This window comes from Methylocella silvestris, from assembly GCF_002891535.1.
GTDB classification, from domain to species: Bacteria; Pseudomonadota; Alphaproteobacteria; order Rhizobiales; family Beijerinckiaceae; genus Methylocapsa; species Methylocapsa silvestris_A.
This window is the reverse complement of sequence record NZ_PDZR01000011.1, coordinates 54,806-110,988: the sequence shown is the minus strand read 5'-3', so window position 1 is coordinate 110,988 and position 56,183 is coordinate 54,806. Positions and strand designations below refer to the sequence as shown.

Genomic DNA, 56,183 nt, shown 5'->3' with positions numbered 1-56,183 from the left:
TATCCCGCCGCGTGCGGTCCGGCCCTTTGACATTCGGCAGCATCGGAATGCCGGCGCGCTCGAAATCGCCGGCCTTGACGAGGGCGAGGGCCCAGAAGTGCGGCGGCGTCCAGACGAAAATGAGGGCGAACAGCGCAAGGGCGGGCAGGCCGATGTGACCGGTGACGGCAAGATAGGCGACCATCGGCGGAAAGGCGCCGGCGCCGCCGCCGATCACGATATTCTGCGGCGTCGAGCGCTTTAGCCACATCGTGTAGATGACAACGTAAAAGAAGATCGTGAAGGCGAGCAGCGCCGCAGCCGCCCAGTTGGCGACGAATCCGAGCGTCATCACCGACAAAAGCGCAAGCACCATCCCGAAGGAGAGCGCGCTTTCCCGCGACACCCGGCCTGCCGGGATGGGACGCTTCTGCGTCCGCCGCATGATGGCGTCGATGTCGGAATCGTACCACATGTTGAGCGCGCCCGACGCGCCGGCGCCGGCGGCGATGGCGAGCAGGGAGGCGAAGCCGATGATCGGATTGACATGGGTCGGGGCGATCAGAACGCCAGCCAAGGCGGTGAAGATGACGAGCGACATGACGCGCGGCTTCATCAGCGCGAGATAGTCCGCCGGGCTCGCGATCGAGATGGCGGCCTGGTCGATGGCGGTATTGCTGTCGCTGACGAAACTCATGACCGGACCGCTTCGAGGTTAGCGTTTACGCGTTGAGGCGAGGCTCGGAAGTCGGCTTCGCGCGACCGCGCCGGTCGTGCAAACGCCCCAAGCGTTCTCCCTTGGCTTCGCCAGATTGCGGTCCGCCCATGAAGCTCCGAGCATCGCAGGCTTCCATGGGAACCGTCTGGCTTTTTTTGAAGGGCGCGGCGCCCGCATGCGGCCGCCGCGCCCTCGCGCTTATTCAAAACGCCCGGGGCGTTCTTAATGGTCCGACGACGCCGTGATGCGCGGCAGCGTCTCGAAGGTATGGAACGGCGGCGGCGAGGACAGGGTCCATTCGAGCGTCGTTGCGCCGACGCCCCAGGGATTGTCGCCGGCGAGGCGTTTGCGGGCGAAAGCGTCGTAGACCACGTAAAGGAACAGGCCGACGCCGATGATCGACAGATAGGAGCCAAAGGACGAAATCCGGTTCCAAAGCGTGTAGGCGTCCGGATAGTCGATATAGCGCCGCGGCATGCCGGCGAGGCCGAGGAAATGCTGCGGGAAGAAGGTGAGGTTGACGCCGATGAACATCAGCCAGAAATGCACGTTGGCGAGCGTCTCATTGTAGAGATAGCCCGACATTTTCGGGAACCAGTAATAGAAGCCCGCGAATAGCGCGAAGACGGCTCCGAGCGAAAGCACGTAGTGGAAATGCGCCACGACGTAATAGGTCTCGTGCAGGGCGCGGTCGATGCCGGCGTTGGCGAGAACGACGCCGGTCACGCCGCCGATCGTGAACAGGAGCACGAAGCCGGTCGCCCAGATCATCGGCGGCCGGTAGGATACAGAGCCGCCCCACATGGTGGCGATCCAGGAGAACACTTTAACGCCGGTCGGCACCGCGATCACCATGGTCGCGAACACGAAATAGCGCTGCGTGTCGAGCGACATGCCGACGGTGAACATGTGATGCGCCCAAACGACGAAGCCGACGACGCCGATCGCCACCATGGCGTAGGCCATGCCGAGATAGCCGAAGATGGGCTTCTTCGAGAAGGTCGAGATGATGTGGCTGATGATGCCGAAGCCGGGCAGGATCAGAATATAGACTTCGGGATGGCCGAAGAACCAGAACAGATGCTGGAACAGCAGCGGGTCGCCGCCGCCCGAGGGATCGAAGAAGGTGGTGCCGAAATTGCGGTCGGTCAGCAGCATGGTGATGCCGCCGGCGAGCACGGGCAGCGACAGGAGCAGCAGGAAGGCGGTGATCAGCACCGACCATGCGAACAGCGGCATCTTGTGCAAGGTCATGCCCGGCGCGCGCATGTTGAAGATCGTGGTGATGAAATTGATCGCCCCGAGGATCGACGACGCGCCGGCAAGGTGCAGCGAGAGGATGAGGAAGTCCATTGCCGGTCCGGGGTGGCCGGTGTTCGCGGACAGCGGCGGATACATCACCCAGCCGCCGCCAAACCCCAGCATTCCCGGCGCGCCTTCCATGAACATCGACATGACGCCGAGCGTGAAGGAGGCCGGCAGCAGCCAGAAGGAGACATTGTTCATGCGCGGGAAGGCCATGTCCGGCGCGCCGATCATGATCGGCACAAACCAGTTGCCAAAGCCGCCGATGAGCGAGGGCATCACCATGAAGAAGATCATGATGATGCCGTGCATGGTGATGGTGACGTTATAGAGGTTCTTGGCAAGGTCCTTCGCCGTATCGGCGTCGGCGCCCTGCAGCACCGCAAGATGGTTGAAGATCTGGATGCCGGGTTCTTGAAGCTCCATGCGCATGAGCACGGAAAGCACGCCGCCGATGACGCCGGCGATGATCCCGAAGATGAGATACATCGTGCCGATGTCTTTGTGATTGGTTGAATAAAGATAGCGGCGCCAACCCGTCGGGTGGCCGTGCTCTTCATGAATTGTCGTGCTGGTCGCCAACGCAAAGCCTCCCTCGGAATATTTTTATCTTAGCGCGTCTCGCCGATGTCGCCGGCCGATGTGGCGTTGTTCGCCAGTTTGACGGATTCGGAATTATTCGCGGCGAATTTCTTGGCGGCGGACGCGAGCCAGGCCGAATATTGCTCGGGGCTCACGACGCGGATCGCGATCGGCATATAGGCGTGATCTTTTCCGCACAACTTCGAGCATTGCCCGTAGTAGATTCCTTCGCGCTCCGCCTTGAACCAGGTTTCGTTCATCCGGCCCGGCACGGCGTCGATGCGGATGCCGAAGGAGGGGATCGTGAAGGAATGGATGACGTCGGAGCCGGTGACCAGCATATGCACGACCTTGCCGACCGGCACGACCGCTTCATTGTCGACGGAGAGCTGCCGGATGTCGCCGGGTTTTAGATCCGACTCGGGGATCAGATAGGAGTCGAAGGAAAAGCCGCCGCCCTGATCCTTCGGATAATCATAAGTCCAGAACCATTGTTTGCCGGTCGCCTTGACGGTGATGTCGGCCGGCGGAATCACCAGCTGATGTGTCAACAGGCGGAAGGAGGGGATCGCTATGATGACGAGGATCATCACAGGCAGAACGGTCCACGCCACTTCGAGCAGCGAATTATGCGTCGTCGTGGTGGCGACCGGGTTTTTGTTTTCGTTGTAACGGAAATAAATCCAGCCAAGCAGCGCCAGCACGAACAGGCAGATGCCGACGATGATCGGCAGCAGGATAAAGTCGTGGAAGGCGTGAATTTCGTGAGCGATCGGCGTGACCGCTTCCTCGAAAGTCATTTGCCCTGGTCGCGGAAATCCGTCTGCGCGCGCGGGGCCCGCCGCAAGCGCCGCAAACAGCGCTGCGCCGGAGGCGAAGAGGGCGCGGGGATCGGGAATACGGCGGGCGGAGAGGGAGGCAAATCTCATCAAGATCGAGGCTCCGTTGACGCGGCTGACCCACCGCGCCTACCACTTCCAATCGAACTCGTCCAGAGGCGCCGCAATAGGGTCCCTGAGAATAGTTCAAAAACATGATTCCGGGTTGCGCGCAATCAGTTGGGCCGCACAATCCATGCGGCGAAACAGCGCGAGGGGAGCAGATCCTGCGCCCCTTGGGCGCCACCCGACGGCCCGCGCGCCCTCCCGCGACGCGGCTTTACTTGACAGCCCGACGCGATTTGCTAGGCAGCCGGACTCGTGCGGCAAGCTGCGGCGAAGCGGATCTTAAAGGCAACGGAAGGTTCAAAGAGAGCATGGCTGACGCGGACGACGAATTTCAATCGCATGCCCGCCGCCCGCTTTTGCGCGCCGCTCTCTCTTTGGCGCGGGGCGGCGCGCTCGCCGCTGCGGCGCTCCTGACCGGATCAGGCGTCGCCTCGGCGCAGGGCGTCGTGAAAAGCAAGCATGGCGATTGGGAGATGCGCTGCGAGACGCCGCCCGGCGCGGCCAAGGAGCAATGCGCCTTGCTGCAGAGCGTCGCCGCCGAAGACAAGCCGAACATCAATCTGGTGGTGATCGTTCTCAAGACCGCGGACGGCAAAAGCCGCCTTCTGCGCGTCATCGCGCCGCTCGGCGTGCTGCTGCCCTCTGGACTCGGGCTCAAGATCGACGACGCCGACGTCGGCCGCGCCGGATTCGTGCGCTGCCTGCCGACCGGCTGCGTCGCCGAAGTGGTGATGGAGCAGAAGCTGGTCGATCAGATGAAAAGCGGAACCAACGCCACCTTCATCATTTTCCAGACGCCGGAGGAGGGCGTCGGCATTCCACTCGCGCTCGCCGGCTTTCGCGAGGGGTTTGAGGCGCTGCCCTGAGCGTTGCGCCCGGCGCCGGTCCGATCCTGCAGCGCGCCTATTCGGCCGCGAGGCGATGAACCACGAGCCGGCTTGCGGCGGTCACGGCAAGCGCCTCGGCGACCCGTTTCAGGCTGCCGCGAATTTCCTCGAACCGGTCCGAGCGCGTGACGTTCTGCTCGTCCATATAGAGGCTCCGGCTCACCTCGATCTGCAGCGCGTGCCGGTTGGAGCCAGGGGAGCCATAATTCTCGGTGATATAGCCGCCCGCATAGGGCTTGTTGCGCGCGACGGTGAAGCCGAGACTGCGTAATTCGGCCTCTGCGACGTCGGTGAGGATCGCCGCGCAGCTCGCGCCGTGCCGGTCGCCAAGGACGAAATCGGCGCGCGGTTTCGCGGCGATCGACTCGGGCGCGTGGCCCCCAAGAAGTCCGCTCCCCCCAAGAAGTCCTCCGCCCGCGTGGAGTCTTGGCCCCGGATGAACTCCCGCGCCTCCCGACGGCATGGAGTGGCAGTCGATCAGCACAGCGAGGCCATAAGCGAGCTCCGCCCGTTCGATCAGGGCGGTCAGACGCGCATGATAGGGCTTGTAAAGCGTCTCGATCCGCAGCAGGGCTTCCACGAGCGACAGGCGTCGGCCATAGATCTCCTGCGCCTGGCCGACGACGCGCGGGATCGTTCCAAGGCCGCCGGCGACGCGGATCGAACGCGTGTTGGCGAAGGACGGCAGCCGTCCCTCGAACATGCGCGGGTCGAGCTCGTAAGGCTCGCGATTGAGGTCGAGATAGGTACGCGGAAACAGCGCCTTGATCATCGGCGCGCCGATGCGCAGGCAATCGGCGAAAAGCGCATCGACAAAGGCGTCCTCGGACCGGCGCAATTGCAGCGCGCTGAGCCGCGTGCGATCGAGGAAGCTCTCCGGATAGATGTCGCCCGAATGCGGCGATGAAAACACCAGCGGCGAGCAGAGCGTCTCGGGCTCAATGACTTCGTGGCCGGTCCCGAATTCCGGGTCGACGCCGTCCGTCCGGCCGGAGGTCTCAAAAATCATCAAGGCTCCTTGGCGCAGGCGCGGCGGCGTCCTCGCAGGCTAAATAACAATTTGCCAAGGACATGCGGCGCTGTCCATATTAATCGTTCATTATCCAGCGCAGCTTCTCGGGAGGCTCGTGAAAACGGCGGATTCGTGGTTTGCGGCGGGCAAATTTGTCACGCGCGGGCCAAAAAAAACGGCGTGATCGGGGAAACCGGGCTGCCGGCCGGATGCGGTCCGTTTTTTCATGGGATTTTTACCAAATGATCCTTTGCTTGGGCTCCATCGCGAGGCTCCCATGAACGACATGCAATTTCCTACTCAATCCAAGATTCAGCTTGGCAAGATCCTGCTTGCGGAAGACGATGGCGACATGCGCCGCTTCCTGGGCAAGGCGCTGCAGAACGCGGGCTATCAGGTCGCCGCGTTCGACAATGGCCTCTCGGCCTACAGCCGGCTGCGCGAGGAGCCGTTCGAACTTCTGCTCACCGATATTGTGATGCCGGAGATGGACGGCATCGAACTCGCCCGCCGCGCCACCGAACTTGATCCAGACATCAAGGTCATGTTCATCACCGGATTTGCCGCCGTCGCGCTCAACCCCGACAACAATGCGCCGCCGCAGGCGAAAGTCCTCTCGAAGCCGTTTCACCTCAAGGATCTCGTCAATGAGGTGCAGCGGCTGCTGACGGCGGAGAGCCTGCGCCCGAATTGAGGCATGCGGCGCGGCCTGCCCTGGCGCATCCCGCCCGAATCGGAAAATCGGCGCCTCCCCGGTCTGAATCCGCGGGGGTGGAATTTGTTTTCGTCTCGCGCGGTCCTTGATAGATTGGCCCTCATGACCTTGCCGGCTCACCGCGCCGCATCGCGGCGCTTGTCGTTTTTTTCGGGCGGTCTTGCGCTGACGCTGGCCTGCGTCGGCGCAGCGCCGCTGCAGGCGGCGTCGCTGCAGGAATGCCTTGGCGGCCTGCGTCCCGGGATTCTCGCCAGCGGCGTCAGCGCCGCCACCTTCGACAAGGCCACGGCCGGGCTGCAGTCCGACCCCGATATTTTCGCGCTGGCGCAGGCGCAGCCGGAATTCAAGACTCCGATCTGGGATTATCTCGCCGGCCTCGTCGACGAGGAGCGGGTCGAGGACGGCCGCGGCCAGATGCGCAAATGGGCGCAGCCTCTGGCGGCCGCGCAGTCGCGCTATGGCGTCGATGCGGCGACGATCGTTGCGGTCTGGGGCGTTGAATCCGATTTTGGCCGCAGCTTTGGCAAGCGGCCGATCATCCAATCGCTTGCGACGCTGTCCTGCGGCCCCTATCGCGCCGCCTATTTTCGCACCGAGTTTTTGGCGGCGCTGAAAATTCTCGACGCGGGCGACATCGTTCCCGAGCAATTCGTCGGCTCCTGGGCGGGCGCCTTCGGCCACACCCAGTTCATGCCCTCGACCTTTCTGCGCACCGCCGTCGATTTTGACGGCGACGGACGCAAGGACCTCATCAACTCGGTTCCCGACGCGCTCGGCTCCACGGCGGCCTATCTGCGCAAGGGCGGCTGGACGCCGGGGGTCGAATGGGGGTTTGAGGTCCGCCTGCCGCAGGGCTATGCCGGCCCATCCGGCCGCACGCGCAAGGAGCCGATCGGGCAATGGGCCGGGCGCGGCCTCGTCAAGGTCGACGGCTCGCCGCTGGGCTCCGGCCCCAACGCCGGCCTGCTGTTGCCGGCGGGCCCTAAGGGACCGGCCTTCCTCGTGACGCGCAATTTTGATGCGATCTATTCTTATAACGCCGCTGAATCCTATGCGCTGGCGATCGCGCTGCTCTCCGACCGGCTGAAAGGCCGGAAGGGACCGATAACGCCCTGGCCGACCAATGATCCCGGCCTCTCGCGCGCCGACCGGCGCGAGCTGCAGGCGCTGCTGATGCGGCGCGGCTATGATCTTGACGGCAAGGCGGACGGCGTGATCGGAACCAAGACCAAGCGGGCGATCAGCGATTTTCAGGCGAAAGCCGGTCTAGCCCCGGACGGGCGGGCCAGCGTCTCGGTGCTCGCCGCCGCGCGCGGCCGGTAAAAGCCGGGCGAGCAGGCGCGCCAGGATGCGCCGCTTGGGGCGTCCCAGCACATAGATTTCATGCTTCACCGCGACGTCGCCCTTTTCCGCTGGGAAATGCTCGGCGAGCAGCGCGCCGCATTGTTCGATCGCTTCGACGAAACCGGTCGCAAGATCGCCGCCGCGCATGCCTTGCGAAAGGGAGTTCAGCGCTCCGCCCCAAAGCGGCTTGTCGACTTTTTCCGCGATGCCCTCACTGGCGATGACGCGCGCATAATTTTCCGCAAGCGACACGAAGATCAGCACGCCGGCAGGATTTTGCTTGCGCGTCAGCCCATGGCAGATGAACTGCTCCATCGCGTAGCGGTGCGCATGTTCGTGGCGGACATGGACATAGGGCGCGAGACGAGGCGCAAGGCCAAAGACGGACAACAGGATATAGAGCGCCGCGCAGACGAAGATCTGTATGAGCACGAGCGGCAGCGGAGCAAGATGCGTCGTCGCCGCCAGCAGGACGGCGAGAGCGAGCGCGGCCAGCGCCGACCAGGCGAGCCCATAGATCGCATATTCCTCGGACGAGGGGGTCAGCACGCAGAAGATCTCGCCCTTGGTCTTCGGCGCGGCGGCGGCGATCGCCGCATTGATGCGGGCTTGATCCTCATCGGACAAAATCATGCATGCTCTCCGATCAAGCTGACTTTGGATTGCAAAAGCGCGGAATTGGGAACGCGATCGATTCCAAGTTGCAATCGTCTCTTCGCAAAAGTTGCTGACTTTTGGATGGCGCCCGGCTCCGAACAGCCGCGACGCCGCCCGCCGGTTCAGATCTCATAGATCCGGTCGGGCAAATCAACGCCGCCCTCTGCGGCTGGGAAATGCTCGGCGAGCGCTGCGCCGCATTGCTCGATCGCCTTGATGAAGCCGGCGGCGAGGTCGTCCTCGCGAATGCCTTGCAACAAATGGTCGACCGCGCTTTGCCAGACGGCCTTGTCGACCTTTGCGGCGATGCCGTCATCGGCCACCACGCGCACGTAATGCTCAGCGAGCGATACGAATATGAGCACGCCGGCGTGATTGTCCTTGCGGGCCAGCCCTCGCGTCACGAATTGCTCGAGAGCGGCCCGATGCGCATGCTGGCGGCGCAGGCCACGCGGCGCCAGCAGCGGGCGGAGGCGGCCGATCGAAAAAATCAGATACAGCGCGGCGAAGACCACGGTCTGGATCAAAAGGATGCGCTGCACCGAAAAATCCGTGGCCGCGATCAGCGCCCAGGGGACGGCGAGCGCCATCAGCGCCGACCAGGCGACGGCGTAGGTGAGATAATCGGACGAGGCCCGCGCCAGCACGCAGACGATCTCGCCGCTCGTTTGCCGTTCGGCGGCGGTGATGGCTGCATTGACGCGGCGCTGGTCGTCTCGCGATAAAATCATTACCAGCTCCCCGATGCGCCGCCGCCGCCGGACGAGCCGCCGCCGCCGGAAAAGCCGCCTCCGCCCGAAAATCCGCCTCCTCCGCCGCCCCGGCCGCCGCGGCCGGATGAAGCCAATATATTGATCAGGGCGGAAAGAAGATTGAGCCAGAACGCCGCATTGCCCTGAGACCTCTGGTTTTGTGCCTGCCGACCGCCGCCCCATCGCGGGTCATCCGCGGCTGCGGCCCCGCGTCCGGCGCGTGGCGTGCGCAAAATGAGAAAAACAATGAGGACGAACAGGCCTAAAACCAGCCAGGGGGCGATGGAATCGGCGCCGGATTGGGCGCTGTCGAGCCGCAAATCCGGCCGTTTTTCCCATTCGGCCGAATCCGTTGTGAGCACGGTGATGACGTCGTCGACGCCGCGCTCGATGCCCCCGCCGAAATCGCCAGTCTTGAAGCGGGGGGCCATGGCGTTGGCGATAATGATTCGAGACAGCGCGTCGGTCAGCGTTCCCTCGAGCCCGTAGCCGACCTCGATCCGGACTCTCCGCTGATTGGGCGCAACGAGCATCAGCACGCCATTGTTCTTGGCGCGCTCGCCGAGTTTCCATTCGCGGAAGAGCGCATTGGCGTAGGGCTCGATCTCCGCGCCATCGAGAGAAGAGACCGTCGCCACGACCAGTTGAATGCCGGATTTCTGCTCGAGCGTCGCGAGCTTCTGTTCGATCGCTGCTTTGGTCTGCGCCGGAATGATATTGGCCGCATCGTCGACGCGCCCCGTCAGCGCCGGAAAATTAAAGGCGAGCGCGAGGCTCGCGCAAAAAAAGGCTCCAAGACACAGAAAGGCGCGGAGCAAGGCGGGCGCGGCGCGATGGCGGCGGGAAAAGCCCGGAGCAAAAGTCAAGCAGGCGGCTGGGCGGAAGGCGCCCGGCCGCTTCGCCTCAAAGGATAAAAATCGCGTCAAAACTTGACTTGCGGAGCGGTCTGCGCGGCGTCGCTCGCGGCGAACGGGGCCAGCGGCTGCTTGCCGGCGAAAACCGTCTTCGCCCAAAGCAGCGTCGGGAAAGTCCGCAGCGCGGTGTTGAATTCGCGCGCCGCTTCAATGTAGTCACGACGGGCGACGGCGATCCTGTTCTCGGTTCCTTCGAGTTGCGATTGGAGGGCGAGAAAGTTCTGGTTCGATTTGAGATCGGGATAATTCTCGCTGACGGCGAGCAGGCGTCCGAGCGCGCCCGATAATTGCGTTTGCGCCTCCTGGAACTGGCGCACTTTCTCGGGGTCGGTCAGCTGCGAGGCGTCGATCGTGACCGACGTCGCCCTGGCTCTTGCTTCGACGACGGCGGTCAGCGTTTCGCGTTCCTGCTTGGCGAAGCCCTGAACCGTCGCGACCAGATTGGGGACAAGGTCGGCGCGCCTCTGATACTGGTTCTGCACCTCGGCCCATCTGGCTTTGGCCTGTTCCTCAAGGGTTGGGATCGTGTTGTAGCCGCAGCCGGACAGCAAGAGGCCAAGCGTCACGAGCGCCAGAGCGGACATGACTTTCCGCGCCCGCATCCCGAGGGATTCGCCCGCCGAAAGATTTTGCGCGGCATTCTCAAAAAAGGTCATGCTCGGGGCTCCAGCCAGAAAGGATCGCTCAAGGCAATAAACGATCCGGCGCGCCGAAGAAAGCGGCTCCGCGACAACTCCATTTGTGCTCGTGTAGGCTGTACGGTAAACAGGATTTGACTGGCGCGTGCGGCGTCGTCCTCTAGAGTCCCGCTAATCATCCTCCCGCTTAACAAAGCTTCGATAGGACAGTGGCCTGATCAATGGGATTTGTGAAAAGCTTACCCTTGATCTCTCTATACAGCGCCTTGCCGCGACACTTCCTTGGTGCGTTCTTTATCGTTGCGGCAGGCGGGGCGGTCGACACAGCGGTCGCCTCTCCTCCCGTTATTGCTTCCACCCTGGAGCTTTTTACAAGCCAGGGCTGTTCTTTTTGTCCGCCGGCCGATGCGTTGCTCGCCGCCCTGGCGCGAAAGCCTGACGTCGTCGCGGTTTCCTTTCCGGTCGACTATTGGGACTATATCGGCTGGAAGGACACCATGGCCTCGCCGGTTTTTGTCGCGCGGCAGAGGGCCTATGCGGCGAAGCTCGGAGAGCAGCACGCCTATACGCCGCAGATCATCGTCGACGGATTGCAGGGGGCCGTCGGCAGCGATCGCAAGGAAATCGACGCCGCGCTCGCTTCCGCCCGCAGCCGGGACGGCGCGATGACCGTTCCGGTTCGGCTGACGCAGGCCAATGGCGCGCTGGCGGTCGAGGTGGGCGAGGGGGCGGGAGGCCCTGCCGTCGTGATCGCCTTGCGCGTGCTGCGTTCGCGCACCGTGCATATCGGCCGCGGCGAGAACGCGGGCCGCAACGTGACCTATACCAATGTCGTCCGGGGCATGGATGAGATCGGCGTCTGGGACGGCGCCGCCGCAACCTTCCACGCGCCCGACGCGCGCGATGACGGCGAAGGCTATGTTATTTTCGTCCAGAAAGGGTCGCTGCAGCGGCCCGGCGCGATCCTCGGGGCGGCCAAGACGGCGGGCCTTTGAAAGGCCGCCCGAGGGGCGTCTGGCTGATGAAGGCCGCGCGGATCGGGCGGGCTTTGGCCATGCAATAGTTCCAGCGGCTCCGCTTTGCTCTCTTTCCCCGGTGAGGCTCCCGTCCTATAAGCGTGGCGTTCGCATTCTCGCCGCCGACCGCAGGGAGCCTCCTCGAGCATGATTTTCCGTTTCCTTCCCGGCGCGGCGCTGGCTCTCGCCGGAATTTTTGCGCCGGCTCTCTGCCTTGCGGCGATCGCCGCCGGCCCGAGCCAAGAGCAGGGTAAGTTGAGCGCGGACGCCCCGGGACGCTGGTTCGAGGCGAGACAGACCGATCCCAAAGCGGATGAGACAAAAAAAGCCGACGCCAAAAAGAGCGCCGCCAAGACGGGCGACGCGAAACCGGGCGAGGCCAAGAAACCCGGCAAGCCGGTGCAGGTCGGCTCCTATGGCGACTGGGGCGCGTTTCTCGCCGAGGGCGCCAAGGACAAGACCTGCTATGCGCTGGCGACGCCGAAGGAGCGGGCGCCCGCCGCCTTGAAGCGCGACCCGGCCTATGTGTTCATCTCGAACCGGCCGGCCGAGAAGGTGCGCAACGAAGTCTCGATCATCATGGGCTTTGCCGTCAAGGAGGGCGCCGACGCGCGGGCTGACATCGGCGGCGCGAATTTCAATCTCGTCGCCAAGGGCGCCAACGCCTGGATCAAAAATCCGGCGGAAGAGACGCAGTTCGTCGAAGCGCTCAAAAAAGGCTCGAAGCTGATCGTCAAGGCGCCGTCCGTAAAGGGCAATGTGACGACGGATACCTACTCCCTTTCGGGGATATCGCAGGCATTGGACAAAGTTCAGAAAGATTGCCCATAAAAACAATTGCCAAGGCGCCGAACGCCTTGATGAGAAGAACGCTTGATCCGCTTAGGAGGATTGGCGCCCAAGGCGCATACTGAACCGGACGAGAAAGTGCGGGAAGGGTCGTCCGCCGCATCCCGCTCTTAAAGGATTTCCATCGATCACATTTGCAAGCCTGAATTTGAACGATCCAGGCTCATCGTGATCCAGTTGATTTGAGGAAGGCGCCCCAAAAAAGCGCTGCCTGGGAGGATTACGCACATGTCGGATAAAGTCTACCCCGTCACTGCTGAATGGAGCAAGTCCGCCTACGTCGACGCGGCCAAGTACAAATCAATGTACGAAAGTTCAATCTCGGAACCGGATAAGTTCTGGGGGGAGCACGGCAAGCGGATTGACTGGGTCAAGCCCTATACCAAAGTCAAGAATACATCGTTCGATCCGCACAACGTCTCGATCAAATGGTTCGAAGACGGCGTGACGAATGTCTCGACCAATTGTATCGACCGCCACCTCGCGACGCTCGGCGACAAGACCGCGATCATCTGGGAAGGCGACGATCCGAATGAATCGAAGCACATCACTTACAAGCAACTGCATGAAGAAGTCTGCCGCCTCGCCAATGTCCTGAAGTCCTATGGAGTAGGCAAGGGCGACACCGTCACGATCTATTTGCCGATGATCCCCGAGGCGGCATACGCCATGCTGGCCTGCGCCCGGATCGGCGCCATCCATTCGATCGTGTTCGGCGGTTTTTCGGCGGATTCGCTTGGCGGCCGCATCGAGGGCTGCAAGTCGAAGCTTGTCATCACGGCGGATGAGGGTTTTCGCGGCGGACGCAAGGTGCCGCTGAAGATCAACGCCGATGCGGCGATCAAGAAGATCGGTGGCATCGTCGAGACCATGCTTGTGGTGCGGCGCACGGGCGGCAAAGTCGCCTGGACCGAGGGCCGCGACGTCTGGTACGACGAGGCGCTCGCCAAGGCCAGCGCGGACTGCCCGGCCGAAGAGATGAACGCCGAAGATCCGCTCTTCATCCTGTTTACATCGGGCTCGACCGGCGCGCCCAAAGGCGTCGTCCACTCGACCGCCGGCTATCTCGTCTGGGCCTCGATGACCCACCAATATGTCTTCGACTATCGGCCGGGCGAGGTCTATTGGTGCACCGCCGACGTCGGCTGGGTGACCGGACACAGCTACATCGTCTATGGTCCGCTCGCCAATGGCGCGACGACGCTGATGTTCGAGGGCGTTCCGACTTATCCGACGATCTCGCGGTTCTGGGACGTCGTCGACAAGCATCAAGTCAATATCTTTTATACCGCGCCGACGGCGATCCGCTCGCTGATGGGCGCGGGCGATGGACCCGTCAAGGCAACCAGCCGCAAGTCTCTGCGGCTTCTGGGTTCGGTCGGCGAGCCGATCAATCCCGAAGCCTGGGAATGGTATTACCGGGTGGTCGGCGAGGAAAGATGCCCGATCGTCGACACCTGGTGGCAGACCGAGACCGGCGGCATTCTGATCAGCCCGTTGCCGGGAGCGACCGCGCTGAAGCCGGGCTCGGCGACGCAGCCTTTCTTCGGCGTGCAGCCGCAGGTGGTCGACGCGGCCGGCGAGGTGCTTGAGGGCGCCTGTTCCGGCAATCTCGTCATCGCCGATTCCTGGCCGGCGCAGATGCGCACCATCTTCAACGACCATGAGCGCTTCGTGCAGGCCTATTTCTCGGCCTATCCGGGCAAATATTTCACCGGCGACGGTTGCCGGCGCGACGAGGACGGTTATTACTGGATCACCGGCCGCGTCGACGACGTCATCAACGTCTCCGGCCACCGCCTTGGCACGGCCGAGGTCGAAAGCTCGCTGGTCGCCCATGTCAAGGTCGCGGAAGCCGCCGTCGTCGGCTATCCGCACGACATCAAGGGGCAGGGCATCTACGCCTATGTGACCTTGATGACCGGGATCGAACCGAGCGAGGATCTGCGCAAGGAGCTCGTCTCCTGGGTGCGCAAGGACATCGGGCCGATCGCCTCGCCAGATGTCGTGCATTTTGCGCCCGGCCTGCCTAAAACCCGCTCCGGCAAGATCATGCGCCGCATCCTGCGCAAGATCGCGGAGAAGGAGTTTTCGGCGCTCGGCGACACCTCGACGCTCGCCGATCCGTCGGTCGTCGACGATCTGATTCGTGAGCGCGCGAACTAGAATTTCTCCGCCGGGCGCTCGCGCTCGGCGCCGCAGACAGAACGGGGCGTTGGACGTTCATGCTGAGCGTCTGGCGCCCTACTGCTGAGTCGAGTTCCTCGCGCCGCCTTGGCGTCCGCGCTGCTTGCCACGCCCGAATGCCGGCGAAATAGCCTCCAAAATGCCGATTCTCGCCTTCGGCCCGCTGTTTTGGGGGTTCTTTAGGCTTGGTTAACCATGTTGCCGGTAACCTCGAATCGGGCGCGAGGCGCAAGCCCGGAACGTCCGATTCGGCAACATCGGCAGGCGGCAATGAGCAAGAAGCGCTTCGGCTGCGATCAACCCTTACGGTCAATTTCTCCACGCGCTGGTTCTTTCATTCTTTTCCCTACGCGACTCGCAACGGCGGTTGCAGCGGCGTTTGCCGCCCTCCTTCTACAGCCACAATCGGAAGCGTTTGCGCGCGAAATCGTCGCCTTCCCTCAGCCCTATCCGGCCGGGATGATCGTCATCAAGCAGAGCGAACGGAAGCTTTATCTCGTCACCGGCGATGGACGGGCGATCCGCTACCCCGTCGCCATCGGCAGGAGCGGCAAGGCCTGGCAGGGCGAGGCCACGATAGAGGGCAAGTACATGCGGCCGTCGTGGTCGGCCCCGGCGGACGTGCGTCGCGATCATCCGAATTTTCCGGCCATGATCCCGGGCGGGTCGCCGCGTAATCCGATGGGCGCCGCGGCGCTGACGCTGTCCCTCTCGGAGGTCGCCATTCATGGCACGACGGCGAGCATGCGAAAATCGATCGGGGCCGCCGCTTCCTACGGCTGCATCCGAATGCTGAATGAGGACGTCGTCGACCTTTTCGGGCGGGTCCGCGTTGGAACCCGCGTGGTCGCGATTCCCTGACCAATGGGCGTTGGCCGGCGCGCCATAAGCCCTCGCATGATCCGCCGCCCTTTATTTTCGCGTCCGTTTGGCGTAACCAACCAAATCGGCTCAGGCTGCGGCGCGCATGTGCTGCGTCCCTGACGGCGCAAACGCCAGGCAGCGCAAGCGGCGCAAGAGGTTGACGCTTGGCGGCTGATTGTGCTCGGTTCGCCCTCCTCCGGCTTTGCCCGGAGCGGCGCGATCGATCCCTTCGCGGCGCTTTGGCTTTTGCGTCGGCCGAGAGCACGGAACAGCCAGGCGGAGACGCTTGGGGTCGCTAAGATGCGGCAAACAAAAGGTTTGGGGCGTCCGGCGTTTAAACTTGAACGTCTGAGGCTCTGGACGAGCGCAATTTTGGACGCTTAGGAGTCATCGGTGGAAACGAAGGATCTCGATCAAACCGAGCTCGTCAATCAGATTATCGACGTCATCGTCAAGGAAGGCATGATCGATCGGGAGAAAGTCACGCCCGACGCGACGATTGAAAGCCTGGACCTCAAATCGATCGACATCGTGATGATTCTGACGGCCATCGAAGATAAATTTGACGTCTATATTCCGATGGACGGCCCGTTCCACGAGGCCAAGGACATCAAAAGCCTGATCGACGCCATCGCGGCCTATATCATCAAAGAAAAATCATAAAATGAACAACCAGAGGCGGGTCGTCGTCACCGGCATGGGCGCCGTATCTGCAGCAGGCATTGGCGCGGACGCCTTGTGGCGCGCGGCGCGCGACGGCCGCTCCTGCGTCTCCGAAACCCAGTTCAACCGGCCCTATCGCGGACGCATCAAGATCTCCGCTCAGGTGCGGGACTTCGATCCCGCGGCGCATCTTGAGGCCGCGCTGCTCCCCTTTTGCGATCCGGTCACGCAATTTCTTCTGACGGCGGCGGACGAGGCCGTGGCCCAGGCCGGGCTCTCGCGCGACGAACCGATGGGGCCGCGCACGGCCTCGATCATCGGCACTGGCGTCGGCGGCATGCATACGCTGGAAGACGGGCTTTTTCTCGCGCTGGTGGAGCAGGGGCGCCCGGCGCCTCTCACAATACCGCGGCTGATCCCGAGTTCGCCGCCCTCAAATGTCAGCATCCGCTATGGCGCGACCGGCCCCTGCTTTGCGGTGGCGAGCGCTTGCTCCTCGGCGACGCAGGCGATCGGCATCGCGGCGCAGCTGATTCGCTGGGGCGTGATCGATCGCGCCATCGTCGGCGGCACGGAAGACTGCATCACCAACAGCGCGCTGCTCGCCTGGGAGGCTCTGCGCGTCCTGACCCCGGACGTCTGCCGCCCCTTCTCGAAGGGCCGCAACGGCATGATTCTCGGCACCGGAGCAGCGGTCTTCATCCTTGAAGCCGAAGACATGGCGCTCGCGCGCGGCGCGGTTCCGCTCGCCGAACTCGCGGGATATGGGACCACCGCCGACGCCAAGGATCAGGTTCGGCCAGACGCCAAGGGAGCCGCGGCCTGCATGAGCGAGGCTTTGCGCGACGCTGGCGTCGCCATCGACGAGATCGATTACATCAACGCCCATGGCACTGGCACGACGGTGAACGACATCACCGAAGCCGAGGCGCTTGGCATGGTGTTCGGCGCGCGGGCGCCGCAACTGCCGGTGTCCTCGACCAAGCCGATCCATGGACACGGCCTCGGCGCCGGCGGCGCGCTGGAGCTTGTCGTCACCATCGGCGCCGTGCGCAATAGCATCGCGCCGCCGACCATCAATTGGCGCGAGCCCGACGTCAAATGTCCGGTCGACGCGGTGCCGAACGAGGCGCGGCCGATGCCGATTCGCACCGCGATGAGCAATTCCTTCGCCTTCGGCGGCATCAACGCCTCTCTTGTCGTACGCCGCGCCGAGGCCGCCTGATGCAGGCGGCGATCGCTGAAGCCGGCGAGGAGGCGCTGGCGCGGCTGCCGGATCTTCGCGTCCGGACCGACGCTGAAAGCGTCGCCGCATTCCGGCGCGCCGCTTTTCTGGAGGAGGAAGCCGGGGCCGGCGCGCCCGGCTCGGAAATCCCGGTGACATATCCGTTCTGCTGGCTGACCCTGCCCGAAGTGCGCCCGACGTTGCGCCGCATGATCGGCCCCGGCGGCGTCCTGCCGGTGCATGAGGCGCAAAGCTTCTCCTATCAGCGCCCGCTCGCGCTTGACGCCGAATACCGCCTCGATCTCCAGTTCAAGCGCTCCAGCGCCCCCGAGCGGCTGACCGTTTCCGGCGCCGTCACGACTTTGGCGCACGAGCCATGCGCGGCCTTCGAGACGGTGCTGCGGCTGGTTGCGACGGCCGCCGGCGCGGACCATGCGCCATGAGCCTGCCGCCGGGCGCGCCTGTTGGCGATGGGCCGAAAATCGGCGACTCGATCGGAAAGACAGAGTTTGGTCCCGTCCGGGCCGAGGATCTCGCCCGCTACGCGCTGGCTTCGGGCGACGACAACCCGCTGCATCTTGACGCCGGCGTCGCCGCAGCCGCTGGCCTGAAGGCGCCGCCGATCCACGGCATGCTGATGATGAGCTGCTTTGAGCCTGCGCTGCGGCGCTGGCGCCCGGACCTTGTCATCGCGCGGATATCGGCGAAGTTTCTGCGGCCGGTGCCGGTTGGCGACTCCATTGTCATTTCCGGCCGAATCGTCCGCGCGACGTCTGGGCCGGAGGCCGAACTGCTGCTGCGCCTGATGGCGCATGGCTCCAATGGCGATCTCGCCGTTCTCGCCGAGGCGACGCTGGCGCCCGCAAGCCGACAGGCCGAGCTCTGACGATGGGCGAAGAGAGGTCCTGGCGCTGACATGGCCGCGCGCTCCGTTCTCATCACCGGCGCATCGAGCGGCATCGGCCGCGCCCTGGCGCTTGCCTATGCGCAAAAGGGCGCAAGGCTTGCTCTGATCGGGCGCAATCCCGAACGTCTCGAAGCCGTCGCCGGGGAGGCGCGGGCGCGCGGCGCCGAAGTGACAACGGGCCTTGTCGACGTGCGCGACCGGGCGGCGATGGCCGCTTTCATCGGCGCCGAGGATCTGCGCCGTCCATTCGATCTTTGCGTCGCCAACGCCGGCATCACGACCGGGCTGAAGCCGGGCGAAAGTTTTGAGGATCCGGACGCTGTGCGGGCTCTGCTCGCCGCCAATCTGTATGGCGTGCTCAACACGGCCGAGCCGCTGCTCCGGCCGATGTGCGCCCGAAAAGCTGGCCAGCTCGCCTTCATCGGCTCGATCGCGGGCCTGCGCGGGCTGCCCTATTCTCCGGCCTATTGCGCCTCCAAGGCGGCGGTGCACGCCTATGCCGAATCGCTGCGCGCGCGGCTGGAGCCGGAAGGCCTTTGTATCAGCCTCGTGATCGCCGGCTTTGTGAAAACGCCGCTAAACGACAGCATCGACGCCATGAAGCCGCTCGAGATCAGCGATGCTGCAGCTGCGAACATCATCCGTCGCGGCCTCGACCGCCGCAAGGCCGTGATCGCCTTTCCCTGGCCACTCTATGCGCTTGCCAGATTCGGCCGCATTCTGCCGCCGCGCCTTGTCGACAAAATCTTGGCGCGCGTCGAAGTGCGGGCGCCGAAGACGCAGGAGCGCGCGGCCTCGCCCGACGCGCCTTAGATCGATCGGAAATCGCCTGAGTTCAAAAGCTTGAGCGTGATCTTGGCCGTACAGAATGAAGCGCGTTTTGCGGATCGTGCAGTCGCCATTGAGCGATTCGCAGCGCCTCAAAAAACCGTCTCAAAGCCTTCGGCTGGCCACAAATGAGGCTCTTTTAAGGCTTTGGTAATGTTAACATTTTCTGCTCTGAGCCCACTCAATTTCTGCAACATTCTGTTGCAATTTGTTGGTTGTTCCAAAGCTCAGTTTAGGGCCTTTTCAACCTCGAAAGTTTCCACCCGTGGAAGTCGATCGAGCAAGGGTCCGCGTCGGCGCACAACGCGAAGGTGACGCAAAACCAAACCCCCTCGACGATTTCTTAAAGCGAAGCGCTCGATGTTTTAAAGCGTGAACGGCGTCATGTTCACGCGAAGAGGCGACGCAAGCGGATGGGGGACGGCAGTCGCGGGGGCGTGTTTTGACTCTGATTGATTTTCTGACGCTTCTCAGCGACACGGCTCTGGCGATCTCCGTAGCCGGCCTGATTTTCGTAGCCGGCGGTTTTCTGGCTCTGATCGGCATCAATATTTTCGAGCGCCTGCGCGGCCGCAAGCTCGGCCGGCCGCTGCGCCATCTCATCCTCACCGACGCCGACCTGCCGCATGTGCTGGTGCAGATCCCCGTTTTCAACGAGCCCGAGACGGTCATCGGCGCGCTGCGCTCTGCCTCCGCGCTCGACTGGCCGCGCGACCGCCTGCATATCCAGTTGCTCGACGACAGCTTCGACGAGACCAGCGCGATTGCGGCGCGGGTGATCGGCGAATTGCTGGATCGCGGCTTCAATGTCGAGCATCTGCGTCGCGGCGACCGTTCGGGCTATAAGGCGGGCGCGCTCGCGGCCGGCCTTGCCCATTCTTCGGCGCCCTATATCGCCGTGCTCGACGTCGATTTCCGGCCCCCGGCGAACTGGCTGCGCAAGATCATGCCGGCTCTGATCGCCGATCCGAAGGCGAGCTTCATCCAGTCGCGCTGCGAATTCGCCAACGCCAGCTCCAATTGGCTGACCCGCGCGCAGGGCCTGATGCTCGACGCACATTATGTGCTGGAGCAGGCGACGCGCTATCGCGCCGGCTGGCTGTTTCAGTTCAACGGCACTGCCGGCGTGTGGCGCCGGACCGCCATCAATGCGGCGGGCGGATGGTCCTCGGATTCGCTGTGCGAGGACCTCGACCTGACGGTGCGCGCCGAGATCGCCGGCTGGCATGGGCTGTTTTCCATGGATCCGCCGGTGCCGGGGCTTGTTCCCGACAAGGTGAAGCATTGGCGCGTGCAGCAGCGGCGCTGGTCGAACGGCTTCGTTCAGGTTGCGCGCAAGCTTCTGAAGCAAGTGTGGACCTCGGACTGGACCTTGCGCCGCAAGGCTTCGGCGCTGCTCCTCATCCTGGTGCAGACCTTTTATCCCTGCGCCGCCGTCGCGCTCGGGGCGCTCACCGCCAGCATCTTCCTGCGCGCCGGCGACACCACGGCCTATCTGCCAGTGATCAATGTGATCGGCGTGCTGATCGCCATGGTGGCCATCGGCATGACGCTGACGCCCTATATCCTGCTGCAGCGTGGATCCGCGACCCGCTACGTCGCGACGCTCGCCTCGCTGACGCCGCTGATGATCTTCGTCAGCCTCTCCAATGCGCCCTCGATCCTGAAAACTGTATTCGGCGCGGCGGACACCTGGACGCGCACGCCGAAGGCTCTGACCGTGCCGCTCGCGACCCCCGGCGACCCGCTCGGCCGTTTCTGACAGCGCGGCTTCCACGATAGGGAAAATCCGCGTCTGGAGCTTTCGCCCGTACTGATGTAGAGCAGGGCCTCACAAGACGTGAGGAGCGGTCTTTCATGCGACTGGGCACTAAGATTCGCGGCGCAATGCTCGGCGTCGCCGTTGCCGCGCTTGGAGTGAGCGGGCTCGCTAGGGGAGCCTTCGCGGCAGGCGGCCTTCTGGACGGATTCAGCAGCTTCAACTGGGGCGAATTCTTCACCTATCACGGGTCGAAGGAGAAAGCCGAAGGCAATTCGCGGCAGTCCGGCGGGCGCCATCTGTTCTGCCCGGAAATCATCATCCTCGAGGGCACCGCAGCCGCGCAGACCTATGCCGGTTCGCCGCCGACCAATATGAATCTGCGCTATCAATATGCGTTGGGCGACGTCGTCCGCGAATGCGCGATGCAGGGCGATCAGCTGGCGTTGAAAATTGGCGTCGCCGGGAAGGTGCTGCTAGGCCCCGCCGGCGCGCCGGCGAGTTTTTCCGTGCCGCTGCGGGTCGCGATCATCAGCAGCAAGGATAATGATCCGATCGTCACCAAACTCTATCGTGTCGCAGCGACGATCCCGCAGGGCGAGGCGATGACGGAGTTCACCCTTGTGACTGAACCGCTTCTGGTGCCCTTCATCCAGGATCACACGGAAGACGATTACACGATCAAGGTAGGCATCGACGAGGGCGCCCAGAAGGCGGCGGGCAAGGGCAAATAGCCCGGCATTGAGCGGTTGCGACTGCCCGGCGGCGGCCGATACGCCTTAAGTCTCAGGGCTTTTGCGGCGCCGCAGCGTTGACAATGCTGCGGCGCGCGCCGATATCTGAGACGTCAATTTCCTCTCAGCGGAAGAGTCCGGTTTGGCTTTAAGCCGAGCCGGCGCCGAAGGCGCAACCGCCCCGGAAACGCTCAGGCCCACGGACCGCTGAGAGTTGACGCTCTGGAAAGCAGCCTTTCATGCGTGAAGGGCTCACCGAAGGAGGCAGCCCCGCGTCGCCCGATCTTTCGAGGGTCCGCGGGGGAACGCTCTCAGGTTCCCGGACAGAGGGGGCGAAGGCCGAGGCTCGATTCGTCGCGCCGCGACTTTGCTTGATCCTTGTTCGAGGAAGCCCATGTCCGTTCAGTCCGCCGTCCTTCCCCTTGCGCGCACCCCTCTTTACGATCTTCATTGCGAGCTCGGCGCCCGCCTCGTTCCCTTCGCGGGCTATGAAATGCCCGTGCAATATCCGCCGGGCGTCATCGCCGAGCATCTGCACACCCGCGCCGGGGCCGGACTGTTCGACGTTTCGCATATGGGACAGGCGCTGTTTGAGGGCGCGCACGCCTTGCGCGCGTTCGAGCGGCTGGCGCCCGGCGATATCGCCACGCTCCATTCAGGTCAGATGCGCTACACGCAGCTGCTCGACGCCAATGGCCAAATCCTCGATGATCTGATGGTCACGCGCCTTGCCGATGAGGGCGGACGCCAGCGCCTGTTTCTTGTCGTCAACGCCGCCAGCAAGGAAGCCGATTTCGCCCATATCAGCGCCGCGCTGCCCGGATTTGCTCTCACGCCGCTGCCGCAACTCGCGCTTCTGGCGCTGCAGGGACCGCAAGCGGCCGAGGTTCTCGAAAATATCGTCCCGGTGGTCTCGCGACTGGCCTTCATGCGGTCGGCTGAATTCGAATTCGACGGATTCCGGCTGAGGATTTCCCGCTCGGGCTACACCGGGGAAGACGGCTTCGAGATTTCTCTGCCGGCGGCAAAGGCGGAGGCGTTCGCGCGGACGCTGCTGTTCGATCCCCGTGTGCTTCCGGTTGGGCTCGGCGCGCGCGATTCGCTTCGCCTCGAGGCGGGGCTGTGCCTCTGCGGCCACGACATCGATGCGACGACGGACCCGGTCGAGGCCGGGCTGTTATGGTCGATCTCAAAGCGCCGGCGCGTGGAAGGCGGCTTTCCCGGCTTTGCGCGCGTTGCGGAAGCGATCGCCCGTGGTCCGGCGCGGCGCCGCGTCGGCTTTATCCTCGACGGCAAGGCGCCCGCCCGCGAAGGCGCGGAGATCGAGACGCCGGACGGCCGCGCCATCGGCCGCCTGACCTCGGGGGGCTATGCCCCAAGTCTCGGCCGTCCCATCGCAATGGGTTATGTTGCGGCGCAAGAAGCCATCGTCGGCGCGGCAGTGAATCTGATTGTGCGCGGCAAACCGGCGCCGGCGCGGATCGCCGCGACGCCGTTCACGCCGCACGCCTATGTCAGGAGAGCCTAATGTCCAACCTTCGCTATACCAAAGACCATGAATATATAAGGCTTGAGCCGGACGGCGCCGTCGTCGGCATAACCGATTTCGCCCAGTCGCAATTGGGCGACGTCGTCTTCGTCGAGCTTCCCGTCGTCGGCGCCGTCTTGGCCGAGGGCGCCGAGGCCGCCGTCGTTGAAAGCGTCAAGGCGGCGAGCGGCGTCAATGCGCCAGCCTCGGGCGAGGTTATCGGCGTCAATTCCGCGCTGGAAGAAAAGCCCGCCCTCGTCAACGAGGAGCCGAACGGCTCCGGCTGGTTCTTCAAGCTGAAGCTCTCGGACCCCTCGGAACTCGATGCGCTCATGGATGAGGAGGCCTACGAGGCGTTCGTCAAGACCATCGCCTGATACGGCAAACCCGCGCGACCACCAAAGATCGAACCTTCGATTGGAACTCCATGCGCTATCTGCCCCTGAATTCTGAAGACCGCTCCGAAATGCTGGCGCGGATCGGCGTCGACTCGATCGACGCCCTGTTTTCGTCGATTCCCGAAGCAAATCGGCTTTCGCGCGATCTCGACCTGCCGCTTCGGCGCAGCGAGATGGAGACGCAGCGTCTGCTCGCCGCGATGGCGGCGAAGAATATGCCGGCCGGCTCCGCGCCGTTCTTCATCGGCGCCGGCGCCTATAAGCATCACATCCCGGCGAGCGTCGATCATCTGATCCAGCGTTCGGAATTCCTGACGAGCTACACCCCCTATCAGCCGGAAATCTCGCAAGGCACGTTGCAGGCGATCTTCGAGTTTCAGACCCAGGTCGCGGCGCTGACCGCGATGGATGTCGCCAACGCCTCAATGTATGACGGCTCGACCGCGACGATGGAGGCCGTATTGATGGCCCATCGCGTCACAAAGAGGCGCAAGGCCGTGCTGTCCGGCGGCCTGCATCCGCATTATGCGGAGGTCGTGCGCACCGTCTCGAAGATGACGGACAATGATGCGCTGAGCCTGCCGCCAGACGTCTTCGCCGCCGAAGATCTTGCCGCCGAGGTCGACGAAGAGACGTCCTGCGTCGTCGTCCAGACGCCGGACGCCTTCGGCAATTTGCGCGACCTCTCGGCGCTTGCGGCTGCCTGCAAGGAGCATGGCGCGCTTCTGATCGCCGTCTTCACCGAGGCGATCTCGCTCGGCCTCGTCAAGCCGCCAGGCGCGATGGGCGCCGACATCGTCGTCGGCGAGGGCCAATCGATCGGCAACGGGCTCAATTTCGGCGGACCCTATGTCGGCCTTTTCGCGACAAGACAGAAATATCTGCGGCAAATGCCGGGCCGGCTCTGCGGCGAGACGGTCGACGCCGACGGACGGCGCGGCTTCGTGCTGACTCTCTCGACGCGCGAGCAGCACATCAAGCGCGACAAGGCGACCTCCAGCATCTGTACCAACGCCGGCCTCTGCTGCCTCGCCTTCACGATGCATCTGACGCTGCTCGGCGAGGCGGGGCTGCGCCAGCTTGCGCGCGTCAACCATGCCAATGCGGTCGATCTCGCCGGGCGCTTTGCGCAAATCTATGGCGTCGAGGTGCTCAATCGCAGCTTCTTCAACGAATTTACGGTGCGCGTCCCCGGACCCGCCGCCGAGATCGTCGAACATCTGGCGCAAAAGGGCATTCTCGGCGGCGTTCCTGCATCGCGCCTGTGGCCGGGCGAAGACCTAGACGATCTGATGATCGTGGCGTCGAGCGAAATCAACACGGACGAGGACCGCGCCGCCTTCGCCTCCGCTCTCAGAGGGATCGCCTAAGATGAACAGACCTGAACATCCGATTTCGTCGGCCGGGACAGGGCGTCCGCGCTCCTTTACCTCCAATCGCGGCCTCTGCCAGGAAGAGGGGCTGATTTTCGAGATCGGCCGCCCGGACGTCAGCGGCGTCGATATCGACGAGCCCGCGCCGTTCGAGATGCGGCTCGGCGGCCTCGAACGCGAGGAGCCGATCGGCCTGCCGGGGCTTAGCGAGCCGGAAGCGATGCGCCACTACGTACGGCTGTCGCAGAAGAATTATTCGATCGATGCGGGGCTCTATCCGCTCGGCTCCTGCACCATGAAGCATAATCCGCGGCTGAACGAGTCGATGGCCCGGCTGCCGGGCTTTGGCGACATCCATCCGCTGCAGCCGGAATCAACCGTCGCCGGCGCACTGGAGCTGATCGCCGAACTATCGCGTTGGTTGATGGAGATGACCGGCATGCCGGCGGTCGCCATGTCGCCGAAAGCGGGCGCGCATGGCGAAGCCTGCGGCATGATGGCGATCAAGGCCGCGATCGCCGCCCGCGGCGAAAGCGCGACGCGGCGGATCGTGCTCGTGCCGGAATCGGCGCATGGCACCAATCCGGCGAGCGCGGCGCTGGTTGGCTTTGCGACGCGCACTGTGCCGTGCGGTCCGGACGGACGTGTTGATCTCGCGGCCCTGAAAAGCCTGCTCGGGCCGGATGTCGCCGCGATCATGCTCACCAATCCGAACACCTGCGGCCTGTTCGAGAGCGATATCGTCGCGATCGCCGAAGCGATGCATGCCGTTGGGGCTTATTTTTATTGCGACGGGGCGAATTTCAACGCGATCGTCGGCAAGACGCGGCCCGGCGACCTCGGCGTCGACGCCATGCATATCAATCTGCACAAGACGTTTTCGACCCCGCATGGCGGTGGCGGCCCCGGCGCGGGGCCCGTCGTCCTGTCTGCCCGGCTCGCGCCCTTCGCGCCGGTTCCTTTCCTCCGCGAGGGAGAGAGCGGACTTCGGCTGGTCGAACATGTCGAGGCCGATTCGCAGTCTTTTGGCCGCATGGCGGCCTTCCACGGTCAGATGGGAATGTTCGTCCGGGCGCTCTCCTACATGATGTCTCATGGCGCGGACGGCTTGCGTCAGGCCTCGGAAGACGCGGTGCTGAGCGCGAATTACATCCGGGCGAGCCTCAGCGATCTGATGACGCAGCCCTTTGGCGACCAACCCTGCATGCATGAAGTGCTGTTCGACGACGCGTGGCTGAAGCCGACCGGGCTCTCGACGCTCGACTTCGCCAAGGCGATGATCGACGAGGGCTATCACCCGATGACGATCTATTTCCCGCTGGTCGCGCATGGGGCGATGCTGATTGAGCCGACTGAATCGGAATCGAAGGCCTCGCTTGACCTGTTCATTGCGACCTTGCGCGATCTCGCCTTTTCCGCTTTCGACGGCGCTTTCGACCGCTTCGTTGGCGCGCCCTATCATGCGCCGCGCCGCCGTCTCGACGAAACCCGGGCCGCGCGCAATCCGATCCTGAAATGGTCCGCCCCCACACAAGACGTCTAGCGCATACCGATCAGAGCCAAGCAAGCTGATCGGCAAGGACATGCTCAAGCTTTTGAGTTTGAGCGATATCTTATCGATCGAACGATGCCTTCGGTCGATAGGCGCTCCAGGCGCTCAGGGCTTGCCGGAGAGCGCCCACATCCCAGGAAGCCGTTCTGCCGCTAGCCAAGGCGCGATAACTCGCGCTTTCAGGCAACGCCTCGCCGCGTCACGCGTCCGCTCGCCCGCGGAAAGATCCATCTTGAAAAACTCAGGCCGCCGCCAGGCCTGAGCCGGATCTCCTTGCCCGAGCGGGGCTGCGTCAGTCCGCCTCAGAGCCGTTTACCGCTGCGACGCGTTTAAGCCCTCAGAGAAAGATTTTGCGCCGCACAAAAGTTGACACATTCGTCATTAATCATTGGCCTCGTCGGGCCGGAGCCGCAAAGGCGCTCCCGCAATCGTGACCTACGGCTTGCCTTTCGCACTTGCGAACCCGCCTCATACCATCCATATACCATCCACACAGATGGGGAACGACATGGGTGCGGAAATACACCGCCTTCGCGACAAGATTTGCGATAGCGAGAAGATCACGATCAATCTCGGCTATGTCGATCTCGGTCAGGTCGATCTGCTCGTGCGGGAAGGATTTTATTCGAACCGCACGGACATGATCCGCACGGCGATACGCAATCAGCTCCGGCTGCATGCGGACGACGTGAAGAAAACAATCGTGCGCGAGACCCTCGAAATCGGTCTGAGGCACTATAGCAGGGAGGATTTAGAAACGGTTAAGGCTGCGGGCGAGATGCTCAGCATCAAAGTCATCGGCCTCGCCATCATCGCGGACGACGTTCCATGCGACCTCGCGCTCTCGACCATCGAGTCGATCACGGTTCATGGCGCGCTTCAGGCGAGCAAAGCGGTCAAGTTGACGCTTACGGATCGAATTCGCTGATGATGTTTCAGCGAAAATTGAGATGCGAATGAGACTGCTGACCGCAATTCCAAAAGGACCAAGCAATGAAGATCACTCTCGACAGCGCGCTACGCAAGGCCACTGCGTTAACATCGCGTCAAAATCTGGTCGAGGCGACGAAAGTCATTCAACGGGCTTTGGGCGCAGCGCCCGAGCCCACGAGCGCGCCAACTCTGCCCCAGGCAATCAATGGCGCCGCCATGCTGGGCCATCTTCCAGGACAGCCGACAACGGCTCCAAAGCCTCTTGCCGAAATGTTCGACAAATTGCGCCACGGCTTCGCGCCGGGGTTTGACTGGGCGCCGCCGGCGGACGATGAAGCGTCCCCCGAGACGAAGCCAGAGGGCGCTCAGTTTATCGCGCGCTCCTTCACCTGCGCGGCCGGTTCGCGCAGCTACAAGCTGTTCATTCCAAGCAGCGCCGCCAAGGGTAACCGCAAAAAGATGCCGCTCATCGTCATGCTGCATGGCTGCAAGCAGGACCCGGATGATTTCGCGCGCGGCACCCGCATGAACGTTCTTGCCGAGGAAGAGGGTTTTCTGGTCGCCTATCCGCAGCAATCCGGCAGTTCGAATCAAATGGGGTGCTGGAACTGGTTCAATCTCAAGGATCAGGCGCGCGACTCCGGCGAAACCGCCATCATCGCCGGCATTGCGCGCGAGGTCATGGCGGAGTTTCAGGTCGATCCTGAGCGCGTCTTCGTTGCGGGCCTCTCTGCCGGCGGCGCGATGGCCGCCAATCTCAGCATGACCCATCCGGATATTTTCAGGGCGGTCGGCATCCATTCCGGCCTGCCTTGCGGCGCGGCGACCGACGTCGTCTCGGCTTTCAACGCGATGCGGCATGGCGCCACGACGACCGGCGCGACGCCGCCGGTCAATGTCCGCACCATCGTGTTCCAGGGCGGCGCCGACCGAACCGTACATCCCTCGAATGCGGATCTGATCGTCGCCTTCGCCAGCACCGGGATCAAGGGCGCCGTCGAGACGCGCGAACGCGGAGCCGGCGAGGATGGCGTCGCCTTCGAACGCACGATCATTGCGGACGCCAAGGGCGTCCCGCAAGTGGAGTATTGGGCGCTCGAAGATCTCGGCCATGCCTGGTCGGGCGGACATTCCACGGGCTCGTTCACCGATCCCAACGGACCTGACGCCTCGCGCGAAATGCTGCGCTTCTTCATGCAGCATTGACGCCAGAGCACAGCACGCCGAAATAGAAAAAAGCGGGGCCCGCAAGCCCCGCTTTTGTTTGCCTGCGAAAGCCGCCGATCGTTACTGGCCAGCCTTCGGCGAAAGCGCGTCGAGCGCCTCGGCGAGACCCTTGCTGGAAATGGCGGTCGATAGTTGCTCGCCGCCGGCGTTGGTGATCGTCATCATCCCGTTGCGGCCTGCGGCGCGGAACGCCGCCAGCTGTTCGGGAGTGAGAAGGACGTCGGCAAGACAGGCGCTATTCAGGCAGGACGAAAATGAAAGATTTGCCTTGCCGGCGTCGACGATGACTTCGGGGCCAGGCTGAAGCGTCAGATTGGCCTGCACGATCGCGACAAGCCGCGTCGGCTTGTCCGCGCTATCGCGGACGAAAGCCAGCCGGGCAACGGGCGGAAGCTGGCCTTCCGGCTGCAGCACAATGTCGGCCTCGCATTGTCCGGGCTGCGGATTGCAGATCACGGTCCAATCGCCGAATGTTTTCCGGCTTGGCGGCGGCGCTTTAGCAGGCTCGGCTGCCGCTGGAGCGGATTGGCTGGGGGTCCCGGCGGGGGCGGCGGTTTGCGCAATTGCCGCAGAAGCGCAGGCGAGCGGGACGAACAGGGACAGAATCAAGCGATGGCGCATGGGCGTCGTTTCCAAAGTTTTTTGGTATGGGTCTAGCGAGCGGGGCGAGGCGCTGGCAGGCCGGCCCCTTTCGAGGCTGCTTTAAGCACGATCAGCCGGCTTCCTCCAAATCGGCGCATGCCGATGATTTGGATCGTCCCGATCCAGCCGGAAAAACTGCAATTTTTCGGCGTCTAGTCTTCCCCGTCATCCTTGCCGCGGCGGCCGAAATCGGGCGCCGCGGTTTCCTGGCCAAGGTCGATGATGCTGCGCCTTATGGCGCGCGTGCGGGTGAACAGATCCTGCAGCCCCTCGCCGTCGCCGCGCCGGATCATGCGCTGCAACGCGGTTAGATCCTCGGTGAAGCGGCCGAGCATTTCCAGCACGGCGTCTTTGTTCGCCAGAAAGATGTCGCGCCACATGACGGGATCGGAGGCCGCGATGCGGGTGAAGTCGCGAAATCCGCCGGCGGAAAATTTAATGACCTCGGATTGCGTCACTTCCTCGAGGTCGGCGGCGGTGCCAACAATATTATAGGCGATAAGATGCGGCACATGGCTTGTGATCGCCAGCACCAGATCATGATGCGCCGCGCCCATGATTTCGACATTGGCGCCCGCATGCTTCCACAGGGCGATGAGTTTTGCGACCGCGTCCGGATCGGCGTCGTCCGGCGGCGTGACGATCGTCCAGCGATTGTGAAACAGGCTGGCGAAGCCCGCGTCGGGACCTGATTCCTCCGTGCCTGCGACGGGATGGGCCGGGATCAGATGAACATGCGGCGGCAGGAGCGGGGCGAGCGCCGCGATGACGGCGGCCTTGACCGATCCGACGTCGGAAATGATCGCCCCATCGGCCAAATGCGGCGCCATATCGCGCGCAATGTCCTCCATTGCTCCGACTGGCGCGCAGAGCACGACGAGATCGGCGCCGGAGACAGCCTCGCCAAGCGTTGCCGGGACATGATCGGCAAGGCCGATCTCCGCAGCGCGCCGGCGCACCGCAGCGTTGGCGTCAAAGGCGCTGATCTGCCGCGCCAGCCCTTTTCGGCGGATGATCCGCGCGAGCGACGAGCCGATCAGGCCGACGCCGATGATCGCCGCTCGCTCAAAAAGAGGCGCCTCCAGCGCGGGTCCAAGACCGTCGGGCAAATGCGTCAGCCCTTTGCGCGCGTCGCGACGAAATCCGCCAGTGCGGCGACGACGAGGCGGTTCGCTTCTTCCGACCCGACGGTGAGGCGCAGGCAGTCGGGCAGTCCATAGGCGGCGACGGCGCGAAGGATCAAGCCGCGCGCGGTGAGAAAAGCGTCCGCCTGCCGGGCTTCTTCGGCTCCGCGAAAGCGCAGCAGGAGAAAATTGCCGGCGCTGGGCGTCACCTCTATGCCAAACGCTGCGATCTCTTGCGAAAGCCAATCGCGCCATTGATCATTGTGCGCGATGGAGGCTTCGATATGCGCCGCGTCCGCGATTGAGGCGAGGCCGGCGGCCATCGCCGCCGTGCTGGTGTTGAAGGGCGCGCGGATGCGGTTGATGGCGTCGCAGACATGCTCTGGCGCGTAGCACCAGCCAAGCCGGATCGCGGCGAGGCCGTGGATCTTCGAGAAGGTGCGCGTCATCACGACGTTTTCGCGCCCGCGGACCAGCGCCTCGCCGGCGGCGTAATCGGCTTGCGACGCATATTCGGCATAGGCCGCGTCGAGCACCAGCAGCACCTGCGGCGGCAGGGCGTCGGCGAGGCGCTCGACCTCGGCGTTTGGCAGATAGGTCCCGGTCGGATTGTTCGGATTGGCCAGAAAAACGATTTTCGTCCGCGGTCCGACCTTGGCCAGAATCTGGTCGACGTCAGCGGTGACATTCGTTTCCGGGGCGACGACCGGCGTTCCGCCTGCGGCAAGAATGGCGATCTTGTAGACGAGAAAGCCGTGTTCGGTGAACACGCCTTCATCGTCCGGCCCGAGATAAGCGGTCGCCAGAAGGTGAAGGATTTCGTCGGAGCCCGCGCCGCAGACGATCCGCTGCGGCTCGAGGCCGAATTTTGAAGCGATCGCCATGCGCAGCACGCGGGCGGTGCCTTCCGGATAGGCCTCTAACCCTTCGGCGGCGGCGCGAACGGCCTCTTTCGCGCGCGGGGAGGGGCCGAGCGGCGTCTCATTGGACGATAATTTATAGATCTTGCCGACGCCCGGCGCCGTGCTTTTGCCCGGCACATAAGGGTCGATGCGAAACACCGCGGGAACGGGGAGGGGACGCGCGGCGCCTTCGGTCTTGGTCATTTTACCGCAAAACTCCGAAGTGATTTCATTGCGCGACGGCGAAAGGGGCGGGGTCGCGGCGGGCTTCTTCGGCCGCGCAGCGCGCGGCATGGCCGCCGATCTCGACGATCGCGGCCTCGTTCACGGCGAAGGCGTCGGCAAGGGCGGCGCGGCTCACCGCGCCGGGCGCTGAGACGAGAAGCGAACCCTGCGGCCCTTCCGCAGCGGCGATGATATCGGCCTCAAGCTGCTCCAGCCGGCCCTGTGGCGGCATCGCCGCGCCGTCGAGCGAAACATCATAGACGATGACGTCGCGCACGGCCGATTCGGCGAGCGGATGGGCGACGACGAACAGCGGCGTCCCGGCCGGATGATCGGGCCGCTCGACGAAGGGTAGGCGAGCGATGATTTTCGGCGCCTGCGGCGCCTTGAGGCGCGTCCACCAGCCGGAGGAGGCGGGGCCGGGCGCGACTGGCACGAGCCCAAGATCGCCCGTCGAGCGGGACACCGCCTCGGTCACGGCATTTGCGTCGACGTGGGGCTGATAGGGCACGGTAAAACCAAAGTGGAAGCGGCAGCAGTCGCGCATCCGCGCATCGCCGCCCGACACGTCGGCGTGGACCGCATAGGGCGACTGCACAAAAGTGAAAGTCGAGATGATGATGCGCCAGATGCTCTCGACCGTATCGAGCGGCAAAAGACCACTGTGGCGCGACACCAGCGAGCGCATCATGTCGGCTTCGCGGCCGGGCCGGAAGGCGGAGCCGCCGCCCTGGCGCGCCTTGGCCTCGATCAGCCGATGGATGATCTCGCCGCGCTTGATCAGGAGCTGATGCAGCTCCGAATCGATGCAGTCGATCTCGACCCTCAAATCAGCGAGCGTTTCAAGACGGGCGGGGTGGGTCATCTTGGGCTCAATGGCGCGGCTTGTTCGGGGGGCGATAAGCGTGTCTTAGCGCATTTGGCGCGGGATGTTCAAACGCCGGGCTCGGCGGGCGTCAGCGCGCGCGGCTCCCGGAAGCCCAGCTCAAGCACGGTCCAGACCACCGCCCCGACGAGCAGGGCGTCGACGCCGACCACATACCAGTGCGAGAGATCCTCGCTGACGCGCGGCTGCAGCCAATGCGCCGCGCCGGAAAACAGCGCGCCAAGCGGAACGAGGCCGGCGAGCCCCGTCGGCAAACCTCTCGTGCGCAGCCGTTTGGCGGAGAGATTGTAAAGGCTGATGCCGATGAAGATCACGCCGAGCGAATAGAAAAGCAGATAGATGAAGGTCGCGAGCGTTCGCCAGTCGATCAAGCTCGATTGCGGCGTCAGCTCGCGATAGGCGTAGGGCTCGACCAGCCGCCAGATCGTCGTCAGCACGATGAGGATCACGGTCAAGAAGCCAAAGCCGGCGCGCCAGGTCCAGGCGTCGATCAGCCCCGCGTCGGTGCGGAAGCCGAACTGCGCCAGAAATTCCGCGAGCCTCTTTTGCATCAGTCTCTCAACAGATCGTTGATCGCTGTCTTGGCGCGGGTTTGCGCGTCGACGGTCTTGACGATCACGGCGCAATAGAGCGAAGGCCCCGGCGAGCCGTCGGGCAGCGGCTTGCCGGGCAGATTGCCCGAAACCACGACCGAAAACGGCGGCACATAGCCGATGTGGATTTTGCCGCTGGCGCGGTCGATGATCTTGGTCGAGGCGGAAATGAAGGTTCCCATCGAGACCACCGCGCCCTGCCCGACGATGACGCCCTCGACGATCTCCGAGCGCGCGCCGATGAAGCAGTCATCCTCGATGATGGTCGGATTGGCCTGCAACGGCTCCAGCACGCCGCCGATGCCGACGCCGCCGGACAGATGCACATTCTTGCCGATCTGGGCGCAGGAGCCGACCGTCACCCAGGTGTCGACCATGCTGTTCGTATCGACATAGGCGCCGAGATTGACGAAGGAGGGCATCAGCACGACGCCGGGCGCAATATAGGCGGAGCGGCGCACGACGCAGCCCGGCACGGAGCGAAAGCCCGCCGCCGTATGCTCCTTCGCGCCCCAGCCGGCGAATTTGGAAGGCACCTTGTCCCACCAGGTCGCGCCGCCCGGCCCGCCCGGGATCTCGCCCATGTCGTTGAGGCGGAAGGATAAAAGCACCGCCTTCTTCAGCCATTGATGGACGCGCCACGAATTCGGGCCGCTCTCGCCCTCGATTTTCTCGGCGACGCGCAGCTTGCCGGCGTCGAGCAGATGCATCGCGGCGTCTACCGCCTTGCGGACATCGCCCTGGGTCTGGGCGTTGATGCTGGCGCGATCTTCAAAGGCAGCCTCGATGATCGTTTCGAGGGCGGTATGGGTCATTTCTGGCGCTTTCGGTTTGCTGCTTGCGTCAGCAAGAGCCGTTACAGCTTTCGCGCAGTGGAGGCAACGGATTCAGTCGGCGGGCTTCGCGGCCGTGACGATGTCGACGAGGAATCCCTCGAGGTCGGTGGTGATGAAGTCGATATGCGGCGGCGCCGCTTCGGTGACCATCTCAAAGGCCTCGCGATGGTCGATCTGGCCGGGCTTCGGAACCACCAAAGCGGTCGTCATCCCCCGCGCATGCGGCACGATCAGATTGCGGGCGAGATCCTCGAACATGACCGAACGGGCGGGGTCGACGCCATGCTTGTCGAAGAATCGCTGATAGGTTTCGGCGGCGGGCTTCGGCATGAAATCGGCCGCGACGATGTCGAAAATATCCTCGAACATTTCGTCGATGCCGAGCGCCTGCGCCGTGCGCAGCGCATGGTCGCGCGAGCCATTGGTCAGGATCAGCTTGCGGCCGGGCAAAGCGAGAATGGCGCTCGCCAGCGAATGATTGGGCTTCAGGCCGGAGCGGTCGATATCATGCGCGAAATCGAGAAACTCCTCGGCGCTGATCTTGTGCTCCTCCATCAGCCCGCGAAGGGTGGTGCCATAGCGCTCATAGTAATATTTTTGCAATGCGCGCGAGGACATGCCGTCAAGGCCGAACAGATGCGCCATGAAGAGCGTAATGCGCGCGTCAATCTTCGGCCAGAGGTCGCTGTCAGCCGGATAAAGCGTGTTGTCGAGATCGAAGACCCAGATGTCTTTTTGCGCGAATAGATCGGCGACGCGCGCGCGCCGCCGCAAAGAGGGACCGAGCGGGTCGAGGGCCGCGGCCGTTTCGTCTGGCGTAAGAGGATGGTCTTCGTGCTTCACCGCGTGATCAGCGTTCCCGCGCCATGGTCCGTCAGAAGCTCGACAAGCACCGCATGCGGCGATTTTCCATCGAGGATGACGACCCCCTCGACGCCCTGTTCGAGCGCATAAATGCAGGTCTCCACCTTGGGGATCATGCCGCCCGTGATGACGCCCTCCGCGATGAGCGCATGGATCTGATCGACCCGCAGCTCCTTGATGAGTTTCTTGTCGCGGTCGAGCACGCCCGGCACGTCCGTCAGGAACAAAAGCCGCTTCGCCTTGAGCGCGCCGGCGATCGCGCCGGCGAAAGTGTCGGCGTTGACGTTATAGGTCTCGCCGTCGACCCCCTGCGCGATCGGCGCCAGCACCGGAATCAGCTCCCGGCCGAGCACCTGTTCGAGCACCGTGGCGTCGACCTTGGCCGGCTCGCCGACGAAGCCGAGATCGACGCCGTCGCTGGTGCGCGCCACCTTGTGGGCGATCACCATATTGCCGTCCTTGCCGCAGAGCCCGATCGCGCGGCCGCCCTCGGCGTTGATGGAGCCGACGATCTGCTTGTTGATCGAGCCGGCGAGCACCATTTCTACGATTTCGACGGTCTCCTTGTCGGTGATGCGCAGCCCGTCGGAAAATTCGGATTTGATGCCGAGCTTCTTCAGCATGGCGCCGATCTGCGGGCCGCCGCCATGCACGACGACGGGATTGAGGCCCGACTGCTCAAGCAGCACCATGTCTCTTGCGAAATCCCGCGCGACCGTCTCGTCGCCCATAGCATGGCCGCCATATTTCACGACGACGGTTGCGTCGTCGTAATGCAGCATATGCGGCAGAGCCTGCATCAGGATGGCGGCCTGCTCCTGCGCCTTCTGCTGCTCTGTGGGTGCGTCTGCGTCGGTCATGCGTGTTCGCCCAGCTTTGAGATCGAAGCCTATCTATCCGTCAATGATGACAAGCTCAACGCGGACGGAGCCTTGCCGGCTCGTCAATGGCCATGCTCGGCGAGGAGCCGGGCGATGGCGGCGCGAAGCTCAGAAACGCCGTCGGAGGTCCGCGACGAGGTGAAGATCGCCTGCGGATAGGCGGCCGGACGCTTCTCGATCGCCTTCAGCGTCTCCTCGATGCGCCGGGCGGCCTCGGCTTCCTTCACCTCGTCCTGCTTGGTCAGCACGATCTGGTAGGAGAGGGCGCAGCGGTCGAGCAGATCCATCATCTCATAATCGGGCGGCTTCAGGCCGTGGCGCCCGTCGATCAGCACGAAGGCGCGCAGAAGCGGCGCGCGGCCGCGCAGATAATCCTGCATCAGCTGCGTCCAGGAGGCGATCTGCTCCTTGGAGGCGGCGGCATAGCCATAGCCCGGCATGTCGACGAGCCGCAGCCTTGCGTCGTCGATGCCGCCGCCGAGGCCGAAGAAATTGAGTTCGCGCGTCCGGCCTGGCGTATGCGAGGTGCGCGCCAGGCTCTTGCGGTTGGTCAGCGCGTTGAGCAGCGAGGATTTGCCGACGTTGGAGCGGCCGGCGAAGGCGATTTCCGGCGCGCCCGGCGGCGGCAGGCTGGCGACCGAGCTCGCCGCCCAGAGGAAATCGCATTCGGCGGCGAATAATTTGCGCCCGACCTCGTTGAAGTCGGCGAGCGCCGCAACGGGAGCCGGGTCAAGGTCGCTCAACTCGTGACCTTCTTGCGAAACAGCGAGGCCAGATTGTCGAACAATTCAACCTTCACCCCCGCCCGCTTCATGATGAGTGTTTGCTGCGAGACGGACAGGATATTGTTCCAGGTCCAGTAGATGACGAGGCCGACCGGGAAGCCGCCGAGGGTGAAGGTGAAGATCACCGGCATCCAGGTGAAGATCTGCTTCTGCATCGGGTCGGCGGGCTCGGGATTGGCCTTCATCTGGACGAACATCGAGACGCCCATCAGAAGCGGCCATACGCCAATGGCGAGGAAATGGCCGATCAGCGGCAGTTGCGTCGGATCGAACGGCAGCAGTCCGAACAGATTGAAAAGATTGGTGGGATCGGGCGCCGAGAGGTCATGGATCCAGCCGAAGAAGGGCGCATGCCGCATCTCGATGGTGACGAACAGCACCTTATACAGCGCGAAGAACACCGGGATCTGAATCAGCATCGGCAGGCAGCCGGAGACGGGATTGATCTTCTCGCGCTTGTAGAGCGCCATCGTCTCCTGTTGCTGCTTCATCTTGTCGTCGGGATATTTTTCCCGCAGCGCCGCGATTTCCGGCGCGACCGCCTTCATCTTGGCCATCGACAGATAGCTCTTGTTGGCGAGCGGGAAGAAAATCCCCTTGACGATCACGGTGGCGAGCAGGATGGCGACGCCGAAATTGCCCGTCAGCGAATAAAGGAAATGCAGCAGCCGGAACATCGGCCGGGTGATGAAATAGAACCAGCCCCAGTCGATCAGAAGCTCGAATTTCTTGATGCCGAGATCGGCCTGATAGGCGTCGAGCGTATGGACTTCCTTGGCGCCGGCGAAAAGGCGGCTCATGGCCTCGGTCGAGGCGCCGGGGGCGATGGTCTGCGCCGGGCCGACGAAATCAGCGCGATAGGTCTTGATGCCGCTTGGCGTCGGATTGGCCGAAAAGCGGGCTTCGATCGGCGTCGCCTGGTCGGGAATGACCGTCGCCGCCCAATATTTGTCGGTGAAGCCGAGCCAGCCGCCAGCGCCGGAGAACGTCTTGTAACCGCGATCTTCTTTTTCGATCTTGTCGTAGTGGTATTCCTGCACGCCCGCATCGCCGATGACGCCGACGAATCCTTCATGCAGTACGGCGTAGTTCACGGTTTTCGGGAGGCCGTGGCGCGCAACCAGCGCATAGGAGGCGAGCGTCACCGGCTTGGCGGACTTGTTCTCGACGCTGTCCTTGATCGTAAACATGAAGCGGGCGTCGACCGCGATCTGGCGATGGAAGACAAGGCCTTGACCATTGTCGTAGGTCAGGGTGACAGGGGCCTCAGGAGTCAGCGCGTCGCGATCGGCGGTCCAGACCGTATCGGAGCGCGGGACGGCGACCACCTCGCCGGGCGCCGGGACGAAGCCGGCCTCGGCGTAATAGGCGTCCGGCGCCCCCTGCGGCGAGAGCAGTACGATGTTGGGGCTGTTCGGGTCGACCGTCTCGCGATAGCCCTTGAGCGAAACATCGTCGAGCCGCGCGCCCTTCAAGGACAGCGAGCCGAAAATCGCCGGCGTGTCGATTTTTACCCGGGGGGAGGCGGCGAGCGCCTCGGCCCGGGTTTTGGGCAGGGCCTCGGGCGGCGCCAAATTGCCGGATAGGGCGTCCTGCGGCGTTGCGGCGGACTGCGGCTGCGCTCCGGCCGGCGCATTTTGCGTCTGCGTCTGGGCAAGGCGCGCCCGGTCGGCCTGTTTCGGCGCGAAGATATAGCTCCAGCCAACGATCACGAGGCACGAGAGGCCGATCGCAAGATAGAGATTCCTCGAATCCTTATTCATGTTGCTCTAGCCGCCTTTGCGCCAGGGGTCCGGCCTCGGTACCGGATCGATGTGACCATATACAGAATGAAGACCGCCAGCGGCTGTCCGCCGTCGCGGAGTCAGGGGCCGCCGCCACCTTGCGGGCGGCTTTTTTGCAGCGCCTCGCGGTTTGGTCCGCGTTTGCGCGAGCGTCCGTCGGGCTTCGATTGGCTTGATTCGATTTTGTCGATCGCCCGGCTCAGTTCGACCTGCATCGTCGCGAAGGCGAGGCGCAGAGCCTCGATGCGGGCGACTATTACATAGTCCCGGCAAGGCCGCGCGGGAAGGGCCTCTGCGGTGCGCAGCGCTTCCTTGAACCGCCGCCGGATGCGGTTGCGCACGACGGCGCCGCCGACCTTTTTGGTGACGGTGAAGCCGAATCGCGGCGGGGCAGGGGCGCGTTCACTTTCCGACCGCTCCACAGCCTGAAGCGTAAAACCCTTGGCGTGGAAGCGTTTGCCCTTTGCCGCGCGGACGAAATCCGCGCGGCGCTTCAGCCGCAGAGGCGCCGTCGAAGAAGGGTCGTCCTGCACGATGCGCCTGCCTTGCTGCTGCGGCGCGCCAGAGCTTGCGGCGAACATCGCCCCGGCCGTCAGCGCCGCAGGCCCAGGCTCAAGCGGAAAGTTTCTTGCGGCCTCGCGCGCGGCGCGCTGCAATGATCCGGCGCCCGCCGACAGTCGCCATCCGGGCCCGGAACCCGTGCCGGCGCTTGCGCACGAGCTTGCTCGGTTGATAAGTCCGCTTCACCGTCAACTTCCTTCAATTATTTTGCGTATCGCCGGCTGCTGGTTAGCAGCCCACGCGTCGAGAACGCGGGCGCGACATTCGCGCCCGGCGCAGAACGCGTCTTATAAGGGCGTCGTCGTTATGAAGTCAATTTGGCGAAGCCATTTTGCCGAAGGCGGCGAGCCGGATTCAGGCCGCATCCCGTCGCGCCGTCGCCTCGGCGCTGGCGCGAATGGCGGCGATATTGGCGGCATATTGGGCCGGCCCCCCCTTGAACACCGCGGAACCCGCGACGAGGGTGTCGGCTCCTACCGCCGCGACAAGGGCCGCCGTCTGCGGATTGACGCCGCCGTCAACCTCGATCCGGATTGGGCGATCGCCGCTCATCGCCCTGAGTTCGGCGATTTTTTCGACTGCCGACGGGATGAAGGCCTGGCCGCCGAAGCCGGGATTGACCGACATCACCAGCACGAGATCGAGAAGGTCCAGCACATGCTTGACGCTGGAGGCCGGGCTCGCCGGATTGAGCACGACGCCGGCCTTTTTGCCGAGGGCGCGGATCGCCTGCAGCGAGCGGTGCAGATGCGGGCCTGCCTCGACATGGACGGCGATGAGATCGGCGCCGGCCTCGGCGAAGGCTTCGAGATAGGGATCGCAGGGCGCGATCATCAGATGCACGTCGAAGGGCAAATGCGTATGCGGCCGCAGCGCGGCGACGATCGCCGGCCCGATCGTGATGTTCGGCACGAAATGGCCGTCCATGACGTCGACGTGAATCCAGTCGGCGCCGGCCTCCGTGATAGCGCGGACTTCCTCGCCGAGCTTTGCGAAATCAGCGGACAGGATGGACGGCGCGATGACGAGGGGATTCATGGGGCTGACCTTCTCAATTTGAATTTTCCGCGTTGAACACCCGGCTCGTCAATATGTCGGCCGCGTCGATCGTCATCAGATCTTCGAGGCGGACGGGGCCGTCCTGCTCGAAATAGCGGCTGGCGTGCCGCAGCCGCGCGCGGTCAAGCGCATTGCGGATCGAACGCGCGTTGGAAAACAGCGGCTGAAGGCGGCGCTCAGCGATATAGGCGGCAAACGCCTCTGCGCCGTCCAAGCTGAATTTATAATGCTGGGCGGCGAGCATCGATTCTGCGATCGCCATCAATTCGCCGTCGGAATAATCGGGAAAATCGATGTGATGCGCGATGCGCGAGCGAAAGCCCGGATTGGAGCGGAAGAACTGGTCCATGCGGGAAGCGTAGCCGGCGAGAATCACGACAAGGTCCTCGCGCTGATTCTCCATCACCTGCAAAAGAATTTCGATCGCCTCCTGTCCGTAATCGCGCTCATTCTCCTGGCGATAGAGGTAATAGGCCTCGTCGATGAACAAGACGCCGCCCATCGCTTTCTTCAGGATTTCTTTCGTCTTCGGCGCGGTATGACCGATATATTGGCCGACGAGGTCGTCGCGCGTCACCGAGACGAGATGTCCTTTGCGGATATAGCCGAGCTTGTGCAAAATCTCCGCCATGCGCAGGGCGACGGTGGTCTTGCCGGTGCCGGCGTTTCCGGTAAAGGACATATGCAGGGTCGGCGGCTCGGAGATGAGGCCGAGGCGGCGGCGCACGCGATCAACGATGAGAAGCGCGCATATCTGGCGGATACGCTGCTTGACGGGGGCGAGCCCCACCAGCTCGCGGTCGAGCGTGTCGAGAACTTCCGCGACATGGGTTTCGCGCAATTCGGCGCGCAGGTCGATCATGGCCTGTGGGACGCCGTCGTCGCCGGCCGGCTTTTGCTGCTCCTCACCCATTCTTCGCGTCTCTATTTCGTCGGCCGCGCTTCAATAGCGCTCCGATTCCGGCCGGTCGACCGCATAGGATTGCAGAGAATAGATCTGCCGGCGGCCCGGCCCCTCAGAGCGCACCAGGCGGAAGCCCGGCTCCTTCGCAGGACGATTGACGATGAAGGAGATGCGCACGCTCTCCCATCCCGGCGAGGCGTCGAACGCCGAGAGGCGCACATAATAGCGGCCGGCGTGAGCCTTGCGGCACGCTGCGAGTTCAAGCATCACGCCGGCGGGGTCCTTGATGTCGAACATCGGCAGATCCCACATCTCCCAATAGGTGTTCCTCGGGTGCGGATCGTCGGTGTACTCAAGATTGATCGCCCATCCCTTGTCGATGCAATATTGCACCTGCGAACGAATCTGGTCGTCGGTCAAATCCGGCAGAAACGAAAAGCACCCCTGCGTGACGCGCATTGGATCGCTCCCTCAAGCCGGCGTCGCGGTCGGGACGAAATCAGGCGAGTCCGTCGAGGTGTAATCAAAACTGACGTCCTTCCAGACGTCGAGCGCCTGGCGCAGCGGCGTACAGCCGCGAGCCGCGTCCTCGAGGATCGCCGGGCCTTCTGCGAGCGTGTCGCGTCCGCAATTGCGGGCGAAGATCATTGCCTCCAGCGCGACGCGATTGGCGGTCGCGCCCGCGGCGATTCCCATCGGATGACCGATGGTGCCGCCGCCGAACTGCAGCACGACGTCCTCGCCGAGAAGATCGAGCAGCTGGTGCATCTGGCCGGCATGGATGCCGCCCGAGGCGACCGGCATCAGCTTGTTCAGCGAGGCCCAATGCTGGTCGAAGAAGACGCCATGTTCGAGCTGCTGCGGATTATAATCCTCGCGGCAGATGTCGTAATAGCCGCGCGTCGTATTCGGATCGCCTTCGAGCTTGCCGACGACGGTGCCGGCGTGGATATGGTCGACGCCGGCCAGCCGCATCCATTTGGCGATGACGCGGAACGAGACGCCATGGATCTTCTGCCGCGTATAGGTCGAATGGCCGGCGCGATGCAGATGCAGGATCATGTCGTTGCGCCGCGCCCATTTGGCCATGGACTGGATCGCCGTATAGCCGATCACGAGATCGATCATGATGATGACCGAGCCGAGCTCCTTGGCGAATTCCGCCCGCTCATACATGTCTTCCATGGTGGCGGCCGTGACGTTGAGATAGGTGCCCTTGATCTCGCCCGTCGCGGCTTCCGCGCGATTGACCGCCTCCATGCAATAGAGGAAGCGCTCGCGCCAATGCATGAAGGGCTGTGAATTGATGTTCTCATCGTCCTTCGTGAAGTCGAGCCCGCCCTTTAGCGCCTCATAGACGACGCGACCGTAATTACGTCCCGAGAGGCCAAGCTTTGGCTTGACGGTCGCCCCAAGCAGCGGGCGGCCGAATTTGTCGAGCCGTTCGCGCTCGACGACGATGCCGGTCGCCGGCCCCTGAAAGGTTTTCACATAGGCGACCGGAAAGCGCATGTCCTCGAGCCGCAGCGCCTTCAGCGGCTTGAAGCCGAACACATTGCCGATGATCGACGCGGAGAGATTGGCGATCGAACCCGGCTCGAAGAGATCGAGCTCATAGGCGATGAAGGCGAAATAGGAGCCGGGCGCGTTCGGGACCGGATCGACACGGTAGCATTTCGCGCGGTATTTGTCGCAAGCCGTCAGCCTGTCGGTCCAGACCACCGTCCAGGTCGCGGTCGAGGATTCGCCGGCGACCGCCGCCGACGCCTCGATCGGATCGACGCCGTCCTGCGGCGTCACGCGGAAACAGGCGATGATGTCGGTATCGCCCGGAACATAGTCCGGCTGCCAATAGCCCATCTGCCGATATTCCATGACGCCCGCCGAGAAGCGGGAGCGGGCTTTAGCAGGCGGCGAGGCGGTCATCGGACTCTCCTTCGCGTGACGGTGCGGCTCCCGGCCTCTATTCTGCGGCCGAACGCTGCAGGTGGGCGCGCGGCTCGAGGCTACCCGAGGCGTAGCGCTTGGCCATTGCCGACATCGGCAGGACCTTGATCTTGGAGGCGTTGCCGGCCGTGCCGAATTGTTCGAGCCGCAGCTTGCAGACCGCGCGCATGGCGTCCATCGCCGGCTTCAAAAATTTGCGCGGATCGAATTCATCCTTGAACTCGGTGGCGATGCGGCGGAACTGGCCCGTCATGGCGAGCCGGCAATCGGTGTCGATATTGACCTTGCGCACGCCATGCTTGATGCCACGAACGATCTCCTCAACCGGCACGCCGAACGTCTGACGCATGCCGCCGCCATTGGCGTTGAAAATATCCTGCAGATCCTGCGGCACCGACGACGAGCCGTGCATCACGAGATGGGTGTTCGGCAGCTTGGCGTGTATCTCCTCGATCACTTTCATCGAGAGAATCTCGCCGTCGGGCTTGCGCGAAAACTTGTAGGCCCCATGCGAGGTTCCCATTGCGATGGCGAGCGCGTCGACTTTTGTGCGCATTACGAAATCGACGGCCTGGTCGGGATCGGTCAGAAGCTGTTCGCGGCTCAGCACGCCCTCGGCGCCGTGGCCGTCTTCCTGTTCGCCGGTCCCATGTTCGAGCGAGCCGAGCACGCCGAGTTCGCCTTCGACCGAAGCGCCGACGAGATGGGCGACTTCGGCGACGCGGGCCGTGATCGCCACATTGTAATCGTAAGAGGCGGGGGTCTTGGCGTCGGCTTCGAGCGAGCCATCCATCATCACCGACGAGAAGCCATATTGGATGGCGCTGAAGCAGGTCGCCTCGCCATTGCCGTGGTCCTGATGCATGCAGATCGGGATATCCGGATACATTTCGATCAGCGCCTCGATCATCTTGGCGAGCATGATGTCGTTGGCGTAGCCGCGCGCGCCCCGGCTCGCCTGGATGATGACTGGCGCATCGACGGCGGCGGCCGCTTCGACGATCGCGAGGCCCTGCTCCATATTGTTGATGTTGAAGGCGGGAACGCCATAATCATGCTCGGCGGCATGATCGAGCAGCTGACGAAGGGTAATTCGAGCCATGTCCAGTCTCCGTCCACAGTGAAAATCATGGGCCAGCCGGCTTTGAGGCCGGCGCTTGAAGCATCGAAGGCGAGACCCTTCCGCCGCCGCGGTCAAGCAACTCGCGCACCGTTTCCTCGCCCCGGCGTCTTTATCGCCGCGCAAGGCGCACAGGCTGTCTTTAGCGCCAAAGCCGCGCAAACTTCGTTCAGCGCGCGAGAAGCGCGCGGGCTTCAGCGATGATCGCATCGACGGTAATGCCGAATTTCTTGTAGAGTTCGCCGGCTGGAGCGCTAGCGCCAAATGACGACATGCCGACGAAGCCGTCAGTTCGGTCAAGCACCAGGTCCCAGCCCTGCCGCACCGCCGCCTCGACGCCGACCCGCGGCGCCGTTCCGATGACGCTGGCGCGATAGGCGGCGGGCGCCTCGGCGAACAGTTCAAAGCAGGGGATCGACACCACCGCGGCTCTGACGCCTTCCGCGCCGAGCCGGTCGGCCGCTTCGACCGCCAGCGAGACCTCGGAGCCCGTCGCAAACAGCGTCACGTCGCGCTCGCCCTCGGGCGCGCGCAGCACATAGGCGCCGGCGGCGCTGAGATTCTCGCTCGTATGGGCGCGCCGCACGATCGGCAGGTTCTGCCGCGTCAACGCGATGACCGAGGGCGAGGTCCGGCGCTCCAGCGCGAGCTGCCAGGCCTCGGCGGTCTCGACGGCGTCCGCCGGGCGGAACACGAGCAGATTGGGAATGGCGCGCAGCGAGGCCAGATGCTCAACCGGCTGATGCGTCGGCCCGTCCTCGCCAAGCCCGATCGAATCATGGGTCAGCACATGAATGACGCGGATGCCCATCAGCGCCGCAAGGCGTATCGCCGGACGGCTATAATCGGCAAAGACGAGGAAAGTGCCGCCATAGGGAATAAAGCCGCCATGCAGGGCGATGCCGTTCATCGCCGCGGCCATGCCGAATTCGCGGATGCCGTAATGCAGGTAGCGCCCGGAAAAATCGACTGGCGAGACCGGCTTCATGTCGCCGGCCTTGGTGTTGTTGGAGCCTGTGAGGTCGGCCGAACCGCCGATCAGATTGGGCTGCGCCGGGGCGAGCCTGTCGAGCAGCTTTTGCGACGAGATGCGCGTCGCCTGCGGCGCATTGGCCTCGCTCGCGGCCTTCTTGAAAGCTTCGACCGCGTCTTCGACGGCGGGCTCGATGTCGCCGCTGAGGTCAGCCTTGAACCTTGCCAGCGCCGCGGGCTCCAGCGCTTTGAGCCGCGCCTCCCAGGCAGCGCGGGGGGCTTGAGCCTTCGCCGCTGTCGCGCGCCAGGCGCTGGCGATCGGATCGGGGATCTCGAAGGGCGCATGCGGCCAGCCATAGACGGCGCGCGTTCCCGCGACCTCATCCTTGCCGAGCGCCGCGCCATGAACCGCATGGGTGCCGGCCTTGGTCGGAGCGCCAAAGCCGATGGTGGTGCGGCAGGCGATGAGGGTCGGCCGTTCGGCCGATTGCGCCGCCTCAAGCGCCTTCGCCACCGCCTCGGGATCATGTCCGTCGACGCGCGCGGCCGCCCATCCGGCCGCCGCGAAGCGGGCGAGTTGGTCGGTCGAATCGGCCAGCGAGACCTTGCCGTCGATGGTGATGCCATTGTCGTCCCAAAGAACGATCAGCTTCGACAGCTTCAAGTGGCCGGCGAGCGTGATCGCCTCCTGGCTGATCCCTTCCATCAGGCAGCCGTCGCCGGCGATGACATAGGTGCGGTGATCGACGACGCCCGAGCCAAAGCGCGCGGCGAGCAGTTTTTCGGCGATCGCCATGCCGACTGCCGCGGCGAGGCCCTGGCCGAGAGGGCCGGTGGTCGTCTCGACCCCCGCGGTGTGGCCATATTCAGGATGTCCCGGCGTCTTCGAATCAAGCTGGCGGAAGCGCTCGATCTCGGCCCGTGTCACGCCCGGATAGCCGAGCAGATAAAGCAGGGAATAGAGCAGCATCGAGCCATGGCCGGCGGACAGGACGAAGCGGTCGCGGTCCGGCCAGGCGGGATCGGCGGGATCGAATTTCATGAAACGCGTAAACAGCACGGTCGCGACGTCGGCCATTCCCATCGGCATGCCGGGATGGCCGGAGTTCGCCTTCTCCACGGCGTCGATCGACAGGATGCGGATGGCGTTCGCCATCTCGGCGTCCGACGCTCCCTTAGAAGTTTTCGTGAGCGCGTTCATCGAATTTCCGTCCTTGGGTCAGGCGCCTTCTGCGTTCGACCAGCTGCAGAATGAAAGGCGTCAAAATGAGCTGCATGGCGATGTCGAGCTTAGCGCCGGGGATGACGATGGAGTTCGCCCGCGACATGAAGCTGTCGTGGATCATCGACAGGAGATAGGGAAAGTCGATGCCGCTCGGCTTGGCGAAACGGATGATAACCATGGATTCGTCCGCCGTCGGAATCCAGCGCGCCGTGAATGGATTGGAGGTGTCGACCGTCGGCACGCGCTGGAAGTTGATATCCGTCTCCGTGAACTGAGGGCAGATGTAGCGCGTGTAGTCTGGCATCCGGCGCAAGATCGTGTCCATCACCGCTTCGGTCGTATAGCCGCGGTCGGCGCGGTCACGATGGATCTTCTGAATCCATTCGAGATTGATCACGGGAACGACGCCGATCTTAAGGTCGGCGTGGCGGGCGATATTGACCTTTTCGGTCACCGACGCGCCATGCAGGCCTTCATAGAACAGGAGGTCGCTGTGCGCCTGAAGCGATTTCCATTCCGTAAAAGTGCCGGGCTCCTGGCCGAACAGCGCCGCCTCGGCCTCGTCATGCACATAATGGCGGGTCTTGGCGACGCCGCGCGCGCTATAGGTGCGGAAGACCTCTTCAAGCTCCTCGAGCAGATTGGCGGCCGGGCCGAAATGGCTGAAATGATTGTTGCCCCTGGTCGCCTCCTCCTCCATCACATTGCGCATTTCAATGCGATCGTAGCGGTGAAAGGCGTCGCCCTCGATATAGCAGGCGTTGATTCCCTCGCGCCGGAAAATCTGCTCGAAGGTGCGCTTGACCGAGGTGGTGCCCGCGCCCGACGAACCGGTAACCGAAATGATCGGATATCTGACCGACATGACCTTTTGAGCTTCCCCGCTCTTTACCAACAGATGAGCCTGACGCCGCAGACGCCGCGCTCTGCGCGGCTCCGAACCGCCCGCCAATCCTTTCCAAGCGGTCCCGCCGCTTCATTCACGAAAGGAAGTGTGTCAAAACAAAGCGTTACATGTTTTTATGATGTCCGTGCGACGGAACGGCGCATTCGATCACGGTGATTCCTGGATTCTAGTCCCGCATGAGACCCCGGCCGCCAAAAAGCGGCGCGCGTTCGGCGGAGACTTTTGGATCGGAGCGATAGCGCGCGACGAGGCGCACCGGATCTGCCGATCCTAATACAAGCGGCGCGCGCTGGTGAATGGCGGTCGGCTCGATGTCGAGCAGGGCCGAAAGCCCATCGGTCGCGACGCCGCCCGCCCGCTCGATGAGGAAAGCAACCGGAGCGCCTTCATAGAGCAGCCGCAGCCTGCCGTCCGAATAGCCCGGCCTCTGGTCGCCCGGATAGAGGAAAATGCCGCCACGCAGCAGGATGCGATAGGCTTCTGCAACGAGCGAACCCACCCAGCGCATATTGTAATTGCGCTTCATCGGCCCATCGAGGCCGCGGGCGCAATCCTCGATAAAGGCGCGGATCGAGGGCTCCCAATGGCGGTAATTGGAAGCATTGACCGCATATTCGGACGATTCCTTCGGGATCGGCCCGGCCGTCGCCGCATGGTAAAATTGCCCGTCGTTGCGGTCGAGCGTGAAGATTTCGACCGGACTGGCGCCGATCGCGAAGACCATCGAGGTTTGCGGACCGTAGATGACGAATCCCGCCGCGATCTGCGCGCGTCCCTTTTGCAGAAAATGCGCCTCGAGCGAACTTGCTTCCGGAAGGGTCGGCAGCAGCGAGAAAATCGTGCCGATCGAGACATTGGCGTCGATGTTGGACGAACCGTCGAGGGGGTCCATGGAGACGACGATCGAGGCGTTCGGATTGAGCAGCAGCGCCTCTTTCAGCTCTTCCGAGACGACGCCATAGACCGGCGCGCGGCGCAGCGCCTCGACGAACATTTCATCGGCAAGGACGTCGAGCTCCTTCTGGACGTCGCCGTCCGAATTGGTGCTTCCCCTCGCGTCGCCAAGACGGCCATAGAGCCGACCGAGCCCGATCAGCTCCGACATCTTGACCGAGGCGGCGGCGATCTCGCCGAGCGTCGCCGCGGCCGCCTCAAGACGGGCGTCGGCGCCAACCGTGCGGCCGAGGTAGGCTTTCAATTCTTCTGCGCCCGAAATCCTTGGCATGTCGGCCCTTTTTGCATCATATCCTCCAGCGTTATCGCCGAAAGCCATCCGAAATAAAAGTGATTTAGGTTGAGCCCGTCTGCGGCAAGTTCTACGGAGTGCGCATGCGCCGGATGACCCTAAAGCACCTCGAAACCGTCGTTGCGGTGGCCGAGAGCGGCACCATCGTCGCCGCGGCGGAGCTGCTCAATGTGACCGCCGCCGCCCTGACCTCGCGCATAAAATTGCTCGAGGACGATGTCGGCGTCGCGCTATTTGACCGCACAGGCGGAAGGCTGCGCCTCACCAGCGCGGGGCAGGAGGTGGTCACGATCGCCATGCGCGTCGATCTCTTGCTCGCCGAGCTCAAGGCGACGCTGACCGCGCACAAGGACAAGAACGCCGGCCGCGTCACGATCGGCGTCGCCTCCACCGCCAAATATTTCGCGCCGCGCCTGATCGCCTCCTTCGCGCGCGGGCATCCGCGCGTCGAGATCGCGGTCACGGTCGGCAATCGCGCCACCATCGTCGCCGCGCTGCGCGAGCAGACCGTCGATGTCGCCCTGATGGGATTTCCGCCTGCGGACGTTCCGGTAGTCGCCGAGATTTTCGGCCCCCATCCGCAGGTCATCATCGCTCCGCCCGATCATAGCATGGCCAAGCGCGTCGGCATCGACAAGACCGAACTCTGCCATGAGGCCTTCATCGTTCGCGAGGCGGGTTCGGGCACGCGCAATAATTTCGACGCTTTCTTTGCCGGATTGGTGCTGCCGCCGCCGCGCGTCCATATCGAGATCGGCTCGAACGAGACGGTCAAGCAGGCGGTGATGGCGGGCCTTGGCCTGACGCTCATCTCGGCGCACACCATCGAGGCGGAGGTCGCCGAGGGCCGTCTCGCCATCCTCGACGTGATTGGCATGCCGATCATGCGGCAATGGTATGTGGTGCGACCGCAAGGCCGCGAGCAATCGCCGGCGGGACGCTCGATGTGGCAATTCATCGTCGCAGACGGCCGCGGTTTCTTGCCGAAGATCGCCTTGCCCGTGAAATAAAACGTCCTCGGCGCCCGTGTCGTATAAGCGCGCGAGTTGTGGGCGCGAGGAATTTGCTCCCGAGGGTTGCTGTTCCGCGTCAGGCTGTCGTAGCCGGCGCGAGCGCGCCGCGCAGGAATCGTCCCGCTGCGTCGAGGCCGGCCTCGTCGATCGCATGGCCGAGCCGGGGCCGCGCAAGCACGGCGACCGGGACGCCCTCGCGCTCGAGCGCGGACCTTGCCTCGGCCATCGCCGCGAAAGGTACGATCTCATCCATTTCGCCGTGAACCAGCAGAACCGGCGGCTTCGCGCCGATTTCGGCGCGAAGCGTCTCGCCGCCGCGCAGCGCGCCCGAGAATGCGACGATCCCGGCGATCTGGCGCTTTCGCCGCAGACCGACGTGAAGCGCCATCATCGCGCCTTGCGAAAAACCGACCAGGGCGAGCCTGTCGTCCGTAAGGCCCCGTGCGGCCAGCAGCGCATCGAGCGTCGCGTCAAGGCTCAAGGCTGCGACGCGCGCCCCCTGCAGCAGAACAGCGGGGGTGCGGTCGGCGACGCTGAACCATTGCAGCCGGTCGGGCGCAAAGTCGCAAGGGAAAGGCGCGTTGAGGGAAACGAACGCCGTTTTGGCCAGATCAGGGCGCCAATAGGCTGCAAGATCAATGAGATCGTCGCCATTGGCGCCGACGCCATGCAGCAGCACGACGAGAGCGTTGGCTGCGCCGCCCGCAAGGGGTGGCAGGCTCGGGCCCGTCAGCAGCATCGGCGCGGCCTCAGATCTTCGAAGCGGGTTCGGCGGCCAGCGCGCTGAGCCAGCGCTCCGCCTGTTCGCTCACATTGGCGGGCGCCGTGCCGCCATAGCTCATGCGGCTGCGCACGGAGTTTTCGACTCCGAGGACGGCGAAGACGCCGGCGTCGATCCTCGGCTCGACCGCCTGCATTTCGGCAAGCGTCAGCTCCTCGAGGCCCTTGTCCTGCGCGCTTGCCGCGGCGACAAGGCGCCCTGTCACATGATGCGCCTCGCGGAAGGGCAGGCCGAGCGCCTTCACCAGCCAGTCGGCGAGGTCGGTCGCCGTGGCGTAGCCGGCGCCCGCCGCGGCCTTCATGCGCTCTGTGTCGGGCTCGATATCCTTGACCATGCCGGTCATGGCGGCGAGGCAAAGTGAGAGCGAGTGCAGCGCGTCAAAGGCGCCTTCCTTATCTTCCTGCATGTCCTTCGAATAGGTCAGCGGCAGGCCCTTCATCACAATAAGGAGGCCCGTCAGCGCGCCGATCACCCGGCCGGCCTTGCCGCGCACCAGCTCGGCCGCGTCGGGGTTGCGTTTTTGCGGCATGATCGAGGAGCCCGTCGAGAATTTGTCCGACAGCCGGGCGAAGCCGAACTGCGGCGTCGACCACAAAACGATCTCTTCGGCGAAGCGCGACAGATGCACGGCCGCAATCGACGCTGCGCTTAGGGTTTCCAGCACGAAATCGCGGTCCGACACGCTGTCCAGCGAATTGGCGGTCGGCCGGTCGAAACCAAGCGCGCGGGCGGTGGCGTGGCGGTCGATCGGAAAGGAAGTGCCGGCCAGCGCCGCCGCGCCAAGCGGGCTTTCGTTGAGCCGCGCGCGGGCGTCGCGAAGGCGCGAGCGGTCGCGCGCGAACATCTCGACATAAGCGAGCAGATGATGGCCGAAGGTGACCGGCTGGGCCGATTGCATATGAGTGAAGCCCGGCATCACGGCGCCAGCATAGATCTTTGCCTTTTCGGCGAGGGCGAGCTGCAGGCCGCGCAGCTGGCTGTCCAGCGCATCGATCGTGTCGCGCACCCAGAGGCGGAAATCCAGCGCCACCTGATCATTGCGCGAGCGCGCCGTGTGCAGCCGTCCGGCGGCGGGGCCGATCAAAGCGGCGAGGCGCGATTCGACATTCATATGGATGTCTTCGAGCGCGCGCGAAAAAGTGAAGGCGCCGCTCTCGATTTCCGCTTTGATGGCTTCGAGGCCCTTTGTTATGTCGGCGGCGTCGTCCGCGCTGACGATGCCGGCGTCGGCGAGCATGGCCACATGGGCTTTCGATCCGGCGATATCCTGCATCGCCAGCCGGTAGTCGAAGCCGATCGAGGCGTTGATCTCCTCCATGATCGCGTCCGGGCCGCTGGCGAACCGGCCGCCCCACATCTTGTTGCTCATTTCGTTACGCTCGCTAGAAGGGGTTGCCCGCGCTCACGCGGACAATCGGAGAACATTGCATGGCGCGAGAAGACTTTTCGCTGGTCGGCGATCCGCGGCTCGGACGCGCCGGCGCGCGCCGCCGGCTGATCATCGCCTTCCTTCTGGTCGGCGCCGCGGTGTTGGCTTTTGTTTACGCGATGAACGCGCGGGGCGGCAAGGAGGCCGCAGCGGACGCCGCCTGTCCGGGATCGCGCGAGATCGCCAGGACGCTCGCGCCGCTCGCCCATGGCGAGGTTGCGGCTCTCGCCGTCTCGACGCAGCCGCGGCCGCTGCCCGAACTCGTTTTCAATGGACCGGACGGCGCGCCGACGACGCTTGCTTCATTCAGAGGCCAGACGGTGCTTTTGAATTTCTGGGCGACCTGGTGCGTGCCCTGCCGCAAGGAGATGCCGGCGCTTGACCGCCTGCAGGCAAAGGCCGGCTCTGACGGATTCAAGGTGGTCGCGGTCAATATAGACACCGCCAAGCTCGATCGGCCGAAAGCATTTTTGAAAGAGGCGGAGATAAAAAATCTCGATTTCTTCGCCGACGAAACCGCTGGCGTATTTCAAACCCTGAAGGGCGTCGGCAAGGCGCTGGGTCTGCCAACGACGATTCTCGTCGACCGTAATGGCTGCGATCTCGGCGTCATGGCGGGGCCGGCGGAGTGGGATTCGGCCGACGCTCTCGCGCTGATCGCCGCTGCGCGAAAATAGAAAAACCCGCTCAGGCGGAGCGGGTTCTGGTTCTCCATCGGCCGGGCGGGGCCGATTTCAGACATGGCGATGGCGCTTTGCGGACAAAGCCGCCCGCGAAGGCGCGCGCGGGCTGCTAAGGATCAGGCCTTGGCGGGCTGCTTGACCGGGATGCCCTTGCCGGCGAGGTGGCTCGCCAGTTCGCCGCTCTGGAACATTTCGCGGACGATGTCGCAGCCGCCGATGAATTCACCCTTGACGTAAAGCTGGGGAATTGTCGGCCAGCTCGAGAACTCCTTGATTCCCTGACGGATTTCATCCGTCTCGAGGCAGTTCACAGGCGTATAGGGCACATCGAGATAGGACAGGATCTGCACGACCTGGCCCGAAAAGCCGCATTGCGGGAAATTCGGCGTCCCCTTCATGAACAACACGACATCGTTGGAGTCGACCGTCGACTGAATCACGTCCTTGATGGCCATAGCCAAATCCTTTCAATTCTTTGCCGGCGAGAGAAAGCGCGTCCCACCCTATTTGGGAGCTTGCGTGTTGAGCTGCAATGCATGGAGCGGGCCGCCCATGAAAGCCCCGAGGGCCTTATAGACGATCTGATGCTGCTGGAGCTTCGTCTTGCCGACGAACTCCGTCGAAGTGATGGTCGCCGACCAATGATCCTTGTCGCCGACAAGGTCGGTGAGCTCGATCTTTGCGTCGGGGATCCCTTTTTTTATCAGCGTCTCGATATCGGCGGGTTCCATGGGCATGGTTGAAATTCCTTGATGTTGCGCGCTTTGCAGCCGCCTGAGCAATTGTCGCGCCGCAGATCGAACTCCTAGAGCGCGGCCGCAATATAATCGGGAAGCCAGCCCTCGAAGCGCGCCGAAAGATCGCCGACCAATATGGCGGCCTCGCCCTTGAGGGTCAACGCCGCGCCGCCTGTCTCGCCGATGCGGCGGCAGGGAACGCCAGCGCGCTGGGCCGCGGCGAGAACGCCGAGCGCATGCTCGGGCGAGGTCGCGACAATATAGCGCGACTGGTCCTCGCCGAACCAGAAACCATGCGCCGGAACATTGGCCGGCGCCTCGACGCTGGCGCCGACGCCTCCGGCCATCGCCATTTCCGCGAGGGCGACGGCAAGTCCGCCGTCCGATATGTCGTGGACCGCGCTGACGAGGCCCGCGAGAATCAGCTCGCGGACGAAATCGCCATTGCGCTTTTCAGCGGCAAGATCGACCGGCGGCGGCGCGCCCGCCTCGCGGCCGCAGACGTCGCGCAGATAGAGCGACTGGCCGAGCCAGCCCTCCGTGTCGCCGATCAGGAGAATGGCGTCGCCCGCGCGCCGGAAGGCGAGTTTCGCCGCAAGGCTGACGTCCGCGATAACACCGACGCCGCCGATCGAGGGCGTCGGCGGAATGCCCTTGCCGCTGCTCTCATTATAAAGCGAGACATTGCCGGAGACGATCGGGAAGTCGAGCGCCCGGCACGCTTGCCCGATGCCGGTCAGACAGCCGACGAATTGGCCCATGATCTCGGGCTTTTCCGGATTGCCGAAATTGAGATTGTCGGTGACGGCGCGGGGCAGGGCGCCGACGGCGGTGAGATTGCGCCAGGCCTCCGCGACGGCCTGCCGGCCGCCCGCGACGGGATCGGCCTCGCAATAGCGCGGGGTGACGTCGGTCGTCAGCGCGAGGCCCTTCGGGCCGTCGCCAAGGCGGATCACAGCCGCGTCGCCTCCCGGCGTCTCGACGCTATTGCCGAGAATGAGATGGTCATATTGCTCGTAGATCCAGCGCTTGGAGCAAAGATCCGGCGTCGCCAGCAGCAGCTTCAGCGCCTCTGCGTTCGAGAGCGGCGGCTCGATTGCGGCGGCTTCGACCTTCTCCAGCGCCGGGCTCGCCACATGCGGGCGATCATAAAGGGGCGCGGCGTCGCCAAGCTGCTTGATCGGCAGGTCGGCTTTCACCTCGCCTTCATGCTTGATGACGAAGCGCAGCGTGTCCGTGGTCTTGCCGATAACAGCAAAATCCAGTCCCCATTTGACGAAGACGGCTTTGGCCTCAATCTCCTTTTGCGGATCGAGCACCATCAGCATGCGCTCCTGACTCTCGGAGAGCAGCATTTCATAGGCGCTCATGCCGGTCTCGCGACAGGGCACGGCGTCGAGATCAAGTTCGATGCCGAGATCGCCCTTGGCCCCCATCTCAACCGCGGAGGAGGTGAGCCCCGCCGCGCCCATGTCCTGGATGGCGATGACGGCGCCGGTGCGCATCAGCTCGAGGCAAGCCTCTAACAGCAGCTTCTCGGTGAAAGGATCGCCGACCTGCACCGTCGGGCGCTTGGCTTCGGCGTCTTCCTCGAAAGAGGCGGAGGCCATGGTCGCGCCATGGATGCCGTCGCGGCCCGTTTTCGAGCCGAGATAGACGATCGGATTGCCGATTCCGGTCGCCTTGGCGTAGAAAATCTCGTCCGCGCGGGCGATGCCGACGGCCATGGCGTTGACGAGAATATTGCCGTCATAGCCCGTGTGGAACGCTGTCGCGCCGCCGACCGTCGGCACGCCGAAACTATTTCCGTAGGAGCCGATGCCGGCGACGACGCCGGAAACGAGATGGCGCGTCTTGGGGTGTTCCGGCGCGCCAAAGCGCAGCAGGTTGAGACAGGCGACCGGCCGCGCCCCCATGGTGAAGACGTCGCGCAAAATGCCGCCGACCCCCGTCGCCGCGCCCTGAAAGGGCTCGATGTAGGACGGGTGGTTGTGGCTCTCCATCTTGAAGACGCAGGCCTCGCCGTCGCCGATGTCGATCACGCCGGCGTTCTCGCCCGGACCCTGAATCACCCAGGGCGCCTTGGTTGGCAGGGCGCGCAGATGCAGTCGCGAGGATTTGTAGGAGCAGTGCTCGTTCCACATCGCCGAGAAAATGCCGAGTTCCGTAAAACTCGGAACGCGGCCGATCAGGTCAAGGATGCGCTGATATTCGTCTGGCTTGAGGCCGTGCGACGCGACGAGTTCGGGCGTGACGGGGGGGTCCTGTCGAGGCAATAGGTTGTCTCTTCCGCTGAAACGAAAAGCTGCGTTTGTTTGCAGGAAGGCGTCTATCCTTGGCAAGCTTCTTTCGCGCGACGATCTGCCGGAAGACAGACCGGGGTGGCGCGCCAACCGCGCCAAACCGGCCCGTTCCGCCGCGCTCCAAAGAGCGCGTTACAAAAATCGCCCCGTCGAATGGTTTCAGACGGCGACAGTGAAGGAGCCGGCAATACTCGTAAACAGCCCGCGCCCGTCCGTGCCGCCGACCAGCGGGTCGATCAGATTTTCCGGGTGCGGCATCATGCCGAGCACATTGAAGCGTTCTGAATAGATCCCGGCGATGGCGTTGATAGAGCCGTTCGGATTGGCGGCGGACGTCACTTCGCCAGCCGCATCGCAATAGCGGAAGGCGACGCGGCCTTCTCCTTCGAGGCGGGCGATTGTTTGCGAATCGGCGGCGTAATTGCCTTCGCCATGGGCGATGGCGATGCGGATAATTTGACCCTTTTCATAAGCCGAAGCGAAGGCGGCGTCCGTGCGCTCGACGCGCAGATGCTGCATGCGGCAGATGAAATGGAGCCCGGCGTTGCGCATGAGGACGCCGGGCAGAAGGCCGAATTCGACAAGAATCTGGAACCCGTTGCAAATGCCAAGCACGAGGCCGCCGCGCTCGGCGTGCGCGCGCACCGCCGCCATGATCGGCGAATGCGCCGCGATGGCGCCGCAGCGCAGATAGTCGCCATAGGAAAATCCGCCGGGCAGCACGACGAGATCGGTCCCGCGCGGCAGGTCGGCCTCACCGTGCCAGACGATCTCTGCCGGACCATGCGGCTTGAGGGCGCGAATCGCGTCGCCCTCACGGTTGGAGCCGGGAAACAGAATGACGGCGGATTTCATGAAGCGATGAACTCCGGCTGGAAAAGATTGCGCATGAAGCGAACTCGATCGGCGAGGGACCTTAAGAAATCTCGACCTCGAAATCCTCGACCACCTGATTGGCGAGAAGCTTTTGGCAGGCCTGCTGCAAAAGAGCCTTGGCGGCGGCGGGGTCCAGCGTTTCGATCTCGACGTCGAACAGCTTGCCCTGACGCACGCTTTTGACGCCGTCGATCTGGAGCGATTTTAGCGCGCCTTCGATGGCCTTGCCCTGCGGATCGAGAATGCCGCTTCTCAAAGTGACGAAGACCCGCGCTTTCATCGCTCGCCTATCCTTTGCCGGGCTGCGCAGTGCGCGCCGGTCGCTCGCAAAAACAGAAACGGAGGCCGAAGCCTCCGTGGCAGTGTGGTTTGGGCGCGGCCGCAAACCTCCCGGCGTTCGCCGGA

The 56,183-nt window shown here is 63.8% G+C and carries 57 protein-coding genes and 2 riboswitches (1 of these 59 cut by a window edge); of the genes, 22 read left to right on the top strand and 35 right to left on the bottom strand.

What is annotated here, in order from left to right; all coding sequences use genetic code 11:
* The 3 genes from CR492_RS11410 to coxB form a co-directional block, all read right to left on the bottom strand.
* Positions 1–676, bottom strand: the 5' portion of a protein-coding gene (locus tag CR492_RS11410; RefSeq protein ID WP_102843863.1) for a heme o synthase. Its footprint begins 275 nt before the window's first position; 676 of the gene's 951 nt are visible here — the first part of the coding sequence; it begins with the start codon at positions 674–676; the stop codon falls past the left edge of the window.
* A gap of 243 nt (positions 677–919) precedes the next feature.
* On the bottom strand, positions 920–2,584 hold the full coding sequence (gene ctaD / locus CR492_RS11405) for a cytochrome c oxidase subunit I (protein ID WP_102843862.1): 1,665 nt from the start codon (positions 2,582–2,584) through the stop codon (positions 920–922).
* Between the two features lie 29 nt (positions 2,585–2,613).
* The gene (gene coxB, locus CR492_RS11400) at positions 2,614–3,513 is read right to left on the bottom strand and encodes a cytochrome c oxidase subunit II (protein WP_102843861.1); all 900 of its coding nucleotides are present in this window, start codon (positions 3,511–3,513) and stop codon (positions 2,614–2,616) included.
* A 326-nt stretch (positions 3,514–3,839) separates the two neighbouring features.
* Here coxB and CR492_RS11395 point away from each other — a divergent pair, with 326 nt between their 5' ends.
* Complete coding sequence (locus tag CR492_RS11395; RefSeq protein WP_102843860.1) at positions 3,840–4,397, top strand: invasion associated locus B family protein; 558 nt, start codon at positions 3,840–3,842, stop codon at positions 4,395–4,397.
* Positions 4,398–4,434: 37 nt separating this feature from the next.
* Here the strand turns inward: CR492_RS11395 and CR492_RS11390 are convergent, their stop codons facing one another.
* The gene (locus CR492_RS11390; RefSeq protein ID WP_102843859.1) at positions 4,435–5,427 is read right to left on the bottom strand and encodes an N-formylglutamate amidohydrolase; all 993 of its coding nucleotides are present in this window, start codon (positions 5,425–5,427) and stop codon (positions 4,435–4,437) included.
* Positions 5,428–5,707: 280 nt separating this feature from the next.
* On the opposite strand from CR492_RS11390, the gene cpdR reads away from it, so the two are divergent.
* Positions 5,708–6,124, top strand: coding sequence for a cell cycle two-component system response regulator CpdR (gene cpdR / locus CR492_RS11385; RefSeq protein WP_180982517.1), 417 nt, complete (start codon positions 5,708–5,710; stop codon positions 6,122–6,124).
* Between the two features lie 123 nt (positions 6,125–6,247).
* Entirely contained in the window at positions 6,248–7,468 is a 1,221-nt protein-coding gene (locus CR492_RS11380) for a lytic murein transglycosylase (RefSeq protein WP_102843887.1), read from the top strand.
* Here CR492_RS11380 and CR492_RS11375 read toward each other — a convergent pair.
* The 4 genes from CR492_RS11375 to CR492_RS11360 form a co-directional block, all read right to left on the bottom strand.
* Positions 7,412–8,122, bottom strand: coding sequence for a TPM domain-containing protein (locus tag CR492_RS11375; RefSeq protein ID WP_102843858.1), 711 nt, complete (start codon positions 8,120–8,122; stop codon positions 7,412–7,414). The two genes, CR492_RS11380 and CR492_RS11375, sit on opposite strands and share 57 nt — an antisense overlap.
* Positions 8,123–8,268: 146 nt before the next feature.
* Positions 8,269–8,877, bottom strand: a complete 609-nt coding sequence (locus CR492_RS11370) for a TPM domain-containing protein (RefSeq protein WP_102843857.1) — start codon at positions 8,875–8,877, stop codon at positions 8,269–8,271.
* Positions 8,877–9,764 carry a TPM domain-containing protein gene (locus CR492_RS11365; protein WP_102843886.1) on the bottom strand — a complete coding sequence of 296 codons (888 nt, stop codon included), beginning with the start codon at positions 9,762–9,764 and terminating at the stop codon, positions 8,877–8,879. Before CR492_RS11365 ends, CR492_RS11370 begins: the two co-directional genes overlap by 1 nt.
* A gap of 56 nt (positions 9,765–9,820) precedes the next feature.
* Positions 9,821–10,414, bottom strand: a complete 594-nt coding sequence (locus CR492_RS11360) for a LemA family protein (protein WP_102843885.1) — start codon at positions 10,412–10,414, stop codon at positions 9,821–9,823.
* 281 nt (positions 10,415–10,695) lie between these two features.
* On the opposite strand from CR492_RS11360, the gene CR492_RS11355 reads away from it, so the two are divergent.
* The 17 genes from CR492_RS11355 (at position 10,696) to CR492_RS11275 (ending at position 28,472) form a co-directional block, all read left to right on the top strand.
* Positions 10,696–11,445, top strand: coding sequence for a DUF1223 domain-containing protein (locus tag CR492_RS11355; protein WP_245412052.1), 750 nt, complete (start codon positions 10,696–10,698; stop codon positions 11,443–11,445).
* A 168-nt stretch (positions 11,446–11,613) separates the two neighbouring features.
* A complete protein-coding gene (locus CR492_RS11350) occupies positions 11,614–12,297 on the top strand; it encodes an invasion associated locus B family protein (protein WP_102843856.1) in 684 nt (227 codons plus the stop codon).
* Between the two features lie 246 nt (positions 12,298–12,543).
* Positions 12,544–14,481, top strand: coding sequence for an acetate--CoA ligase (gene acs, locus CR492_RS11345; protein WP_102843855.1), 1,938 nt, complete (start codon positions 12,544–12,546; stop codon positions 14,479–14,481).
* 291 nt (positions 14,482–14,772) lie between these two features.
* Positions 14,773–15,363 carry a L,D-transpeptidase gene (locus tag CR492_RS11340; RefSeq protein ID WP_180982516.1) on the top strand — a complete coding sequence of 197 codons (591 nt, stop codon included), beginning with the start codon at positions 14,773–14,775 and terminating at the stop codon, positions 15,361–15,363.
* Positions 15,364–15,759: 396 nt separating this feature from the next.
* Entirely contained in the window at positions 15,760–16,029 is a 270-nt protein-coding gene (locus CR492_RS11335; RefSeq protein WP_012590263.1) for an acyl carrier protein, read from the top strand.
* A 1-nt stretch (position 16,030) separates the two neighbouring features.
* Positions 16,031–17,254 (top strand): beta-ketoacyl-[acyl-carrier-protein] synthase family protein, encoded by a 1,224-nt coding sequence (locus tag CR492_RS11330; RefSeq protein ID WP_102843854.1) that lies wholly within the window; start codon positions 16,031–16,033, stop codon positions 17,252–17,254.
* Positions 17,254–17,697 carry a hypothetical protein gene (locus CR492_RS11325; RefSeq protein ID WP_102843853.1) on the top strand — a complete coding sequence of 148 codons (444 nt, stop codon included), beginning with the start codon at positions 17,254–17,256 and terminating at the stop codon, positions 17,695–17,697. Before CR492_RS11330 ends, CR492_RS11325 begins: the two co-directional genes overlap by 1 nt.
* Positions 17,694–18,140, top strand: coding sequence for a MaoC family dehydratase (locus CR492_RS11320; protein ID WP_102843852.1), 447 nt, complete (start codon positions 17,694–17,696; stop codon positions 18,138–18,140). Before CR492_RS11325 ends, CR492_RS11320 begins: the two co-directional genes overlap by 4 nt.
* 30 nt (positions 18,141–18,170) lie before the next feature.
* Entirely contained in the window at positions 18,171–18,974 is an 804-nt protein-coding gene (locus tag CR492_RS11315; RefSeq protein WP_102843851.1) for an SDR family NAD(P)-dependent oxidoreductase, read from the top strand.
* 457 nt (positions 18,975–19,431) lie between these two features.
* Positions 19,432–20,751, top strand: coding sequence for a glycosyltransferase family 2 protein (locus CR492_RS11310; protein ID WP_102843850.1), 1,320 nt, complete (start codon positions 19,432–19,434; stop codon positions 20,749–20,751).
* Positions 20,752–20,846: 95 nt separating this feature from the next.
* Complete coding sequence (locus tag CR492_RS11305) at positions 20,847–21,482, top strand: hypothetical protein (RefSeq protein ID WP_146030244.1); 636 nt, start codon at positions 20,847–20,849, stop codon at positions 21,480–21,482.
* Positions 21,483–21,600: 118 nt separating this feature from the next.
* A riboswitch (glycine riboswitch) is annotated at positions 21,601–21,699 on the top strand.
* A 3-nt stretch (positions 21,700–21,702) separates the two neighbouring features.
* Positions 21,703–21,811, top strand: a riboswitch (glycine riboswitch).
* Positions 21,812–21,876: 65 nt separating this feature from the next.
* Entirely contained in the window at positions 21,877–23,010 is a 1,134-nt protein-coding gene (gcvT, locus tag CR492_RS11300; RefSeq protein ID WP_102843848.1) for a glycine cleavage system aminomethyltransferase GcvT, read from the top strand.
* Complete coding sequence (gcvH, locus tag CR492_RS11295) at positions 23,010–23,387, top strand: glycine cleavage system protein GcvH (RefSeq protein WP_102843847.1); 378 nt, start codon at positions 23,010–23,012, stop codon at positions 23,385–23,387. Before gcvT ends, gcvH begins: the two co-directional genes overlap by 1 nt.
* A 50-nt stretch (positions 23,388–23,437) precedes the next feature.
* Complete coding sequence (gcvPA, locus tag CR492_RS11290; RefSeq protein WP_102843846.1) at positions 23,438–24,778, top strand: aminomethyl-transferring glycine dehydrogenase subunit GcvPA; 1,341 nt, start codon at positions 23,438–23,440, stop codon at positions 24,776–24,778.
* 1 nt (position 24,779) lies between these two features.
* Positions 24,780–26,324 (top strand): aminomethyl-transferring glycine dehydrogenase subunit GcvPB, encoded by a 1,545-nt coding sequence (gene gcvPB / locus CR492_RS11285; protein WP_102843845.1) that lies wholly within the window; start codon positions 24,780–24,782, stop codon positions 26,322–26,324.
* 517 nt (positions 26,325–26,841) lie between these two features.
* Positions 26,842–27,261 (top strand): CopG family transcriptional regulator, encoded by a 420-nt coding sequence (locus CR492_RS11280; RefSeq protein ID WP_102843882.1) that lies wholly within the window; start codon positions 26,842–26,844, stop codon positions 27,259–27,261.
* Positions 27,262–27,326: 65 nt separating this feature from the next.
* Complete coding sequence (locus CR492_RS11275; protein WP_102843844.1) at positions 27,327–28,472, top strand: extracellular catalytic domain type 1 short-chain-length polyhydroxyalkanoate depolymerase; 1,146 nt, start codon at positions 27,327–27,329, stop codon at positions 28,470–28,472.
* An 81-nt stretch (positions 28,473–28,553) separates the two neighbouring features.
* On the opposite strand, the gene CR492_RS11270 is transcribed toward CR492_RS11275, so the two are convergent.
* The 20 genes from CR492_RS11270 to CR492_RS11175 form a co-directional block, all read right to left on the bottom strand.
* Positions 28,554–29,114 (bottom strand): invasion associated locus B family protein, encoded by a 561-nt coding sequence (locus CR492_RS11270; protein WP_146030243.1) that lies wholly within the window; start codon positions 29,112–29,114, stop codon positions 28,554–28,556.
* A gap of 173 nt (positions 29,115–29,287) precedes the next feature.
* Positions 29,288–30,244: a prephenate/arogenate dehydrogenase family protein gene (locus CR492_RS11265; protein WP_102843842.1), complete on the bottom strand. Its 957-nt coding sequence runs from the start codon at positions 30,242–30,244 to the stop codon at positions 29,288–29,290.
* A 5-nt stretch (positions 30,245–30,249) separates the two neighbouring features.
* On the bottom strand, positions 30,250–31,365 hold the full coding sequence (gene hisC / locus CR492_RS11260; protein ID WP_102843881.1) for a histidinol-phosphate transaminase: 1,116 nt from the start codon (positions 31,363–31,365) through the stop codon (positions 30,250–30,252).
* Positions 31,366–31,390: 25 nt separating this feature from the next.
* Positions 31,391–32,251 (bottom strand): chorismate mutase, encoded by an 861-nt coding sequence (locus CR492_RS11255; RefSeq protein WP_102843841.1) that lies wholly within the window; start codon positions 32,249–32,251, stop codon positions 31,391–31,393.
* Positions 32,252–32,319: 68 nt separating this feature from the next.
* Entirely contained in the window at positions 32,320–32,823 is a 504-nt protein-coding gene (locus tag CR492_RS11250) for a hypothetical protein (protein WP_102843840.1), read from the bottom strand.
* Positions 32,823–33,680 carry a 2,3,4,5-tetrahydropyridine-2,6-dicarboxylate N-succinyltransferase gene (dapD, locus tag CR492_RS11245; protein WP_102843839.1) on the bottom strand — a complete coding sequence of 286 codons (858 nt, stop codon included), beginning with the start codon at positions 33,678–33,680 and terminating at the stop codon, positions 32,823–32,825. The genes CR492_RS11250 and dapD overlap by 1 nt, the downstream gene beginning before the upstream one ends.
* Positions 33,681–33,752: 72 nt before the next feature.
* Positions 33,753–34,475, bottom strand: a complete 723-nt coding sequence (locus CR492_RS11240; protein WP_102843880.1) for a pyrimidine 5'-nucleotidase — start codon at positions 34,473–34,475, stop codon at positions 33,753–33,755.
* 65 nt (positions 34,476–34,540) lie between these two features.
* Positions 34,541–35,425 carry an acetylglutamate kinase gene (argB, locus tag CR492_RS11235; RefSeq protein WP_102843838.1) on the bottom strand — a complete coding sequence of 295 codons (885 nt, stop codon included), beginning with the start codon at positions 35,423–35,425 and terminating at the stop codon, positions 34,541–34,543.
* 83 nt (positions 35,426–35,508) lie between these two features.
* Positions 35,509–36,189: a ribosome biogenesis GTP-binding protein YihA/YsxC gene (yihA, locus tag CR492_RS11230; RefSeq protein ID WP_102843837.1), complete on the bottom strand. Its 681-nt coding sequence runs from the start codon at positions 36,187–36,189 to the stop codon at positions 35,509–35,511.
* Positions 36,186–37,994, bottom strand: coding sequence for a membrane protein insertase YidC (gene yidC, locus CR492_RS11225; protein WP_102843836.1), 1,809 nt, complete (start codon positions 37,992–37,994; stop codon positions 36,186–36,188). Before yidC ends, yihA begins: the two co-directional genes overlap by 4 nt.
* Positions 37,995–38,095: 101 nt before the next feature.
* Positions 38,096–38,671 carry a ribonuclease P protein component gene (gene rnpA / locus CR492_RS11220; protein ID WP_245412051.1) on the bottom strand — a complete coding sequence of 192 codons (576 nt, stop codon included), beginning with the start codon at positions 38,669–38,671 and terminating at the stop codon, positions 38,096–38,098.
* Positions 38,628–38,762, bottom strand: coding sequence for a 50S ribosomal protein L34 (rpmH, locus tag CR492_RS11215; protein ID WP_012590238.1), 135 nt, complete (start codon positions 38,760–38,762; stop codon positions 38,628–38,630). Before rpmH ends, rnpA begins: the two co-directional genes overlap by 44 nt.
* 168 nt (positions 38,763–38,930) lie before the next feature.
* Positions 38,931–39,614 (bottom strand): ribulose-phosphate 3-epimerase, encoded by a 684-nt coding sequence (gene rpe, locus CR492_RS11210; RefSeq protein WP_102843834.1) that lies wholly within the window; start codon positions 39,612–39,614, stop codon positions 38,931–38,933.
* A 13-nt stretch (positions 39,615–39,627) separates the two neighbouring features.
* Entirely contained in the window at positions 39,628–40,497 is an 870-nt protein-coding gene (cbbX, locus tag CR492_RS11205) for a CbbX protein (protein ID WP_432431207.1), read from the bottom strand.
* Positions 40,498–40,578: 81 nt separating this feature from the next.
* Positions 40,579–40,998, bottom strand: coding sequence for a ribulose bisphosphate carboxylase small subunit (locus CR492_RS11200; RefSeq protein WP_102843832.1), 420 nt, complete (start codon positions 40,996–40,998; stop codon positions 40,579–40,581).
* A gap of 12 nt (positions 40,999–41,010) precedes the next feature.
* Positions 41,011–42,465 carry a form I ribulose bisphosphate carboxylase large subunit gene (locus CR492_RS11195; protein ID WP_102843831.1) on the bottom strand — a complete coding sequence of 485 codons (1,455 nt, stop codon included), beginning with the start codon at positions 42,463–42,465 and terminating at the stop codon, positions 41,011–41,013.
* 37 nt (positions 42,466–42,502) lie between these two features.
* Positions 42,503–43,588, bottom strand: a complete 1,086-nt coding sequence (fba, locus tag CR492_RS11190) for a class II fructose-bisphosphate aldolase (protein ID WP_102843830.1) — start codon at positions 43,586–43,588, stop codon at positions 42,503–42,505.
* A 187-nt stretch (positions 43,589–43,775) separates the two neighbouring features.
* The gene (gene tkt, locus CR492_RS11185) at positions 43,776–45,779 is read right to left on the bottom strand and encodes a transketolase (RefSeq protein WP_102843829.1); all 2,004 of its coding nucleotides are present in this window, start codon (positions 45,777–45,779) and stop codon (positions 43,776–43,778) included.
* Positions 45,754–46,668, bottom strand: coding sequence for a phosphoribulokinase (locus CR492_RS11180; protein ID WP_102843879.1), 915 nt, complete (start codon positions 46,666–46,668; stop codon positions 45,754–45,756). The genes tkt and CR492_RS11180 overlap by 26 nt, the downstream gene beginning before the upstream one ends.
* Before the next feature lie 208 nt (positions 46,669–46,876).
* The gene (locus tag CR492_RS11175) at positions 46,877–47,935 is read right to left on the bottom strand and encodes a class 1 fructose-bisphosphatase (protein ID WP_102843878.1); all 1,059 of its coding nucleotides are present in this window, start codon (positions 47,933–47,935) and stop codon (positions 46,877–46,879) included.
* A gap of 104 nt (positions 47,936–48,039) precedes the next feature.
* Between CR492_RS11175 and CR492_RS11170 the strand changes: the two genes are divergently transcribed.
* Positions 48,040–48,966 carry a LysR family transcriptional regulator gene (locus CR492_RS11170; RefSeq protein ID WP_102843828.1) on the top strand — a complete coding sequence of 309 codons (927 nt, stop codon included), beginning with the start codon at positions 48,040–48,042 and terminating at the stop codon, positions 48,964–48,966.
* A gap of 79 nt (positions 48,967–49,045) precedes the next feature.
* Here the strand turns inward: CR492_RS11170 and CR492_RS11165 are convergent, their stop codons facing one another.
* Together CR492_RS11165 and argH are read right to left on the bottom strand one after the other, a co-directional pair.
* Positions 49,046–49,708 (bottom strand): alpha/beta hydrolase, encoded by a 663-nt coding sequence (locus CR492_RS11165; protein ID WP_102843827.1) that lies wholly within the window; start codon positions 49,706–49,708, stop codon positions 49,046–49,048.
* A gap of 10 nt (positions 49,709–49,718) precedes the next feature.
* Positions 49,719–51,119, bottom strand: a complete 1,401-nt coding sequence (argH, locus tag CR492_RS11160) for an argininosuccinate lyase (protein WP_102843826.1) — start codon at positions 51,117–51,119, stop codon at positions 49,719–49,721.
* A 59-nt stretch (positions 51,120–51,178) separates the two neighbouring features.
* Here argH and tlpA point away from each other — a divergent pair, with 59 nt between their 5' ends.
* Positions 51,179–51,856, top strand: coding sequence for a thiol:disulfide interchange protein TlpA (tlpA, locus tag CR492_RS11155; protein WP_102843825.1), 678 nt, complete (start codon positions 51,179–51,181; stop codon positions 51,854–51,856).
* Between the two features lie 122 nt (positions 51,857–51,978).
* On the opposite strand, the gene grxD is transcribed toward tlpA, so the two are convergent.
* The 5 genes from grxD to purS all read right to left on the bottom strand — a co-directional run bounded on the left by grxD (position 51,979) and on the right by purS (position 56,058).
* A complete protein-coding gene (gene grxD, locus CR492_RS11150) occupies positions 51,979–52,317 on the bottom strand; it encodes a Grx4 family monothiol glutaredoxin (RefSeq protein ID WP_012590225.1) in 339 nt (112 codons plus the stop codon).
* A gap of 48 nt (positions 52,318–52,365) precedes the next feature.
* On the bottom strand, positions 52,366–52,599 hold the full coding sequence (locus tag CR492_RS11145; RefSeq protein WP_102843877.1) for a BolA/IbaG family iron-sulfur metabolism protein: 234 nt from the start codon (positions 52,597–52,599) through the stop codon (positions 52,366–52,368).
* A 68-nt stretch (positions 52,600–52,667) separates the two neighbouring features.
* Complete coding sequence (purL, locus tag CR492_RS11140) at positions 52,668–54,875, bottom strand: phosphoribosylformylglycinamidine synthase subunit PurL (RefSeq protein WP_102843824.1); 2,208 nt, start codon at positions 54,873–54,875, stop codon at positions 52,668–52,670.
* A 186-nt stretch (positions 54,876–55,061) separates the two neighbouring features.
* Positions 55,062–55,757, bottom strand: a complete 696-nt coding sequence (purQ, locus tag CR492_RS11135; protein ID WP_102843823.1) for a phosphoribosylformylglycinamidine synthase subunit PurQ — start codon at positions 55,755–55,757, stop codon at positions 55,062–55,064.
* A gap of 61 nt (positions 55,758–55,818) precedes the next feature.
* On the bottom strand, positions 55,819–56,058 hold the full coding sequence (gene purS / locus CR492_RS11130; protein ID WP_102843822.1) for a phosphoribosylformylglycinamidine synthase subunit PurS: 240 nt from the start codon (positions 56,056–56,058) through the stop codon (positions 55,819–55,821).
* Positions 56,059–56,183 lie beyond the last annotated feature (125 nt).

Bases quoted from the DNA above. Each gene is read 5' to 3' on its own strand.
- coxB (WP_102843861.1), bottom strand. From the start codon at position 3,513: ATGAGATTTGCCTCCCTCTCCGCCCGCCGTATTCCCGATCCCCGCGCC.
- CR492_RS11395 (WP_102843860.1), top strand. From the start codon at position 3,840: ATGGCTGACGCGGACGACGAATTTCAATCGCATGCCCGCCGCCCGCTT.
- CR492_RS11390 (WP_102843859.1), bottom strand. From the start codon at position 5,427: ATGATTTTTGAGACCTCCGGCCGGACGGACGGCGTCGACCCGGAATTC.
- cpdR (WP_180982517.1), top strand. From the start codon at position 5,708: ATGAACGACATGCAATTTCCTACTCAATCCAAGATTCAGCTTGGCAAG.
- CR492_RS11380 (WP_102843887.1), top strand. From the start codon at position 6,248: ATGACCTTGCCGGCTCACCGCGCCGCATCGCGGCGCTTGTCGTTTTTT.
- CR492_RS11375 (WP_102843858.1), bottom strand. From the start codon at position 8,122: ATGATTTTGTCCGATGAGGATCAAGCCCGCATCAATGCGGCGATCGCC.
- CR492_RS11370 (WP_102843857.1), bottom strand. From the start codon at position 8,877: ATGATTTTATCGCGAGACGACCAGCGCCGCGTCAATGCAGCCATCACC.
- CR492_RS11360 (WP_102843885.1), bottom strand. From the start codon at position 10,414: ATGCGGGCGCGGAAAGTCATGTCCGCTCTGGCGCTCGTGACGCTTGGC.
- CR492_RS11350 (WP_102843856.1), top strand. From the start codon at position 11,614: ATGATTTTCCGTTTCCTTCCCGGCGCGGCGCTGGCTCTCGCCGGAATT.
- acs (WP_102843855.1), top strand. From the start codon at position 12,544: ATGTCGGATAAAGTCTACCCCGTCACTGCTGAATGGAGCAAGTCCGCC.
- CR492_RS11340 (WP_180982516.1), top strand. From the start codon at position 14,773: ATGAGCAAGAAGCGCTTCGGCTGCGATCAACCCTTACGGTCAATTTCT.
- CR492_RS11330 (WP_102843854.1), top strand. From the start codon at position 16,031: ATGAACAACCAGAGGCGGGTCGTCGTCACCGGCATGGGCGCCGTATCT.
- CR492_RS11325 (WP_102843853.1), top strand. From the start codon at position 17,254: ATGCAGGCGGCGATCGCTGAAGCCGGCGAGGAGGCGCTGGCGCGGCTG.
- CR492_RS11320 (WP_102843852.1), top strand. From the start codon at position 17,694: ATGAGCCTGCCGCCGGGCGCGCCTGTTGGCGATGGGCCGAAAATCGGC.
- CR492_RS11315 (WP_102843851.1), top strand. From the start codon at position 18,171: ATGGCCGCGCGCTCCGTTCTCATCACCGGCGCATCGAGCGGCATCGGC.
- CR492_RS11305 (WP_146030244.1), top strand. From the start codon at position 20,847: ATGCGACTGGGCACTAAGATTCGCGGCGCAATGCTCGGCGTCGCCGTT.
- gcvT (WP_102843848.1), top strand. From the start codon at position 21,877: ATGTCCGTTCAGTCCGCCGTCCTTCCCCTTGCGCGCACCCCTCTTTAC.
- gcvH (WP_102843847.1), top strand. From the start codon at position 23,010: ATGTCCAACCTTCGCTATACCAAAGACCATGAATATATAAGGCTTGAG.
- gcvPA (WP_102843846.1), top strand. From the start codon at position 23,438: ATGCGCTATCTGCCCCTGAATTCTGAAGACCGCTCCGAAATGCTGGCG.
- gcvPB (WP_102843845.1), top strand. From the start codon at position 24,780: ATGAACAGACCTGAACATCCGATTTCGTCGGCCGGGACAGGGCGTCCG.
- CR492_RS11280 (WP_102843882.1), top strand. From the start codon at position 26,842: ATGGGTGCGGAAATACACCGCCTTCGCGACAAGATTTGCGATAGCGAG.
- CR492_RS11275 (WP_102843844.1), top strand. From the start codon at position 27,327: ATGAAGATCACTCTCGACAGCGCGCTACGCAAGGCCACTGCGTTAACA.
- CR492_RS11270 (WP_146030243.1), bottom strand. From the start codon at position 29,114: ATGCGCCATCGCTTGATTCTGTCCCTGTTCGTCCCGCTCGCCTGCGCT.
- hisC (WP_102843881.1), bottom strand. From the start codon at position 31,365: ATGACCAAGACCGAAGGCGCCGCGCGTCCCCTCCCCGTTCCCGCGGTG.
- CR492_RS11255 (WP_102843841.1), bottom strand. From the start codon at position 32,251: ATGACCCACCCCGCCCGTCTTGAAACGCTCGCTGATTTGAGGGTCGAG.
- CR492_RS11250 (WP_102843840.1), bottom strand. From the start codon at position 32,823: ATGCAAAAGAGGCTCGCGGAATTTCTGGCGCAGTTCGGCTTCCGCACC.
- dapD (WP_102843839.1), bottom strand. From the start codon at position 33,680: ATGACCCATACCGCCCTCGAAACGATCATCGAGGCTGCCTTTGAAGAT.
- argB (WP_102843838.1), bottom strand. From the start codon at position 35,425: ATGACCGACGCAGACGCACCCACAGAGCAGCAGAAGGCGCAGGAGCAG.
- yidC (WP_102843836.1), bottom strand. From the start codon at position 37,994: ATGAATAAGGATTCGAGGAATCTCTATCTTGCGATCGGCCTCTCGTGC.
- rpe (WP_102843834.1), bottom strand. From the start codon at position 39,614: ATGAATCCCCTCGTCATCGCGCCGTCCATCCTGTCCGCTGATTTCGCA.
- cbbX (WP_432431207.1), bottom strand. From the start codon at position 40,497: ATGATCGACCTGCGCGCCGAATTGCGCGAAACCCATGTCGCGGAAGTT.
- CR492_RS11200 (WP_102843832.1), bottom strand. From the start codon at position 40,998: ATGCGCGTCACGCAGGGGTGCTTTTCGTTTCTGCCGGATTTGACCGAC.
- CR492_RS11195 (WP_102843831.1), bottom strand. From the start codon at position 42,465: ATGACCGCCTCGCCGCCTGCTAAAGCCCGCTCCCGCTTCTCGGCGGGC.
- fba (WP_102843830.1), bottom strand. From the start codon at position 43,588: ATGGCTCGAATTACCCTTCGTCAGCTGCTCGATCATGCCGCCGAGCAT.
- tkt (WP_102843829.1), bottom strand. From the start codon at position 45,779: ATGAACGCGCTCACGAAAACTTCTAAGGGAGCGTCGGACGCCGAGATG.
- CR492_RS11180 (WP_102843879.1), bottom strand. From the start codon at position 46,668: ATGTCGGTCAGATATCCGATCATTTCGGTTACCGGTTCGTCGGGCGCG.
- CR492_RS11175 (WP_102843878.1), bottom strand. From the start codon at position 47,935: ATGCCAAGGATTTCGGGCGCAGAAGAATTGAAAGCCTACCTCGGCCGC.
- CR492_RS11170 (WP_102843828.1), top strand. From the start codon at position 48,040: ATGCGCCGGATGACCCTAAAGCACCTCGAAACCGTCGTTGCGGTGGCC.
- CR492_RS11165 (WP_102843827.1), bottom strand. From the start codon at position 49,708: ATGCTGCTGACGGGCCCGAGCCTGCCACCCCTTGCGGGCGGCGCAGCC.
- argH (WP_102843826.1), bottom strand. From the start codon at position 51,119: ATGAGCAACAAGATGTGGGGCGGCCGGTTCGCCAGCGGCCCGGACGCG.
- tlpA (WP_102843825.1), top strand. From the start codon at position 51,179: ATGGCGCGAGAAGACTTTTCGCTGGTCGGCGATCCGCGGCTCGGACGC.
- grxD (WP_012590225.1), bottom strand. From the start codon at position 52,317: ATGGCCATCAAGGACGTGATTCAGTCGACGGTCGACTCCAACGATGTC.
- CR492_RS11145 (WP_102843877.1), bottom strand. From the start codon at position 52,599: ATGCCCATGGAACCCGCCGATATCGAGACGCTGATAAAAAAAGGGATC.
- purQ (WP_102843823.1), bottom strand. From the start codon at position 55,757: ATGAAATCCGCCGTCATTCTGTTTCCCGGCTCCAACCGTGAGGGCGAC.
- purS (WP_102843822.1), bottom strand. From the start codon at position 56,058: ATGAAAGCGCGGGTCTTCGTCACTTTGAGAAGCGGCATTCTCGATCCG.